Below are 57517 nucleotides of genomic sequence, written 5' to 3'. Positions count from 1 at the left end.
TGATTATTTTTTGATCCAAAATTAAATTTATTTAAATCAGATGCTTACATATTTATGCAACAAAGCCTCATTTTAAGGGATGTTATCAAGTGCTACAAAATTTTTTTGAAAAGAGTAGATTTTTAGTTATTATAGTTATTATAAATTGCATAATATCTTCTATTTTTTTATATTTATCAACTATATATCTTCTAATTGATGCAATAATTTTTATTATAAAAAATATATATGCAACTAATTTTGAAGTAAAAATAGTTGTTGTTAAATTTTTAAAAATCCTCGATGTCTCGTTAATTGCTATTACATTTCATTTAATTTCAGCAGGTTTTTATAAATTATTTATTCAACAAGCTATTTTTGACAATAGTTCTTTTCTTAAGACACTATCAATTAATAAGTTTCATGATCTAAAAGTTATTATATTACATGTATCTATTATAGTTATAGTCATCTTGTTTTTAGAAGATATTGTTGTTTTTGGTGGAACTTTAGCCAACTTATATGCTGGTATTTCTTCTAGCCTAGTCATATTAGCAATAATTTTTACTTGTAAGCTATTAGATAATGATCATCACAAAGACGATGAATAACTTAAATCGCAAGGACTCATTTATAATTACTCTTTTATTTGAGCATTTAATTGAAGTTAAGATTAGAGATCGTCATGTATTGAGAAAAAATGTCTGATTCAAACTTCACTAAACTCAAAATTGCGTCAAAGATTGCAGCTTCAAATAGAAATACTGCACTCTTTCTTTAATCAAAAAATCTGCATGCTTGGTTTTTCCATAAGAAAAAAACCAAAAAATGATCCAATATTCTTAGAAACTGCCAAAAATTTTCTAAAAAAATCCCGATCAGGATTCGGAACTTTTCTAACTCCAAATTTGAAATTTTTTTCAGACCTAGGCAGATCAGCATTATTTAAATCAAGTTGCCATGTCACTGAATACTCGTCCTAGAAAAGCGTTAGATTGGCTTACACCATTAGAGAAGTTTGCTCAGCTTGTTGATTATTATAAGGCTTTTGAAACTGTCGCACCTCATGTTTGAATTCGCCATTATGTGATTCTGCATGAACTTTGTCATTTGGTTGAACATAATCATAGTGAGCGTTTCTACCAACTATTGAATCAAGTTATGCCTGATTGGTCGAAAATAAAAAATCAATTAGATATGATGGCGAATAAGTTAATAAATTGATTAAGATTTTTGTTTTTCGACAAGAGTTAAGAAAGGTTCTCTAATTTATTTAAGGAACTCATAAATATTAGAATTTAAGCACTCTAGCCAATCCATTAATTCAAGAATATCGATTCTTCGATCCAAATTCTCTATTTTTGCTACATATGACTGTGGCTTTTTTAAGCGTGAGGCAAGCTCTACCTGAGTAACTTCTTTTAACTCACGTATTCGAATAAGTTTATCAATTAGCTGTTTATAGCGAGGATCATGTATTTAGCTCATAGCTCGACATGTTGTACTATTCTTTTAAATATCCCAAAATGGGATATTTGGGGTTTTGGAGATGGTGTTTAGATATGAATATAAATCATCAACTTAAGTTTAGTTTTCTAGGGCTTGTTGAGAATTAACAAATGCTACTGATTAATTTACAATAGTACTATGGATAGATACATACTTACTGATGCCCAATGGGCAAAAATGGAACCTTTTTGCCTAGGTAAAGTGACCGATCGAGGTCGTAGTGGAAAAGATAATCGATTATTTTTAGAAGCAGTCCTATGGATTGCCCGTACAGGCAGTCCATGGCGTGATCTACCTCCTCATTTTGGTAAATGGAATACCGTCTTTAAAAGATACCGTGATTGGGTGAAAGCTGGTGTATTTGAAACTATTTTTGCATCTGTAAATGAAGATGTTGATTTGGAATACGCCATGATTGATGGAACGATTGTTAAAGTTCATCGACATGGGCAAGGTGCAAAAGGGGGACTTTCAAACAGTCTATAGGTAAATCTCGAGGTGGAATGACCTGTAAAATTCTTGCCTTAGTGGATAGTCTAGGCAACCTTATTAAATTTCGATTAATGCCTGGTCAATATCACGATTTAGTAGAAACCAAACCTTTAATTGAAGATGTTGATTTTCAAGCATTACTGGCTGATAAAGCATTTGATGCAGATTGGCTCATCCAAGAACTCAATGAACGTAAAGTGAAAGTGGTGATCCCACCTAAATCTAATCGAAAAGTAATGAGAGCATTTGATACGATTATGTATAAATGGCGTCATCTCATTGAAAACTATTTCTGTAAGTTAAAAGAATTTAAACGTATAGCGATGCGTAGTTGTAAAACAGATACGAGTTTTGAAGCCATGATTCAATTGTGCGCGAGTTTAATTAACTCTCGGTAATTCTCAACAGACCCTAGACTTTTTATCAAATCAAACATTCTTTAACTCTGAGTTTAAAAACATTCGAGCAGAATTTATAAAATATTCTCCTGAATATGAGCCTAAAAGATTTTATTCAAAAATCTATATTATTTTTAGGGAGTTAGTAAGTCAAAACTTGATATTTATGGATACTAGTAATTGTACGTACAAATATTCATCTAATTATTCAAAAAAAGATATTTGCGATTTAATTAGCTAATTGAAATTTTTAGAGGTTGAGAATTGTCTTTCGATGGAATATACACGTGTAAATGAGAATATATCAGATTTATTTCAGGAGTTAAGCATATATAAAAAGTATCTTATAAAATTTCCTAAGTGCTCTGAACTGATTAATCGATTTATAGATCAAAAAGAATCAGAAATTCACCTTTTAAGCTATGAGCTAAAAGCTTTGAGGAATTTATTAGAAGCTGAATAGGAGCAGGCTAGTCTTATAAATTTCAATAGAGCTGCGTCTGAATAATCAAGAACAATAATATCTTTACATCTGATCCTAATTCAACTGTATATAAAATAAGTATTGCAGAATAGTAATTCGAATGAACTTATACAGATGATTAACACCATAATTTATAAAAAAGATAGGTTGAATTTAGTATAGATAGAAGCAATTTTTTTTTGTTATAGTATTATTTAGACTTCCGTCATAAATCAAAAAACGTACAATTTATTTGATCTTAAATTAATCAGCAAAATTATTTAATTCAAGAGATAATCCTTGGATGAAATTCAAAGATATTCAACAATTATCAGACGTTAAGTTTCGTAGGCTTACCGGTGTTAGTTGGGCTACATTTAACCTCATGTTGGCCGAGCTAAATAAGCATTTACCTCGTCATATTGGTAAAGGACGACCGCATAAATTACCGTTGGAAGATCGTTTGCTCTTATGTATAGAATATTGGAGAGAATATCGAACATTTTTCCATCTTGGTATGAGTTACGGTGTATCTGAAACGAGTGCAATTCGTATCACACGTGTTATTGAAGATACCTTAATCCGTTCTGGAAAATTTAACTTGTCAAAACAACTTCCTAATCGAGATGAAGTGGATTGGGAAGTTGTTGTGATTGATGCAACTGAAATATTAGTTCAACGTCCAAAAAAAACAGAAGAAATGGTATAGCGGTAAAAAAAAGCGACATACCTTTAAATTTCAGCTATCTATGCACTATACAACAGGTGAAATACTGAGTGTATGTGGAAGTCATGGAAGCATGCATGATTTTAAAATATTTAAAAAAAGTATGAGGAAATTAAAATTTAAGCCCTTTTTTATCGTTGATAAGGGGTATTTAGGGATAAAAAAATTGGGTTTTGGATGCCTCATGCCATCTAAAGCAAAGAAAACTGAAAAATTAGATTCTGAATTAAAAAAGTTAAATAGAGAGATTGGTCGTAGACGAATTCAAGTAGAGCATGTATTTGGAAGGATGAAATGTTTTAAGATTTTATCTTGTGTATATAGAAATCGTCGTAAAAGATTAAACCTGCGGTTTAATTTACTTGCTGGCATATACAATTTAGATTGGGTGAAAGATAAACAATTAAATTGATTGAAAAATGATTTATGAAGGAAGTCTTTTGTAAAATATTCAATTTTTTTAAAAAAACATATGGATACTGCAACTTATAGTAAAACTAATATGAGCAAAGTCATATTAGTGGGCACATTAGGCCGAGATCCAGAGACGAAAACTTTTCCAAACGGTGGTTCGTTGACCCAGTTTTCAATTGCAACGAGCGACTCTTGGACAGACAAAAGCACAGGTGAGCGTAAAGAGCAAACCGAATGGCACCGTATTGTGTTACACAACCGTCTAGGTGAAATTGCGCAACAATACCTACGTAAAGGTTCGAAAGTTTATATTGAAGGTTCACTGCGTACTCGTCAGTGGACAGATCAAAATGGTCAAGAACGCTACACCACAGAAATTCGTGGTGAGCAAATGCAGATGCTCGACAACAACCGTCAGCAAAGCGAGCAAATGCAAGGCGGAAATGATGGTTATGCACAACCACGTTTCAACAATAACCAAGGTGGTGGTTATAACAATAACAACAACCAAGGCGGTTATGGCGGCAATCCTGCAGCGGGCAATAGCAACAACCAACAAAGTGGTTATGCGAACAATAACCCAAGCGGTTTTGCACCAAAGGCGGCTCCTCAGTCAGCGCCTGCGGCAGCACCAGCAGATATGGATTTCCGTTCTGATTTGTATAATATCTAAAGGCTCTAGACTAGCAGATTTACACTTAATTTTACCTAATGAGGTTCCACAGCTCAGTTGCTAACTCATTAGGTTCCCTCATCCAACGCCATTCAGTTTCTTTAAGATGATAATCAAAGTACTCTTTTGATATGCCGTTAAACTTTGCTAGCCTTCTTTTACAAAAGCTCCAAAATGATTCTATTCCATTTATATGGCATTGTCCTCTAGCAAACTCATTTGCTCCGTGATTTACCCTAAAATGCTTTGAATAACCCACATCAACAAGACCATTATAGCCACGCCATCCATCACTATAAATCACACTCTCAAGTGAAACTTTACCAATGATAACCTCTTGTAAAGTCTTCATTTTACAGTCAGGTACGATTTCAGTATAGACGCGCCCATTACGTTCGAATATTCCAAACACTGGCTGTTTTAGAGTCCCACGACCACGCTTTAACTTTCCATGAAACCCACGTTGCCTTTTCGCTCCAAAATAGCTTTCATCTACTTCTATTGAACCAACAAACTTAGCTCTTAAATCTGTTTGATGATCATAGATAGTTTCTCTAAAAAGCATGTACCAATAATTAATCGTATTACGATTTAAATTGAGTAATAAGGCTGTTTTGGAAGCAGGAATATCAACACAAAAGTATTGAATAATTTTTTTAATCTTGTAGTGACTTAATTTACTGTTTTATATCATTATTCTAGACTAACATAATTATTCTGCTAGTCTAGAGCCTATCTAAATATTGTATGAAGTAAAAAAGAACTTGATTTATATCAAGTTCTTTTTTTTATGGTAGGCAAATTTGGTATTTAAAAAAGAGCTTTATGGCATCAAAATGTTCAGCTCATATGAGTGACAGAGCATACTTTTCCTCTATAAAAAAAGGGACCTCTGATGAGATCCCTTTTTAAAAAGACGAAATGCTAATAAATCATGATAAAGATTGCTGAGGATGAACCATATTTTTGATCGATAGCACATCAGCCAAAATTTGATCAGACAATAGGTTTTCAGCTTTAATTAAAGCCAATACACTTTGACCAGTTTCATTGGCTTGTTTTGCAATACGAGTCGTTGTTTCATAGCCCAAATAGGGGTTGAGTGCAGTAATAATGCCGATTGAATTATCTACATTGGCCTGACAGTGTTCAGCATTGGCACGGATGTTTTCAATACATTTATGTTGGAACATTTGCATAGCTTTACCCAACAAATCGATCGATTCGAACAGTTTAAAAGCAATTAACGGCTCCATCGCATTGAGCTGCAGTTGACCTGCTTCGGCCGCCAAAGTAATAGCCAAATCATTTGCAATGACTTGAAAACACACTAAATTCATGGCTTCTGGAATAACAGGATTCACTTTGCCTGGCATAATTGAGCTGCCCGGTTGACGCGGTTCTAAATGGATTTCATTCAGACCAGTACGAGGGCCACTAGAAAGCAAACGCAGGTCATTGGCAATTTTTGAGAGTTTAGTCGCGGTACGTTTTAAGAAGCTCGATAATAAAACGAAATCGCCCATATCTGAGGTTGCTTCGATTAAATCAGGTGAACTGCTGATCTGCTTTTGCGTAATTTCAGACAATGCTGCGATGGCATATTCACGATACTTAACTTCGGTATTGATGCCTGTTCCAATTGCTGTTCCGCCTAAATTTACAACACTTAAAGCAGACGGCATGATGTCATTGAGCTTGTTTAAATCATTTTGTAAGGTATTTGCAAATGCGCCAAATTCTTGACCCAAGGTCATTGGAACGGCATCTTGCAATTGGGTACGACCCATTTTTAAGATATGCGAAAACTCATCTGACTTGTTCTTAAAACTTTGAATTAAATTTTGAAACGGGCTGTTCAATTGCTCAATTGCAAAAATTAAACCTACTTTAATTGCTGTTGGATAGACATCATTGGTTGATTGAGACATATTAATATCATTATTTGGATGTAAATATTGATATTCGCCTTTTAAATGCTCTAAATGTTCTAATCCAATATTAGCCAGTACTTCATTGATATTCATATTGGTGGATGTTCCCGCACCACCTTGAATCATATCAATTGGAAATTGGTCATGATACTTATAATTAATAACTTGTTCACATGCATACTGAATAGCATTGTATTTATTTTCTTCAAGTTTATTGAGTTTAAAATTGGCTTCTGCGCATGCAGCTTTAACCATTGCAAGGGCATTAATAAAAACAGGGAATTGATTGAGTTTATTTGGACTTAAATTAAAGTTCTCTAAAGCTCTTAAAGTTTGTACACCATAATAGCAATGAGCAGGAATTTCTTTATGTCCTAATAAATCCTTTTCAACGCGTGTGTTAATCTTAATGTTCATTTAAATAGACTCTAATCTCGAATAAATCGATATTAAAGTGCGCACGGCTTTTTTTCTAATGTAAAAATATATTACTACATGCATTTTTTGCATAATAGATTATAATTGATCAAAGGATGAGTGAAGAATGAGTTATGACTTTAGAAATTCGATGGATTGAAGATTTACTTGCATTAGAGCAAGAAAAATCGATATCTCAAGCAGCAGCTCTACGACATGTCACGCAGTCTGCCTTTACGCGCAGAATTCAGAATATTGAAAACTCATTGGGTTTCCAAATTTTGAAAAGATATAGTAAAAACATTGATTTCACAGAAGCAGGTCAAGTTTTACTGGCTTCAGCAAAAAACATACAAAATCAACTTACTACAACAATAAAATATTTAGAAAAGAATGTGAAACATGATGAGTTAACCGTCAAGTTTGCAGTGTCACACTCGCTCATCACCCAGTTTTTCCCCCGCTTTATTCATGAGTTAGCGATGGATATGACGGACTTAAAATTGGAAATTATTGCCTCAAATTTCAAACAGGGGATGCGCTTACTAAAAGATGGCTCGTGTGATTTTTTAATCAGTTATTGTGATCAAAAAACATTAGAACAATTCGATCGTTCTTTGTTCGAATTTCATAAAATTGTTGAAATGGAAATACTCCCGGTGACGGCTTTAGATCATGACGGGACTGCCAAATATTCACTCGATCAGTCATTTCCTTTGTTGTCTTATAGTAAACAAGCATATTTAAGAAACTGTGTGGATGAAGCGATTGAGAATAATTTGGATTATAGAACTTTATATGAGACTGATAATGCCGGTGATTTAAAAGAGTTGGTATTACAAGGTTTAGGTGTGGCATGGCTGCCTAAATTATTGGTTGAAAGAGAAATTCAAGAAAACAAATTAAAAGTACTGGACGGTAAGCAGTACTATTTATTTCAAGATGTCTATCTGGTTAAACGAGAAATGTCATTTTCAAATCGAATTAATTATATTTGGAATATTTTAATTCAGAAAAATAAATAATTGGATTTTATGGATTATTTTTGTTAATCGTTTTGAGGTATATTTAAATAATAAATAAGGTGATTTTATGAATAGTAAATAAAGGACTTTACTTACTATTGGCTTTGTTGCACAAAGATTTGAAATGCAAAGCGCCCCTAATTGAGCCAAATTTAAGGCGTAACTTGGGTAAGTGGTCGACCTAATTCCGTAAATCTGTTGAGGACTGCTACACGTGCATGCATCTCATTGACTTGGCTTCGAAAGTTTCTCGAACTGAGTTTATCCCCCAATAATTTGATGCAATGCATCTTAGTTTCAACCAAACTTCGGCGATGATAGCCTGACCATTTTTTCCATAATGTCCTGCCTAAACGTGTAACTGTTCGAAGTAATTCATTTCGCTCTAGCAAGCTACTCTTTGTATCTTTCCAGGGTTTCGCATTTTTTCTAGGTGGAATCACCGCATGCGCTTGCCGATCTGCAATGACCTCACGGCATTGCTTGGTGTCATAAGCTCCATCGGTATAAACAGAGTTAATCTGCTCATCTTGTGGAATCTGATTAAGTAAATCACCAAGCACCTGTGAATCACTGACATTATTGGTTGTAAGCTGAACTGCTCGTATTTGTAGGGTTTTAGCATCTATACCAATATGAAGTTTACGCCATTGGCGACGATATTCAGGTCCATGTTGCTTGCGTTTCCATTCGCCCTCACCTAGAAGCTTCATGCCTGTAGAGTCCATGAGTAGATGCAGCCCATCGCTACTTTTTTGGTAGCTGATTACAATATCAATATGCTTTTGTCTTCTACAAAGCGTGGTGTAATCTGGAGCTATCCAATTTAATCCGCAAAGTTTAATCAGACTTTGCACAAAGCCAGTGACCATACGTAAAGACAGACGGAATAAGGATTTAATCATTAAGCAGCATTGGATGGCTGCGTCGGAGTAGGTTTGATTTCGCCCTTGTTTGCCTTTTGATGGCGCATACCATTGCGTAGCAGGATCAAACCAAATGGCAATATTTCCGCGACTCATGAGTGCTCGGTTATATGCGGGCCAATTGGTTGTGCGGTAGATTTTGTGTGTAGGCTTCTTCATTTGAAAATTATATCGCTGAAAAAGCCTTTACAGATAGGTTTGTGCAACAAAGCCTCGTAAATCCACAAAAATTTATCCACGCACAATTCATTGTGAATGCGACAGAATTTCCAAACATGAATTTAGTTCACTTTGGTGTGAGATTAAATCATTTTTATTCATGTGATCATTCAGGTATAAATTAAACCACGCTCTTAACGATAGATCATATTCATCGTTTCTTCTTAGCCTGATGCTCAGAAAAATCTGAGAAGGTTGGAAAGACGATTTGCTAGAAAGATCCAAAAAGAAAATTGGACCCTCTAGAAAGAGCATGAAAGAAATTCAGTTTTATCGCAGAAATATAGGGTAACAGATCGCCATGAGTACAGAGTTTGCATGTTCAATTAAACGCATTCGTTTTGATGAAAACTATCAACCAGCAGATAACACACGTCTAACGACGAACTTTGCTAACTTGGCGCGCGGTGAAAGTCGTGAGCAGAATCTACGTAATACACTTCGTATGATTAATAATCGTTTCAATGCCTTAGCACAAACAGATAACCCGAATGGTGATCGTTATTCGCTTGAAATCGATATTATTTCTGCAAATTTAGACATTGAGGGGAATGGTCAAACTTTCCCAATTATTGAAATGCTGAAAAGCACGATTAATGATCATCATACCCATCAGCGTATTGAAGGTATGATTGGGAATAGCTTCTCATCTTATGTACGTGACTACGATTTTAGCGTGGTGCTGAAAGAACATAATAAAGAGAATTCGACGTCGTATGCACCTGAAGGTTTTGGTGATTTACATGGCAAGCTGTATCAATATTTGGTGAACTCAGAGACGTTTAAAGCAGAGTTTAATCAACAGCCTGTGATTTGTTTGAGTGTTTCAACAGCGAAGAAGTATCACCGTACTGCAAATGAGCATCCTGTTTTAGGCGTTGAGTATAAACAAGATGAATATTCACGTACCGATGAGTATTTCCATAAAATGGGCTTACAGGTTCGCTTCTTTATGCCAAAAGGGAGCGCTGCACCTTTAGCATTCTATTTTGCGGGTGATTTACTGCGGGACTACACCGATCTTGAGTTGATCAGTGCGATTAGCACCATGGAAACCTTCCAAAAGATTTATCGCCCTGAAATTTACAATGCAAACTCATCAGCGTCCCAAGTCTATCAGGCTAGCCTAGAGTATCCAGATTACTCATTGACACAAATTGTCTATGACCGTGTTGAACGTGGTCAGCTCGCGGTTAAGCAAGGTAAATGGACTGAAGAGAACTTTATTAAGCCGTATCAAGACATCCTTGAAAAATGGGCTGCGAATTATACCGTAGACAGCAACGTTGCTTAATTTAACTGAAATAGAATATTGAAATAGAGATTTAAAATGGCCATTTTATTACCAACATCAACTGCGGGCAGCTTACCGAAACCTTCTTGGCTTGCTGAGCCTGAAAAACTTTGGTCACCTTGGAAACTCGAAGGTGAGGCATTACTCGAAGCGAAACAAGATGCTTTACGTTTGTCATTACAAGAACAAATCCATGCAGGTATTGATATCGTTAGTGATGGTGAACAAACCCGTCAACATTTTGTGACGACGTTTATTGAACATCTGGATGGCGTTGATTTTGAGAAACGCGAAACGGTTCGTATCCGTAATCGTTATGATGCGAGCGTGCCTTCAGTAGTCGGTGCAGTAAGCCGACAAAAACCGGTATTTGTTGAAGATGCTAAGTTTTTACGCAGCCAAACAAATCAGCCGATTAAATGGGCGTTACCGGGTCCAATGACCATGATTGATACGCTGTATGATGGTCACTACAAAAGCCGTGAAAAATTGGCTTGGGAATTTGCCAAAATTCTGAATCAAGAAGCACGTGAGTTAGAAGCTGCGGGCGTGGATATCATTCAGTTCGATGAACCTGCATTTAATGTGTTCTTTGATGAAGTGAATGACTGGGGTGTTGCAACGCTTGAACGAGCACTTGAAGGTCTGAAATGTGAAACTGCGGTTCATATTTGCTATGGCTATGGTATCAAAGCCAATACCGATTGGAAAAAGACCTTGGGTTCAGAGTGGCGTCAATACGAAGAAGCATTCCCTAAACTGCAACAATCTAAAGTTGATATCATCTCACTCGAATGTCAAAACTCGCGTGTACCAATGGATCTGATTGAGCTGATTCGCGGTAAAAAAGTCATGGTCGGTGCGATTGATGTTGCAACCAACACCGTTGAAACACCTGAAGAAGTTGCGAATACACTACGTAAAGCACTTCAGTTTGTCGATGCAGATAAACTCTATCCTTCGACCAACTGTGGCATGGCACCTTTAGCACGTGAAGTGGCACGTGGTAAGCTGAATGCGTTAAGCGCAGGTGCAGAAATTATTCGTAAAGAACTTTCGGCTTCATACGCAGCAAGCGCGTGATGTGAACGGGCTATCTATTTGATCAGAAATGGGTAGCTCGTATTCCATTTAAAAGCATGTGTCCGTTCTACTGAGGAATAAAATGATGATTGAAGCAACAGACTTTAGAGATGCAATGTCTTTGTTAACCAGTGCAGTCAGTGTCGTAACTACGGCAGGCATGGCTGATCGTCATGGATTCACAGCATCTGCCGTATGCAGTGTGACGGATACACCACCGACATTATTGGTCTGTATGAATAAAGCATCGCGTTCACATGCACATTTTGTCGACAATAAAATTTTATCGGTGAATGTGTTAGGCGCACAACATCAGCATATTTCGAATGTCTTTGCATCTAAAATGACGTCTGAAGAGCGTTTCAAACATGGTGTGTGGACAGAGCTAGAAACGGGCGCACCTGTTTTAAAGGATGCTTTGGTCAATTTTGATTGTGAAATTGATGATATTCAAGAAGTGGGAACACATACGGTTTTTATGTGCCGTATTGTCGCGATTCAACAAAGCCAACATGAGCAAAGTTTAGTGTATTTTAATCGTGCTTATCATCAGGTGGGGCAGACCGAAACGGTTTAATTTCACTTTTTATTGAACATCAAGGCTCTGAAATGGCTTCCCAAATCATAGATTTTCCTCGGCTTGACTGTAGATTTGACTGTATTGAGCCCATTTGAAAAATCGAAAGGTTTTCATTTAGGTCACAAGATGGTGAAAATCGGGCAACAGTGTCGGGAAATAATAAATCTAAAAATCCGATAAAAATAATAAAAACTTACTGTTTTACCAATTTTTGGTTTGTGCGTATTCTTGCTTCATCACTTAAGCACTCTCACAAATCTTTTGAGGACGAATACATGAGTTTAATCAATACTGAAGTTAAGGCGTTTAATGCAACAGCTTACCAAAATGGTGAATTCATTGAGTTGTCTGAGCAAAACTTGAAAGGTAAATGGTCTGTCGTATTTTTCTATCCTGCTGATTTCACCTTTGTGTGTCCAACAGAATTGGGCGACTTAGCCGATCACTATGCTGAATTTCAAAAACTCGGTGTGGAAATTTACGGTGTATCGACCGATACCCACTTTACCCATAAAGCATGGCACGACACGTCAGATGTGATTGGTAAAATTCAGTATCCATTGATTGGCGATCCAACTTGGACTTTGTCTAAAAACTTTGATGTGCTGATTGAAACAGAAGGTCTCGCAGACCGTGGTACTTTTGTGATTGATCCTGAAGGTAAAATCCAAATTATTGAAATTAATGCTGGCGGTATTGGTCGCGATGCATCTGAACTATTACGCAAAGTGAAAGCAGCACAATATGTGCATGCGCACCCAGGCGAAGTATGTCCTGCAAAATGGAAAGAAGGTGAAGCAACGCTTGCACCGTCAATCGACTTGGTTGGTAAAATCTAAGTCAACCTCGATGGTTGCATTGTGCTGAGTCATGAGCATGATGCCTGTACAAAATCAGCCCAAGTGGCTGATTTTTTATGTGGGTTCTTTTAGCTTTTACCTATGGTAACCCTTGCAGGTGCTGGCAAAGTCTCTTAAACCTTGGATCAAATGCTCAATCAGTTTCTCCATGACCAAACGTTGTCTTTTACGTGAAGCATAGACCAACTGTACGGTTCCAATATTGAAACACCAGTCGGGCAAAATGTGAACTAGGCGACCTGAAGCAATATCTGCCCCTACCTTTAAGTAAGGTAGGTTGGTAATGCCGAGTCCATCCAGAGTCAAAATAATAATAGTCGTCAAATGAATGCATGATGGATTCAAGTCTGTATTGATTTGTGACCGAAGGCATTCTGTGGTGGATGATCTGATACTGTATCATCGCTAACGATTGCGCACGACAAAAAAGCGATCCGAAGATCGCTTTTACTGAGGGCTGATTATTTTTGAGCCGTATTTTTGCTATAGCTTTGAATCAGGTTTTTATAGTCTGGAATATGCGCTGCAAAGAGTGAACCGAGGCCTTCAATATCATTAAGCCAGTCGCGGTGTAATTCACATGCTGCACCAAACCATGACATCAGCTGCGCGTCTGCCTGAGATATGCGATCCCATACTGCATCACGTGTGATGGGGTTAATTGTCCTATTTTTGTGATTCTGTGTACTAGTGCAGCGCTATAAGAGGGCTGAGGAAAGGGGTAGTATAGATTGCATATTCATCCTATCGATATAGGAGTTCCAAGATGAAAAAAGTAATTGGTGTTTATCGTAATCAAGACATGCATTGGGTTGGTGATGGTTTTCCTGTCAAAAACCTCTTTTCATATGACCGCTTAGGACAAGCGATTAGTCCGTTTCTACTTTTGGACTATGCAGCACCTTACAAATTTGATCCAACCACATCGCAACGTGGTGTGGGTTCACACCCGCATCGTGGCTTTGAAACGGTTACCATCGCCTATAGCGGTGAAGTGACGCACAAAGACTCTAGCGGCGGCGGTGGTACCATCAATACTGGCGATGTACAGTGGATGACTGCGGGTTCAGGTGTGGTACATGAAGAGTTTCATTCTCCTGCCTTTACTGAGCATGGTGGTTTGTTTGAAATGGTGCAACTTTGGGTGAATTTGCCAGCCAAAGACAAAATGACCACACCGCGTTATCAAGCCTTGACCGTGGCGGATATCCCGCGCATCGAAATGGATGACAATGCTGGACACATACGCGTGATTGCGGGGGAGTTTGGTGGTCATCATGGCCCTGCTCAAACGTATAGTCCCGTCAATGTTTGGGATGGTGAATTAAAAGCAGAGTATGAAACTTTTATCCATGTGCCCGTCACGCATAACACGATTGTGGTGGTACTCAGTGGTGAAGTGCTGATTAATGGCACGCAAAAAGTGGTGGATAGTTCGATTGTGATGTTTGCTCAAGATGGCGAAGCTGCAATTCAACTACAAGCGCTGCAAGACACTAAGTTCTTGGTGTTGACTGGTGAACCACTAAATGAGCCAATTCAAGGTTATGGTCCATTTGTGATGAATAGCAAAGCGGAAATTGTGCAAGCTTTTGACGATTTTAATCGTGGCAAGTTTGGTGAAATCCCCGTTGCTGTGGTGGACTAAAATCTTGTCGCTAAAAAGAAGAAATCCCTACTCGGTCAAGGGTAGGGATTTTTTAGGCGCTGTAGTCTTCTTGTTTTGCATAGTTGGTCATGAATTATTATGTGATGTAATTATCGTTTTTATGCGGGGCGAATATTAGCGCTTTTTCGCTGGTTTGTAAAACGGAAGTTATAAAAATAGTTAATTTATATACTTTGTTTTTAAAGGGTTTATATTTTTATTTAAAATAAAATGTATAAAAAACCTGTGTTTATTTAAGTGACTTTTTAGTGTAATAAAATGTAATTTAAGCAAATATCGTCCTACCAGTGCGGCACACGAAAAAATGTGATTCTGGTATTTTTTAATAGCCCTATTTTTTCGACATTAGGTCATAATTTCAGTCAATATAAGTCAGACTGACGGATCATAATTTTGGATATTGCAGTTATTGGTAGCGGCATGGCCGGTCTTGCTACCGCAAGAATTCTAAAGGATGCTGGGCATAATATCACTATTTTCGAAGCACTGACTGGGCGAGGGATGGATAGCCACAGTACAGAGTTTGAAGGTGGTCTGATTGATGCTCCGTTACGTGTCATGAACCCACACTTATGGAAAAACACCTTAAGTCTTGCGACTTATTTAGGCATCAAAACGTATCCTGTACGCACCTACATGGCGTGTAGTTGGTTGTTTGAAGACCGTACAGAAACATGGCTAACCACTACCCGTAGCCGCATTGGCAATTTTCCAATTATCAATAACCGCAAAGGCCTGCAGCAGTATGGATGGCGCTTGGTTAAAGGTATGTTGCAGCTTAAAACCGCGATTGCTAAATTCTTCAAATCTAAAGATCAAGACATTACTTTGGCTGAATTTATCAACCAGCATGACATTGAAGAAGTGTTTTGGCATGGCGCAGTCATGCCTGTGCTCTATACCATATGTACTTGTAATCCAAAAACCATCGGCGAATGGCCAGCGAAACCGCTGTTGATCTTTTTACGTCAGTTGACGGATGGTGATGCTTTATTGCGTATACAAGGTGGAACACCGGCCTTGGTCGATAAATTGATTGAAAACATCAATATCCAAAGCGGATCTGCTATTAGCAAAGTCACTGAACAAGGTGACAAGGTTTTAGTTGAAAATAATAAGGGCGAACAGCAACTGTTTGACCGTGTGGTGGTGGCAACGCCAACCACAAAAATTGAAGAGTTTTTAGATCCTGTTCAGTTTGCAGATGATATTGCTCTGTTAAAACAATTCCGTTTTGAGCAAGGTCAGCTGGTGATCCATACTGATCCTTCCGTGATGCCACCTAAGCGTAAAGACTGGTCGGTGCTGAGCTATATGATGGACCGTAAGTTTACCCGTCAACAGTTCACGGTTTGGCTTAATTCAGTCGAACCAAGTCTGGTCGGTAAAAACGCCGTGTTCCAAACGTGGCAGCCTGTGACCGAGATTGACCCGAAAAAAGTGATTTCAACAGTAATTTTGACCCGTGCGGTGGTGGACTCGCAAACTGTGGCTTTGAATAAAGAGTTACAACAACGCCATAAGAGTGCTAACCGAAAAGTCTTCTTCTGCGGTTCATGGTCGTGCGATGGTCTGCCTATTTTAGAGTCTGCCGTAACTTCAGCAATGCATATTGCAGAAATTTTCGGTGCACCATTGCCGTTTGTTGGATTAAAACCTAAAGTTGAGGTTGCCCCACAACTCGGCTACTAAAGCATGAAATGGCTCCAAACCTTACAGCGACATCTGCCGAAACATAAATATGCAATTGATGCAAAACAATTGGGAGATCACGCTGTATTGGCTTGGAGCAATCTTGGCTATTGGGATGATGCAAGGTCATCCTATCCTGAGGCTTGCCAAACACTGGCAATACACCTTGCTGATCGATTACAGCTAAAATCAAATGACCGTGTTTTAGACTTGGGTTGTGGGCAGGGCGCGAGTCTATTGCTGTGGCAGCAGCATTACCATGTTCAGCAACTTTGTGCGGTTGAGTTACAAGCCGAATGTGTTCAGCGTATACAACACACTTTAAATTCAAATATACACATCATTCAAACGTCATTTTTAAATTTAAATTCAAAGCTATTTTCAGCACCTTTTAATGTGGTGTTTTGCCTCGATGCCGCTTATCACAGTGATTTAAATTCATTTCTAAGATCAACCCATTCTGTTTTAAATTCAAAAGGTCGGATTGGTTTTCACTATCTGATGTTGAGTGATGCATTTTTGAATTTAAATCGTTTTGAGAAACTTCAACTGAAAATGCTGTTAAAAGCAGCCGATGTTCATTTGGAACATCTTCAGTTAGAAGCGAATTTGAAGCATTCGATAGAAGCGCAAGGCTATCAGCAGGTTGCTATTGAAGATTTATCAGATGCAGTTTTGGCGGGTTTTTCTCGTTATTATCATGTGCATTTAGCACAGCAGGTCGCTCAAAGTTTAGATCATTTCAAAATTAAAATGACCGCTAAGCTCTGCCAAAAATTATTTGAACAGGGCATCGTGCGCTATGTTCAAATTACGGCAATGAAAGACAATTTAAAATGAAATAAAAAACCAAAGGGCCAGAAACAACAAAGCCTCACTAAAAAGCGAGGCTAAGTATAAAATGGTGCCGGCACACGGATTCGAACTGTGGACCTACTGATTACAAGTCAGTTGCTCTACCAACTGAGCTATGCCGGCAACGTGGTGAGAATAATAGCGGATTTTCTTGAAAACGCAAGCCAAAAAGTGAGCGATTGAAATGCGCATGATTGTTTGTGCAAACTTCACCCACCTAAGGGTGGGTGAAAGCTAAGAATAAAATTTGGGTGGCTGTGATGAAACTGTTTTTAAATAGGGTGAAGTGAAAACATGGAACTTATTTGCTCCTTAAAATTTGATCGAGGTCTTGGGCACATTCTTCCAACGTAAAAGCCATGTCGAGTTGCATTTGAGGTTTGAGTTCATTGGCCAGCGTTCTCCATTGTTCAATCAGACGAATTGCTTTTTGAATTTTATGTTTGTTGACATCCTTTGCAAGGGTTGGGGTATAACCGCCTCGTTTAGCGTTTTTAATTTGTTTGACATAATTGGTGCTGTTATTCATTCTGACTCCCGAATAGCAGTTTTATTGGTCAATTTTGTGTTTCGCTAGTTATATACCGCAAATGAATTGTGCTTCATAAACATTGCATCTAGATGATCATTGATAATTTATTTTAACCTCCCTTAGAAATTGTTTTAGCTCAAGTTTGAATCAGGTTCAAGCGTTTATTTTTGAATAAATATTTCACTTTGTGGTGCAAATGGCTTTGTTGCACAAAGATTTGAAATGCAAAGCGCCCCTAATTGAGCCAAATTTAAGGCGTAACTTGGGTAAGTGGTCGACCTAATTCCGTAAATCTGTTGAGGACTGCTACACGTGCATGAATTTCATTCACCTGACTAGGAAAGCTTCTTGCCATTAATTTATCGCCTAATAATTTGATGCAATGCATCTTGGTTTCCACCAAACTGCGGCGATGATAGCCTGACCATTTTTTCCATAGTGTCCTGCCTAAACGTTTAATTGTTCGAAGTAATTCATTTCGCTCTAGCGAGCTACTCTTTGTATCTTTCCATGGTTTCGCATTTTTTCTAGGTGGAATCACCGCATGCGCTTGCCGATCTGCAATGACCTGACGGCATTGCTTGGTGTCATAAGCTCCATCGGTATAAACACAGTTAATCTGCTCATCTTGTGGAATCTGATTAAGTAAATCACCAAGCACCTGTGAATCACTGACATTATTGGTTGTAAGCTGAACTGCTCGTATTTGTAGGGTTTTAGCATCTATACCAATATGAAGTTTACGCCATTGGCGACGATATTCAGGTCCATGTTTCTTGCGTTTCCATTCGCCCTCACCTAGAAACTTCATGCCTGTAGAGTCCATGAGTAGATGCAGCCCATCGCTACTTTTTTGGTAGCTGATTACAATATCAATATGCTTTTGTCTTCTACAAAGCGTGGTGTAATCTGGAGCTATCCAATTTAATCCGCAAAGTTTAATCAGACTTTGCACAAAGCCAGTGACCATACGTAAAGACAGACGGAATAAGGATTTAATCATTAAGCAGCATTGGATGGCTGCGTCGGAGTAGGTTTGATTTCGCCCTTGTTTGCCTTTTGATGGAGCATACCATTGCGTAGCAGGATCAAACCAAATGGCAATATTTCCGCGACTTATGAGTGCTCGGTTATATGCGGGCCAATTGGTTGTGCGGTAGATTTTGTGTGTAGGCTTCTTCATTTGAAAATTATATCGCTGAAAAAGCCTTTACAGATAGGTTTGTGCAACAAAGCCTCGTTTTGATGAAACCTTAAAGCAGGCCTTTAAAGCGACTGATATCAAGCTCGATACCAAAGAGAAAAAACAATTCCTCGATGCCATTACTTGGAAAAACCCTGAAGCGGATCCAGTCATTAGTAAAGCTGTAAAAGGTGCTGAAAACCCACTTTATGGTCAGTTTACTTACAACGGTAAAGTGGTTGAATTTGTACAAGATGGTGATTTACGTGATGCGGAAAATATTGCGCTTAATCCAAACGTAGATACCATCGATTTAATTGAGTCTTACTTTAAACGTGAAGTTCAGCCGCATGTGCCGGATGCTTGGATCAATGCCGACAAGCGTGATGATAAAGATGGCGAGATTGGCATAGTAGGTTATGAAATTCCGTTTAATCGTCATTTTTATGTGTATGAACCGCCACGTGACCTGGCCGAGATTGATGCGGATCTGGATGCGGTGAGCCGTGAAATTATGGCACTTCTGCAAGAGGTGCATTCTTAATGGCAAAGTATCAGAAATATGCTGAGTATCAAGATTCAGGGGTTGAATGGTTGGGGGAGATTCCTAAAGATTGGGGAGTTCTCAAGTTAAAGTATGCAGTTGATTTGATATCTGAGAAATCTCAGGATATCAATCAAAAATATGTAGGGATGGAAAATATTACCTCTAAAAATGGTAAATATGTTCACACTGAGGAAGTTATTCCTGAAGGAATTTCAAATACATTTAAAGACAATGATGTCCTATTTGGGAAATTAAGACCCTACTTAGCTAAATCTTGGTTAGCAAGTTTTTCTGGAATATGTTCTTCAGAACTTCTTGTCTTAAGGGCTAAGGAAATTTGTCCCAAGTTTTTGCAATATTATACTTTGACTGATGAATTTATTAATCAAGTTGATTCATCGACATATGGGTCAAAAATGCCGAGGGCTAGTTGGGAGTTTATAAGTTTATTATCTATACCTAAGTGTTCCTTTGACTTATCTATAAAGATCGCCAATTTCCTCGACCATGAAACCGCACAAATTGACACTTTAATTGCCAAACAAGAAAAGCTGATTGAACTGCTTAAAGAAAAGCGTCAAGCGGTGATTAGCCATGCCGTGACTAAAGGACTGAATATAAATGCCCTAATGAAAGATTCGGGTGTTGAATGGTTAGGGCAAGTGCCGGAGCATTGGACGGTTTCTCGTTATAAATATTGTACTAGCCGAGTAGTTGTGGGTATTGCTGAGGCTGCTACTCATGCTTATAGTGAGAAAGGTATACCTATAATTCGCGCTACTAATATCAAAGAAGAAGGGATAAATATAAATGACACACTATATTTAAAAGAAAGTTTCGCAAATATGAATGAAGGTAAATATCTTTATACAAATGATATTATAACTGTACGAACTGGCTATCCCGGTATCAGTGCTGTTATCCCTGAAACGCTAGATAAATCTCATTGTTTTACAAACTTAGTTTCAACACCAAAATCTAGTCATTGTCCTCATTTTTTGAACGAATATCTTAACTCTAGAATGGGGAAAGCATATTTTGCATTATTTGGCTGGGGTAGTGCTCAAAAAAATATTAGTGTGCCTATTTTACAAGAATTTCCAATTGCATACCCGGAATTAGCTGAACAAAAAAAATAGTTGTAGCAGTTCAAAATGAGAAAAATAAATTTAACCTACTAGGGTCTGTTGACACTTACTGTTCATAATTAACCCTATAACGGTAGCCATAAAAATATACAGGCTAAGGCAACAGAACTTTGATAATTTCTTTTGAGCTTGTCATATCGAGTAGCTATTCCTCTAAATTGCTTTAATCTACAAAACATATTTTCAACTAAATGCCTGATTTTATATAAATACCAGTCCATATGGTCATTGTTCGATTGGCTATTCGTTTTCTTTGGTATATTCGCTTTAGTCCCTGTTTTCCTGATCTGTTCACGCAGTGGTTCTGAATCATAGCCTTTATCTGCGCATACCACTTTTGTCTCTTTTAAATCTAATGTTGATATTAAATCAGGCGCAACTTTAACATCATGTGTGGTTCCATCGGTAATCATGAAATCAATAGGATTACCATGTGCATCAACAATCAAATGTATTTTTGAGGAGTTTCCTCCTACACTTTTAGAAATAGATTGATTCGCTATGCCGGCAGAATGTTGATGAGCACGTACATGAGAGCCATCAATAAAAATCCATTCCATATCGGGGCATGAGGCTAGTAATTTGAATAATCTAAGTAACTTACCGCTGCTTGACCAACGATTAAAACGTTTGAAAATAGAGTTTGAATGACCAAAACAAGAAGGAATATCTCGCCACGGACAACCTGTTCTAATTCTATAGAGAATAGCTTCAATAAAATTGCGTAAATTTGAGTTGTGGTGAATGGATAAATTACGCAGAATAACTTTCAACTTTTGCCAGTGTTGATCTGTCAGCATGGTACGAGGCATAGCGAATAGTAAAATTGGGTTTGGTGATTTGATTTTACTACTTCGCTATTTTTTTAAGCTAAAAGTGTCAACACACCCTAATTTCAAATGTACAAAATTCAATAAAATTAATGCAAGAACGCCGAACCGCACTTATATCTGCTGCCGTCACAGGAAAGATCGACGTACAAAACTGGCAAAACCCAACTGAGGCTAAAATGGAGTTTAGCGCATGAGTTTAGATGCTACTCGGGAAAATATCTTCCAAAACGATATGATTCAGCATATGCAAGCCAATGGTTGGGTATTGGGTGTAGCCAAACACTATGACCGTGAAAATGCACTGTATAGCGCAGACGTTCTAAACTTTGTACAAACGACGCAGCCTGAAGAATGGAACAAGTTTTGCCAGAACTATCCTGTCGACTCAGAACAAAAATTTATTGATGCCTTGGTGGTACAGCTTAAAAAAGCCGACATCAATGCTACCGATCAAGCTTCACGTAGTTACGGTACATTGGGTGTGTTACGTCATGGGCTAAAAATTCGTAATGCACGTTTTAAACTGTGCCAGTTTAAACCTGAGCATAATCTCAATGCCGATACCTTGGCACGTTATGAGCAGAATATTTGCCGTGTCGTGCCTGAGTTGGTGTATAGCCCATATGCCACTAAAGCAGAATTAGAAAGTACCGGTGTGCAAGCCAAAAAATGGCGCATTGATCTAGTACTGTTTATCAATGGTTTACCAGTCTCTACGCTAGAGCTTAAATCTGAATTTAAGCAAACTGTACAAAATGCGATTACCCAATATAAAAAAACGCGATTACCGAAAGACCCTGATACAGAGGTGGTCCCACTTGTTTGAACAACTAAAAGCGTATTTATAAGTGATATTCCGCTCTAGTTAAGCCACCTTGTTTTGTTGGGGTAGCTGATCATAGTAAAACTCATTTGGTGTCAATTTGTCTAGACTCGAATGAGGTCGTTTCAAATTATAAAACTCAAAATATGCACTCAATTGCTTTTTCGCATCTGTGACACTGCTATAAGCTTTGAGATACACCTCTTCATATTTAACGCTCCGCCATAATCGTTCAACCATCACATTATCAATCCATCGACCTTTACCATCCATACTGATTTGAATGCCATTTGATTTCAATACATCAATAAATGCATCACTGGTGAACTGACTGCCTTGGTCTGTATTCAATATTTCAGGTGATCCATATTTTTCAATTGCTTCATTTAAAGCCGAAATACAAAAATCCACCTCCATACTAATCGATACCCTATGCGCAAGTACCTTGCGGCTATGCCAATCAATCACAGCACATAAATAAACAAAGCCTTTTGCCATAGGGATATACGTTATATCCGTAGACCACACTTGATTACTGCGCAGAATAGCCAACCCTTTGAGCAGATATGGATATTTACGGTGAGCTTGATTAGCCTGGCTTAAATTTGGTTTGCAATATAACGCCTGAATACCCATTTTCTTCATTAAAGTACGTGTATGACGTCGTCCTATATGATGCCCTTGACGATTCAACAAATCACGCATCATACGACTGCCTGCAAAAGGATATTGCATATGTAATTCATCAATACATCGCATCAGTTTCAGATCTGATGAGCTAACAGGTTTTGGGCGATAATAATAACAACCACGAGAGACTTTCAGTAACTTAGCCTGTTTAGATACTGAAATCTGAAGTGAGTGATCGATTAACTTTTGTGGTTGAAGCGGCCCAGTTTCTTCAACACACCTTCTAAAAAATCAATTTCTAATGCCTGCTCACCGATTTTTGCATGTAACTTTTTAAGATCAATGGGGGGTTCTGATGGAGCTTTTGATTGATCGAAAGCTTGCGAGGAAGCTGAGATCAATTGATTTTTCCAGTCAATAATTTGGTTTTGATGAACATCAAACTCAGAACTCAATTCAGCAAGTGTTTTTTCTGCTTTGATCGCAGCAAGTGCTACCTTAGCTTTAAAGTCGTTTGAATGATTTCTTCTTGGTCTACGTGCCATAAAATACTCCATATATTGATGTTTATAACATCATTTGAGGAGCAGAATATCACTTATAGGAGTTGTTCAAATTTCCGGATCCATCTCTTACCAACAAGCCTGAACCACTACTGACCTTTAAACGTGGTGCATTGGTGCATTTTGCTGTGAGTCAGTATGAAGTCCATATGACCACACATCTGGCAGGCGATAGCACTTTTTTTCTACCTTTTAATAAAGGTACAAATGACGGTGGTGCAGGCAATAATGCACCTGAAGATCAAACCCGCTATGCCACTGAGTATTTATGGAATGAAGTTTTAACACCTGACAATTTGCTGAATATTCTCGGACGTTTTGTTCATTTGAATATTGAAGACAAAGAAGATGCTGAAGGGCGTAAATACAAGCGCGAGAGCCTGATCTTTCCACGTTACCATCAGTGGAATGTGGTAACCAAACTGGTTCAGGATGCCAAAGTTAATGGCACAGGGCATAAATACCTGATCCAGCACAGTGCAGGTTCAGGCAAGTCCAATTCGATTGCATGGACAGCGCATCAGCTGTCGACCTTGTACGATGAACATGGCAATAAACAGTTTGATTCCGTGATTGTGGTGACGGATCGCACCATTCTAGATGCCCAGTTACAAGATACGATTTATCAGTTTGAACATGCCGATGGCGTAGTGGGACGAATAAACAATAAAGAAGGCGATGGCTCCAAGTCAGAGAAACTGGCAACGTCACTGGAAAAATCTCAACCGATTATTATTGTCACCATTCAGACATTTCCCTTTGTACTCAAAGCCATTGAAAACAGCACTGCACTCAAAGAAAGACGTTATGCGGTCATTGCTGATGAAGCACATTCATCACAAAGCGGCTCAACGGCGCGACAGCTCAAAGAAGTCTTGATGACTGAGAGTAGTGATGAAGATGTCATGCTGTCTTCAGAAGATATTTTAGATGCCACTTTGGCAGCGCGTCGTGCCAATCCAAACGTCAGTTATTACGCCTTTACCGCAACACCTAAAGCCAAAACCCTAGAATTGTTTGGACGTTGCCCAAATCCTTTATTACCGCCATCGGCAGAGAATAAGCCTGAAGCCTATCATGTCTATTCCATGCGCCAAGCGATTGAAGAAGGCTTTATTTTAGATGTCCTGAAGAACTACACCAACTATAAAGTGGTGTATAAACTGACGCAAAAGCTGGCAAGCAAAGACCATGAGGTGGATGCTAAAAAAGCCAAGGTGAAGGTCAATCAATGGGTACGATTGCATGACCACAATATTTCACAAAAAGTAAAAGTGATCATTGAACATTTTAAAAAGAATGTGATGGGCCTATTGGGCGGTCAAGCCAAAGCTATGGTGGTAACCAGCTCACGTAAAGAAGCCGTGCGCTATAAACTGGCCTTTGATAAATATGTCACCGAACAGGGTTATCAGTCGATTCAAGCCATGGTGGCATTCTCGGGTGAGGTTGAGTTTAACGATTCAGATCCCAACAGCAGTACCTTGGTCGGGCAGAAATTTACTGAGCACAACATGAACCCGAATTTAAAAGGGCGTGAAATGCGTAAGGCATTTGACAGTGATGACTATCAGGTGATGTTGGTCGCCAACAAGTTCCAGACTGGCTTTGATCAACCGAAACTTTGTGCCATGTATGTGGATAAAAAACTTGGTGGAGTGGAGTGTGTACAAACCTTGTCCCGCTTAAACCGGACGTATCCGGGTAAAGCAGAGTCAGGCACTTTTGTACTGGATTTCTTTAATGAACCCGATGAAATTTTAGAATCCTTCCAGCCCTATTATCAAACCGCTGAACTGGCTGATGTGACCGATCCAGATAAGGTCTTTGAACTATTTAACAAACTCAAAAGCAATGGCATCTTTTTGTGGTCGGAAGTCGAGCAGTTTGCCACGGCATTCTTTAGCCGTAATAAATCCAACGCTGTATTGGCGAATATTTGTAAGCCAGCCATTGAGCGTTGGCAACAGCGTTATAACACAGCCATTACTGCATACAGTAAAACCAAAAACATGCTGGAACGCTGTAAACAAACGGGTGATGCTGTCTTGATTGGTAATGCGGAAAAGGATTTTGCTGAAGCCAAAAAAGCCAAAGATGAACTGGAAATCTTTAAAAAGGATTTAGGAACCTTCACTCGTTTTTATGAATTCATGTCACAGATCGTTGATTATGATGATAAAGAGCTGGAGAAGCTGAGTCTGTTTGCACGTAACCTGAGACCAATGCTACGTGAAAATATCATCTTGGATGATGAAATTGATTTAAGTAATGTCGAGATGAGTCACTATCGCTTATCTAAGCTACGTCAGATTGATATTGAGTTACAAGCCAATAGTAACGAGCATCAGCTAGAGCCAAGTAATGATGTCGGTAGTGCGACTGCTAAGGATAAAAAGGAGGATTTTTTATCTAGCATTATTCATCGTTTAAATGAAGTCTTCGTGACAGATAAGCTGACTGATCAAGATATGATTAATTACGCCAATACCATTGCAGACAAGGTTTATGAGAATAATGGGGTAATGTCGCAAATTGCCAATAACACGCGTGAGCAAGCGATGCTAGGTGATTTCCCTCGTGCCATTGATGATGCCATTTTAGGGAGTCATGAAGCGCATAGAGAGCAAATGATGCAATTGCTTTCAGATCCATCTAAGGCACATATTTTTGGTCATTTGATTTTTGATATGTTGGCGAATCGTGGGCAGATGCCTTTGAGATAGCTTTAATGCTTTAAGTTTTTGAAACTATATAAAATGATATGAACTCTTTTCTTTATATCAAAATTTATGTAAGTTTCTATATTCATTTAATAAAATACATTTGAGGGTTTTTATGAAAAAAATAGCAGTGTTATTTTTAAGTTTTATTTCAGTTTCTGCTTTTGCCGCTACGACCACTTTTAAAGTAGTGCAGAATAATCCGAATAACTATGGGGAAGAATCGATTCAAATCAAAACGGATAAAGGGCAGTTGGCCATTTATGCTGTTAATCTCAAATTATCACACACAAAAATTTTAACTTCTTTGAAAAAAGGGGAGTGTGTTTCTATTACAACACCTGATCAATTAATTAAATATGATGGCTACTACTCAGTGGACCAAATAAATTCTGTAAAAAAAGTGGCTTGTTCTAAGTAACAAATAAAGGGAGAGGCTATAAGCCTCTCCCTTTTTATTTGGCAGATACTTAGAAGTCATAACATGCTGTAGGTATTGTCCATTCAATTTGACCAATTGAATCATCGTAGGTAGCTTTTACATTACAAGAAGAGGTAACGTGTCCGCCTCTAATAACACCAACTTTAACATTATAAGTGGCTGATTTATCTTTACTATTTAGAAACTTTAAATCTTCTATTTCGGTTACTTGAAATAGGTCATCAGTTTCCGCAGCAGAATTAATTTCGTAATCTAAACTTTTAAGTTCATCAATTGAATAAATTACAGCAGCTGCATAATCTTTATATTTAGAATCTTCTTTTTCTTTTTTGTATGACGCTAATGCTTGTTTAGTAGCGTCTTCACTTTTTACTTTTTGATTCTCCATAGGTTCTGATACGGGGTGGATGGTTTCAGAAGCCGCAGACTCTTCAACAACAGTAGCTGAGGAAGCCTCAACTTGATTTGATGATTGATTACTTGGTTTAGAGCAGGCCGTTAAAGAAAATAGAGAAAAAAGAATTACTGAAGTTTTAAAAATATTTGTTCTCATGGAGTTCTCAGGTTTTATATTTTAAGTTATTGATTGTAATATTGAAAAATAAATAAACAAAGAATATTTAAGCTTAAGGGATGAAAATTAAAATTCTTTATCAATAAATCTTTTCCACTGAATTATTGTTTTTTTTAAACTGTCTTAACTTTTTTCGTTTGGGGTGCTCTGTAGAGAAAGTTTTTTCAAATGAAAGTTAGTAAAGTTTATTCACTTAGTTGAGAGGAAGTCCTTAACCATATGTTCGTTTTGGAAAAGGCACTATTTTGTTTCTCAAACTATCAATAAAGTCTGACCATTCCTGCATCATCTTAGTTCTATATTCTAAATGTTGTGCATGGTTGTAGGCTTGAGAGACGGCATTTCCGACAGTATGTGCTAACTGTATTTCAATTGCATCATGCATATAGCCTTGCTCATGTAGTGTAGTAGATGCAAGTCCACGGAAGCCATGACCAGTCATTCTTCCCGTATATCCCATGGTGCGAATCGCACTTAACAGAGCATTGTTGCTCAAAGGCTTAGCTGTACTGTAGTTATAAAAAACAAATTGCTTATTACCAGTAATAGGCTGTAATCCTTTGAGTAATTCAATAGCCTGCCTAGATAAAGGAACAATATGTGGTAACGCCATTTTCATCTTATAGGCTGGAATGCGCCATAGTTTATTTTCGAAATCAATTTCATCCCATTCCATATTGATCAGTTCAGACGTTCTGACAAAAGTTAAGGCTATGAACTGTAATGCTGTTTTAACCAAGATATTGCCGTGATAACGATCCATCCGTTCTAAGAAAGGCGGAAACTCAGAAATATCTAGGCGAGCCATATGTTTTACTTTACGTGGCTTGAGAGCTTCTTGAAGGTGGGATGTAGGGTCGTTCTCAATGAGTCCTTTACGGATCGCATAACGAAAAATACGTCCAGCTAAAGGGATGGAGCGCTTTGCCATTTCTTGTGCACCACGTGCTTCAATTTTTTTTGCACAAGCTAGGATATCCTTTCCTTTAATCTGATCAATAGGTATATTACCTAAAGCAGGGAACAGGTCTTTTTCAAATACAGACAAGTCACGTAAATATGTTCCTTCTTTAATAACAGTTTTACGATCCTCCATCCATTCCATAGCTAGAGATTTAAACAGGATATTTTCATCGGCTTGCTGTTTCTTTTGTTTCTTTGCCTCATTGGGGTTAATCCCATCTTTTAATTGGAGTCGAGCTTCGTCTCGCATTCTTCTTGCTTGGGCAAGTGTCGTATCTGGATATGTGCCAATGCTGAAAATATTTTCTTTGCCATTGAAGCGGAATTTCATACGCCAATGCATACCACCTGAAGGTGTGACCTCCAAATACATGCCTTTTTCATCAGAATATTTAGTTTTTTTCTCTGATGGTTTAATTCTTCTGACTTGAGCATCTGTAAGCATTGTAATTTTTCCGAAGAAAGTGGGGGTATAAAAATGGGGGTAATTTATTATACCCCTAGTTATACCCCCAACTATATCTGGATTACAAGAGATGTTGTTAGATAGTATTAGACATAAAAAAAGCTTAAACCCTTTAGATTTAAGCTTTTTAAGACCCCATGAGACATCATGAGAATAATGTTTGGCGGTGAAAGAGGGATTCGAACCCTCGAAACGCTATAAACGTTTACACACTTTCCAGGCGTGCTCCTTCAGCCACTCGGACACTTCACCATGGCGGAGGATAATATCGAAAAACATAGCCATCGACAAGGTGAAACAATTGAATTCGAGCAAAAGTTTTAGCTCAATGATATGATTCGCAAAAATAGTGTCGATAATTGAAGACAAGCTTATGCAAAGTACTGCAAAAAAAGCCGCCTTGCCTGCGATGACCTTGGCAGCATTAGGGGTCGTGTTTGGGGATATTGGAACCAGTCCACTCTATGCATTGAAAGAATCCTTCCACGCTGCACATGGCTTGGGCATCACCCCTGCAAACGTATTGGGTATTTTGTCCATTATCTTCTGGACCATGACCATGGTCATTACCATTAAATATTCTGCAATTGTCATGCGCGCAGATAACAATGGTGAAGGTGGGATTATGGCTTTGCTTGCACTGAACTTGCGCAATACCAATTTTAGCCATCGGAAAAAATTACTGTTAATTTCGATTGGCTTTATTGGGGCTTCACTATTTTTTGGGGATGGGATCATCACCCCAGCCATTTCAGTCTTGTCTGCCGTAGAAGGCTTATCCATCGCAACCGATGCACTTGACCCTTATATTGTGCCGATTGCAATTAGTATCGTCACTGCTGTATTTGTCATGCAAAAGTATGGGACAGCCTTTGTTGGTAAGTTCTTTGGCCCACTGACCTTATTGTGGTTCTTCTCTCTCGGTCTTCTTGGGATTTCGAGCATTATTCAAACGCCTTTGGTTTTGGGCATGCTGAGCCCACATTGGGCATTTCAGTTTATCGTGACCAACCCTTTAATGGCCTTTTTCATTATGGGTGCGGTAGTGTTGACCGTCACAGGTGGCGAAGCCCTGTACGCAGATATGGGACATTTTGGTCCTGTGCCGATTCGTTTGGCTTGGTTTATTGTGGTTTTGCCGTGTTTACTGCTTAATTATGCAGGACAAGGTGCATTGCTCTTGCGTGATCCGACTGCGATTGAAAATCCATTTTACCTGTTGGTGCCAGAGTGGGGCTTGTACCCAATGATCTTCTTGGCCACTATGGCCGCCGTTATTGCTTCACAGGCCGTAATTTCAGGCGTCTTCTCTTTAGCGCGTCAGGCCATTCAATTGGGTTATTTACCACGTTTAAATGTGAAGCATACTTCAGATTCGGAACAGGGGCAGATTTATGTACCTTTACTGAACTGGATATTGTTGGCATCGATTATTGTCTTAATTTTAATCTTCCAAACCAGCTCACAGCTTTCGCATGCCTATGGTCTGGCGGTCACCATGACCATGTTGTGCGATACCTTATTGATTGCGGTATTTATTCGTTATACATGGAAATGGAGCATGCCAAAATTGGTGTTGCTGATTATTCCATTCCTTGTTTTAGATTTGGTCTTGGTGAGCGCGACCTCACTTAAAGTATTATCGGGCGGTTGGGTTCCATTGCTGATTGGCGGTATTGCATTCATGTTATTAATGACATGGAAACAAGGTCGCGAGTTAACTTTTGCCAAGCTTCAGCAAGATACGCTGCCACTCGATTTATTTGTACAAAGTATTGGTGATCAAGCCAATTGGGTTGAAGGCGAGGCCGTCTTTTTAACTGGAACACCAACCGTTGTGCCACATGCGATGTTGCACAATATGAAGCACAATAAAGTACTGCATCAAAAGAACATTATTCTCACCGTTAAAATTCAAGATGTTCCTTATGTGGAAGAGTCCAATCGCTTCCATGTCGAAACCATGAATCAGCATTTCTATCGTCTTGAATTGTACTATGGCTTTAAAGATGAAATGAACATTCCACAAGCACTTGAAGCGGTGTATCAAGCGATTGAGCTGGAATATAACTTAATGCAGATCAGTTTCTTTGTGTCGCGTGAACGAATTATCAGTACCGTGGGTGATGGTATGGCACCGTGGCGTGAAAAGCTCTTTATCTCGATGCAAAGGAATACCAGTCCTGTGAGTGACTTCTATCAGATTCCACCAAACCGTGTGGTTGAGCTCGGTAGTCAGATCGAGATTTAAAACCTCAATAAAAAAACCAGCATATATGCTGGTTTTTTTGGAGGATAAATCAGCTGAAGTCTTAGTTCATTGGGTCATTTACAGGTGCTTCAGGCATCGCTTGGACAGGCTGTTCTGCTGAAGCGTCAGGAAGTGCCTGTGCTGGGGCATCTGATGATGGTAGTGAATCAGGCTCAACCGCATTGACGGGTGCCTCTGCTGATGAATCTAATTGAGGTGCAGCAGCTGGGGCAGCATTCATGTCTGCATTTCCCGTGGGTGCGACAGCATCATTTAACGCCGCTTCAGCTTGTTGTGCTGAGAGTTCTGCATTTGGTGCCAGCGGATGTTGCTCTGTTGGAGTCGCAGCGACTTGTTGTTGTACTGTGGTGTCAGGTGCGGCCTGTTGAACAGGGGCTTCACTCTGTGGTGATGTTGGCATCACTGCTTGGTCATTGGGTGCACCTTGGCCTGCTGGGCTGATAGGTGCTGCATTTGGATCAAGCAATTTAATTTGCCCTGAGCTTACGAGTTCTTGAATAGAACCCAGTTGACCATTAACTGTAGTCGTGACTTTGGCTTGAGAGAGACTTTCTAAGGTGTCACCCGGTTGGATAGGTGGCTCGGCAAAGGCTGAAGCACTTATCACTGTGCCGATTAAACCAAGAGAAGCTAAAATCTTAGAATGCATAAGAACTCCGTAAATTGCATGTATTATTTCGTTCGATTCATTTTTACCTTGGCATATTTTTTGAAGCGACAGCAATCAAAGATACGCAATCGCATCACGTTGCCGTAGGAAAACTCTACAAAAAAGACATTTTGTTACATGCAAAATCATCTAAATATGGCGTTTTGTTTAATTGTTATGCGAATAGAACTCGAGCGATATACTTCGTATACGCTGATTGTTAAGCTCGTGAAAAACCGATGTTTATTGTAGTTGTGATGGCGAAGAAGAAAAGTAGTTCAGGTAAGTCAGTGTTTAAAATGTTTAATCAAAATGGCCTGAAAGTGATTTTAGGATTGGTGGCAACGGGAAGTTTTGCGATTGCCTTTGGTCAAGAAAAAATTCAGCAATACGTGTCTTTAAGCCCAAGCTCAAATTCAGCCTGTTTAGAACAATTTTATCGGGAAATTCCGCCTTATTTACTCAAAGAAAGTTTAAGTAAACACAGCTATGCACTGTGCTTTAACGGTTTTAATGTGATGTATTCGGGCGTTTCGAAAACTCCCCTCTGGGTTGCAGAGGCTCTGACGCCACAGCGCCTGAGCCAAAAAATTCCACGTGAAGATAGTTTTCACGAAGAAAATAATGTTGCAACTGAACATCGAGCGACATTGTCGGACTACCGTGGTTCAGGCTATGACCGTGGACATATGGCACCGAATGCTGATATGCCCAATAAAGCCGCACAATTCGACAGTTTTTCTTTGGCCAATATGGTGCCACAGGCCCCTAAAAATAATCAGCAAGTGTGGCGTGAATTGGAAGAAGCCACACGGGCGCTTGTGACCAAGCAAAAGCTGGATGTTTTTGTGGTAACTGGGCCTGTATTTCAGGGCAAAAAGCTCAAGACCATTGGTCAGGGAGTGATTGTTCCGAGTGCGGTTTACAAAGCGGTCTATATGCCAAAAACGGGTGCAATCGGCGCTTATTACGCACCGAATGATAATTCACAGCAGGTAAGAATTGTCAGTGTCTGCTATTTGGAAGAGCAGCTGGGTATGAATTTATTTCCGCAACTGACAGAAGAGCAAAAACGTAATACCTATAAACTACCGTTGACAGCAACGGCGGTAAAAGCCAATAGTGCAATTCAATACTCACATTGGGATGCGGAAAGTCAGTGTGCTGAAGAGGTTTCATCCGAGCAGCTCAAAGCCTTACAAAAAAACTTTAAATCGGGCTCTACTCAGTCGAGTAGTGGCAGCACAGTAACTAAGGGCACGAGTATTGATGCGGCGGATCAAGATGCGATTGTGAAACAATTGGTCGAGGCTTTATTGCAATATATTTTGCAGCTGTTACGTTAAAGTTCTAGGCAGTTGGATGTATAGCATTCGACTGCAGTACCCAATGCCTGAAGAATAAAGAAGAGTAAAAATAAAATGTTTAAACCTTTTGTACAAGGTAACGAGTCCCATGCCATTCATGATTTGACCCTTGAAAATGACACGGACTGCGTCAGTATTTATGGCAATTTACAACTCACCAAAGACCAAGCTGGCCTAGCTGCGGCCAAAGCATTGCAGGCGTATCTGAATGCTATTGTGCAACAGCTTGAAAGTGAAGCTCAGCTTCCTGAGAAAATTGAACATCCGCAGTCGGGTGAAATTGACAATCCTTTTTTATAATATAGGCCTATCTATGTTCCATGTGGAACAATAGGAAAAGCCCACAGATTGTGGGCTTTGTTATTAATGGGGAGAGAAAAAATTAATCCTCGCCAGAGATATGTCCAAGTGCAAAGGCACCCGTTAAAACGGTTAAACCAAAGGCAAGTGCAACGCCAAGAAAGCCGATGCGCAACTCGGGAAAAGTTGCTGCAAAAATGGCACTGCCACAGCCTCCGAAGACCAACCAAAACGTTCCGATGAATTCAGCAAGATATTTATTCATAATGCGCTTTTTGTAGTTATTGATGTTTTATTCGCATAGAACTTTATATCTAACGAGAAAATACTCGTTTTTCAATCAATTTAACAAAAAAAGCATGACATCCTGATGACGTGGATTAAACAGATCAGATTTTAGTGAAAATGCTGAATACGCCACTGCTGAGGTGTGACTTGTGTCCAGTGTTTAAAGGCACGTTGAAAAGCACTTTGTTCAGAGTAACTCAGCAACAGTGCAATTTCCTGTAAGCTGAGGTGTGGATCTTTTAAGTATTGCTCCGCCAAAATACGTCGAACTTCTTGCATCCGCTGTTGGTAGGTCGTGCCTTGTTGTTGTAAGTAACGTTGCAGCTGTCGGACTGAAAAATTTAGTTGCCCAGCAATATGTTCAATTTGATATTGGTTTTTTTGTAGCCCTGTTAAAATCGCATGCTGTAAGCGCTGGTCGATGTGGGTGGAGTTGGGAAGTTTTTCCAGTAAGGCTTCAGCTTGCTGTAAGAGCAATTTTTGCAGGGTTTGATCACCTTGCTGAAAGGGTATGGATAATTCGCTGAGAGGAATCATCATCATCGGGCGGTTTTGGTAAAAGCGGACTTTACAATTAAAGTACTGCTCATACAGTGCCGTATTTTTCGGTGCAGGATGAGTAAAATGAACCTCGCTGAGCTGGATGTCGTCATGGGCGACAAAGTGTTTCATAAACTGAATGATCAGCGCCATTGCCACTTCATTGCTGAGTTGTGTGGTCAGTTCAATCGGCATCTCCACCCAACCAAAGCACAGATTTTCACCTTCAACTGCAACATATAGTGAGCTGCCATCATAAATGAGGCGGTGAAAGTCATGATAACGGGTGAGCGCCTCGCCTAAATTTTCGCAGGACAGCGCAATATAGCCCAAAATGCCTAAATGCTTGGGCTGTACATACCTTGCAATCTCGAGTCCGAGCGCAGGGATGTGCAGATGGCTGTCAAGATCATTCAGTAACTCTAACCACAGGGCATAATCAAAACGTTCTAAGTTCTGTGCTTTTCCAAGCTGTTCAGAAATTGGGTAGCCCACGGCTTGGCAATAGGCATAGAGTAAATGTCCCAGTCCACCGTAGACAGAACCTGTGTAATCTTTGAAATGTTGCATTTATTGGCTCTATTGTTCTTGTCGTGATTTGTCAATGAATTTGAATACTAGGGTCAATATTTAGCATAGTTTCCATACTATATTCAATCTGAATATAGGAGGAATTTGCCATGTGGAAGGGTTTTGTCGCAGGACTGGTGGTTGCCAATGCGTTTGAGTGGGTTGCACATAAATATATCTTGCATGGAACACACCGTGCTGGAAAGTCACGCTATAGCCCCGTGCCTGACAGTATGAAATCGCATTGGGAGCATCACCGAGAAGTGCGGAAAACCACATTTCATGATCATGGTTATGTTGAAGGTTGGAGCAACTGGCGTACCAAAAATGAAATCGTGTCACTTGCTGTCGTGGCGGGTGTTTTTGGGACATTATTTTATCCTGTCTCCAAAGGCATGACGTTGTCTGTGTTGTACAGTGCAGGAAATTATTACTACATCCACCGCCGTGCGCACTTAGAGCCAGACTGGGCAATGCGTAAGATCCCTTGGCATTATGACCATCATATGAACTCCAATCAGGATGCCAACTGGTGTGTGACCAAGCCATGGTTTGATTATATTTTAGGAACGCGGGTCATTTCCTCGCTAGATCTGCAAGAGCAAAATCCGTTGGGTATTGCTTTACCCCAAGTGGTGTCGAATAAGCTCACCCAGTGGGTCAATCAGGTCTTCCCTGCAAAATGGGTTAAGGCACCTGAAGTGATTACGCTGAACTCAGCGCAGACGACGGAAACGGTTGCAGGATAATTGAAAGGGATCTTTTTGTCGTGATTTGTCAATAATATTGGTATATATTGTCAATATTTCGTCATTTGAACATTCTATAGTAAAGCTGTTGATGAGGTGAAATCATCTCATGAGCACTAGTACGTCATTTTTCATTTTCCAGTTTAACAAGTCAATGTTGTAGTTATTCTAGGTTTATAGGGAGTCGCAAGACTCCCTTTTTTTATCTCAAAAATTGAGAACATAAGTTCGGTCAAGATCCAGCGAGCATTCTAAGCTTTAACATCTACTGCATAATAGAGGCACTGGCTGTGCCTGAGTACAGCATAATTGAGTCTTTTAATTCGCCTGCTTTTTAAAGTCGGTTAAAATATAGCGATCCATTTCATCTTTATATTTTGGGGAAAACTGAAAGCAGATCGGATCATTCACTTTTAAATTTTTAAGATCAGGAAAGCGCTCTCGAGCTTTTAGACTGTTGGTAAATAAGAAACCTTGTCGGTCATTTTGAAAGTAAAATACCTTTTCAGTTACGGTATCGTTTCTATTTTGGTGTTTGACCTCTACCCATTGGCGGAAAATCCCGCAATAACGAATTTGTTCAGAGGCGCTAAAGGCTTTTTTATAATATTGTTTAAGTTGATGTTCTGAAAACATTACGTAGCTAAACATGCATAGGCCTAAAAAGGGGAAAATGGCGAACATAGCAAAAGGATTCTTCATGTATTTTTTGAGTAAATTGAGCAACAAAAATAAGAAAATTATGCCGAAGATGAGAAAAATATATTGTAGGTTATGCACTGTTTGCTCTCTAATTGTTGTTCTAAATAGTTATAAAAAACTGAAGTCATAAAAATAGAGCATCTTTCGATACTCTTTTAATCATTTCAGAACGATGTTGTCAATTATAAACGCATTTCAATGCCTTGTTCCGCAAGGTATTTCTTCGCTTCAGGAATGGTGTGTTGTCCAAAGTGGAAAATCGAAGCAGCCAGTACAGCGTCTGCACCACCTTTTAAAATACCATCGGCCAAGTGTTGTAAGTTACCGACACCGCCCGAAGCAATGGTTGGAATGCTGACACGGTCATTGATTTGACGCATCAACTGGAGGTCATAACCTGCTTTGGTACCATCGGCATCCATCGAGGTAATGAGCAGTTCACCTGCACCAAACTCGGCCATTTTCACGGACCATTCAATTGCATCAATACCCGTTGGTTTACGGCCACCATGGGTAAAAATTTCCCATTTGTTCTCGCCCGTTTTTTTCGCATCAATGGCAACCACAATACACTGTGCGCCAAAGCGTTGCGATGCTTCTTGTACAAATTCTGGGTTAAACACCGCTGCTGAGTTAATGCTGACTTTGTCCGCGCCAGCATTAAGTAAGAGGCGAATGTCTTCAACTTTGCGAACGCCACCACCGACCGTTAAGGGAACAAAAACCGTTTCAGCCATACGTTCAACCGTACGATAAGTCGTGTCGCGACCATTCGAAGTTGCGGTAATGTCTAAGAAGGTAATTTCATCAGCACCTTGTTCGTTATATCGACGTGCTACTTCTACTGGGTCACCTGCATCACGAATATCAAGGAATTGAACACCTTTCACTACACGACCGTTGTCTACGTCGAGGCAAGGAATAATACGTTTAGCTAGCATAATTTTTTCCAAAAATAACAGCCGATTATGAAACTTCGCGACTTAGATGCTACACCTTAATAGTCGGAGCGGGTATTCTATCAAACTTATGTAAGTTTTTTTGCAGGTTTTATATGTCGGTTTATACCACTTTGACTTTACAGGAAGTTCAGGCGTTTGCAGCACCTTATGGACTTGAGGTAATCGATCTGATCCCAATTCAAGGCGGTATTCAAAATACGAACTATTTTATTGTGTGTGAAAATGCTGTGCAGTATGTATTGACTGTATTTGAAGAAATGGATGAACAGGGCGCAGGCGAGTTGGTTCCTGTGCTTGAGCATTTAGGTCAGGCTGGTTTAGTGGTTCCTGTACCTTTAAGTCACTCAGGCAAAGCCATTCATAGTTTAAAAGAGAAGCCTGCCCAAATTGCCCCACGGATGATGGGCAAACACCCCATGCCTGCGACCCTTGAGCAAGCCGAGGCGATTGCGGTTGCACAAGCGCAAATGCACGTGGCACTGCAAGACTTTCCACTGGAGCGTGCAGAATACCGTGACCATGACTACTGGCTCGCTGTAGCGTTACAGATGAAACCAACTTTAAGTGAGGCGGATCAGGCACTACTCAATAAGTTGTTGGGTTTATATGATGCATTATCGGCGGTTTATCCGAATCGTCCAAAGGGCTTTATCCACTCGGATTTATTTCGTGACAACACTTTGTTTGAGGGCAATCAGCTCAAAGGCATTTTAGACTTTTATGAACTGAATAAAGATGAGTTCTTGTTTGATATTGCGATTACCCTGAATGATTTCTGTACCGAATATCCAAGTGTGCATTTAAATGAAGACAAAGCCATTGCATTCTTAAACGCCTATGAAAGCATTCGTCCTTTGACGACTGATGAAAAATCTTGCCTAGAGTTGTATTTGGCGATGGCTGCTGCGCGTTTTTGGATGATGCGTTTACAAGTGGCACAAAAAAATGCTGAACAAGGCCGTACGGGGGATGACATTTTGCAGAAAAATCCTGCCGAAATGCGTAATATGGTGATTGACCGCCTAAAATTTGTAACTGCTTAAATAGGAAAGAAAAATGCGTGACCAAGGACGACTCGTTGAATGGTTCGATGAAAAAGGCTATGGCTTTATTCAGCCCAACGATGACAGCAAAGATCGCGTGTTTTTACATATCAAGGACTTTGCACGGCAAGGTCCTCGTCCTATTTTAGGCTGTGCGTTGGAATACAACGTGCTTGTGGATGCACAAGGGCGTTATCGTGCACAGCAAGTCAGTTATTTAAAAGCATCACAAACCCAAAAGAGTCGTACCCAAAAAGTCTCCCCGAAAAAGACCGAACAGGGTCAACGTTGGAGTCCAATGCAAATTGCGTCGGTGGCATACATCGTGTTTTTGGCGCTATTGGTACTCCTGGGGCGTTTGAGTGGATTGGTGCTGCTGTTGATTAGTGTGATGAATGCGGCCAGTTATTGGTTCTATGCACAAGACAAAGAGGCTGCACAAAATGGGCAGCGCCGTGTACCTGAAAATACATTACATCTCCTTTCATTTTTAGGAGGATGGCCTGCAGCATGGTTAGCGCAGCAAAAGCTACGACATAAAACACAAAAACAACCGTTTAGAAAGATTTACTTTTGTACAATTCTATTCAATATTCTTTTAATTTTATGGCTTATTTCTCCTTTCAATAGTTTGCCTATTTAAAGTTCAAGCCCACTTCATGAGGGACAATATGAATTATTCAGTCGATCAAGATCCGAATCGTAGTCTGACTTTTATTCTTTATATTTTGTATATCGTTGCGATTTTTTCCGCAGGGATTTTAGCCATCATTGCTTTAGTGATTAATTATGTGAAGCGTGGCTCTGTGCGAGGTTCCATTTTTGAGAGCCATTTTACTTGGCAGATTCGCACCTTTTGGTGGTATTTGATTTGGAACGTGATTGCCTTTGTGCCATTTATTTTCTTATTCTTTACGGGTGAAAATGCCACCGCTTTCGCAGGTGTCGCACTCGGTGCTTCAACCTTCTGCGTGTCTGTGATTGGGTTGTCGTGGGTGTGGATTGTGTATCGTGCCATTAAAGGCATTATTCGTTTAAACGACAATCAACCGATGTATCAATAAAAATAGGTTAACCCGAATTCAACATCAAAACATTCCTTTTGGTCGTGCACTGGCGCCGTTGGTCATTCCAATAGCCAAAAGCATGTATGGAATCGGAGCAATGATTAATCCAGGCAAGATGGTGTCATTCTAACCGCCTGACGATACTGCTGAATCCGTGGCCATTGATCACTCGATTCAGCCGTTTTTGCGTTTCGGAGATAGGCTAAAGCTGTTCGACGTTCTTTTTCGATTTCAACAGTTTCGGTTTCCATTCACTGATCATAATGCCAAACACCACCAAAAGCCCACCCAACAAAGCCAGTGGTGCTAAGCGTTCTCCTGCAAGGCGTCCAAATAGTGCTGCCCATACAGGCTCTCCTGCATAAATAATTGCCGCTTGAGATGGATTGACTGAGCGCTGTGCCCAATTCATTACATATTGAATCACGGCACTGGCAAGACCCAAGCCGAGTGCGATACTCAGTAAAGGCCATGAAAAGTCTGGAATGTGGTGTTCACCTGCCAATGGCATGGCTGCAAAGGCGAGCACAGAGGCAACTGCCAGTTGAATCACTGTCACTCGACCAATATCGACTGTTGGAGCAAAATAACCAATCAGGATAATTTCAATCGCTATAGCGATTGCACCGAGTAGGGTTAAGGTCTGGCCAAAATTCAGTGAAATTGAATTCAGACTATTGCCTGTGAGTAAGACTAAGCCAATAAACGCACAGAGCGCACCGATCCAAATCATAAAATGGGGCACTTTACGAAAGATCAGCCACAACAATACAGGCACCAAAGGCACATACAGTGCGGTTAAAAAGGCAGATTCACTGCTACTGACTGTTTGTAGTCCGACCGTTTGTGTGCCATAGCCAATAGTGACCATACAGCCAATGAGTGCACCTGCCCACAAGTCCTGTCGGGTAATGTGCTTTAAATGCTGATAGGAAAATAAGCCAATAATTGTCGCGGCGCAGGCGAAACGACAACCCACAAAGAACATAGGGGAGCTGAAATTTAAGGCATATTTCACGGCCAAGAAGGTACCGCCCCAAATAAAGGTAATTAGAATCAGTGCAATGACAGGCGCTTTAGAACCGAGCTGAGTATTCAACATAAAAGAACTGGTGTGCAATATATTGCACATAGCTTGTCATGCTTTGTTTTTGTGTGCAATATATTGCTCAATATTTTTTTGATTGAACTTTATGAAGTCTCCTGCGGTACTACAACACGTCAGTCAAAATGTGCGTCATTATCGAGGCTTAAAAGGCCTGAGCCAGCAACAACTGGCGGATTTGGCTGGTTTAAGCCGTCGTATGGTGGCTGGAGTTGAATCAGGGCAGGACAATATTAGTTTGGCGAAACTCAGCTTGATTGCCGATGTGCTTGAGGTCGATTTTGTACAGATTATTGCTGCGCCTGAACAGCAAGGGCAAGCGGTGGTCAATATTTTGGCTTGGCAGGGTACACAAGCACACAGTGAAGCAAAATTAATGGCCTCGGCGGCAGCAACACAAAAAGTTGAACTGTGGACATGGGTACTTGCCCCAAATGAGCACTATAGTGCAGAACCCGACCCAGTCGGTTGGCGTGAGATGCTCTATGTGATGGAGGGGGAGTTAACTTTGGATTTGGCGGGTGACATGAAAGTCTTAGGTGTAGGTGAGTCGATTGTGTTTTCGAGTGCCATCGAATACCAATATATCAACCGTGGAACTGTACCGTTAAAGTTTATTCGTAATGCAATTTATTAAGCAGCAGATCTTAAAAACTGATGTTTAGCGCATAAAAAAGAGGTCAATAGACCTCTTTTTTAAATTCTACAATTAGAGCGATTGTTCATCTAACAGCAATTGTGCTTCACGTAGGTTTAAACTGCCTTCGTAAATCGCACGACCAGTAATTGCGCCCAAAATACCAGGTTGGCCTTTGAGGTTACGCACGTCATCAAGGTTGGTCACACCACCTGATGCAATTACAGGTAAGCCAGAGTATTGTGCCAGTTGAACAGTTTGCTCAACGTTCACACCCTGCATCATCCCGTCACGTGCAATGTCAGTATAGACAATGCTCGATACGCCCGCATCGGCAAAACGTTTGGCCAAATCGGTTGCTTTCACATCGGTCACATTGGCCCAGCCATCGGTGGCCACCATGCCATTCATGGCATCAATGCCGACAATGATATGACCTGCAAATTTCTTACATGCTTCTTCAACAAACTCAGGATCTTGAACTGCTTTGGTGCCAATAATGACAAAAGACACACCCGCTTCTAAGTAGTGTTCAATGGTTTCTAGTGAGCGAATACCGCCGCCAATTTGAATTGGCAGTTCAGGTTGTGCGCGAGCAATGGCTTCAACCACAGGTTTATGAATTGGCGTACCAGCGAAAGCACCATTTAAATCGACCAAATGTAAGCGACGCGCGCCTTCATTTACCCAGTGCTGTGCAGTTGCAACAGGATCATCAGAAAAAACCGTATCGTCTTCCATACGACCTTGTTTTAAACGAACACATTTGCCATCTTTCAGGTCAATTGCAGGGATGATCAGCATGCTTTCGCTCCTAGCCAAATCTTAAATAAAATCAATGTCCGTCATCTTAGCAAAGTATTGGCAATTTTCTAAGCATCTGTTACAGCTTTTCATGACGACAAGGTTTTGTTGTTTTTTCTAATTCTTTGGAAATATCTTTTGGGAGTTGCTCTAAACGCCGCAATTCTTCAAAAACCAACAGCGCGGCATAGGCATCGGCAGCGGCATAGTCAACTTGTTCAGGCGTGAGTATTTTCCTCGCCCAATTTGAAGTGCTGACTTTTTTGCTTTTGGGGAAGTTGAGTTGAAACAGCAGGGCGATGGCATTTTTAATGCCGACAGGGTTGGTCAAACCAAAGCTGGCAAAGCATTTTGACAGCTCAACCACACCCTTGAGTTCAAACCCCTTTTTGCGGAATAGATGGGCATCATTTTTTAAACCAAAGCCCACTTTGAGCTGGTCTGGATTCGCCAAAAATGGTGCAAGGAAGCTCCAAATGGGAGGACTCATTTGAAACAAATAAGCCTGCTCGACGCTGGCCAGTTGAATGAGATGCGGACCCGTGGAGACTTCTCCCACTTGAAAGGTCGGTTTGGACTCGCTGTCAAAACCGAAGATGGAAACCTGTTCTAGTTCAGCGCGGATTGCTTCACACTGTTCTAAGTTTTGAATGACATGAATTGCTTGTTTTGGCAAATTTTGAAAACGAGGAAATTTTTGAATTTCGACTTTGCTGGGAAGGATGTGTTGAAAAGAAGAATCCATCATGCTTTGACTATGCCACTGTTGCTTAAGCCTAAAGCTTTTGCGTTGATTTAGCAAAACAGCCGACCTAGGCAGGCTGTTTTGCACAGGTGATTTTAGGACATAAAACCAGCCGCAATACCGCCGATAATCGCTAAAACGAAAATCACGATGTAAATCCATGCCAAAACGGCTTCCCAGCCTGAGGTTGGGCGTGGTGAGCCATAGCTGTTGCTACGATCATCGCCTGGTGCGAAAATCAGGTAAAGCATTAAGATCACGTTGGCAAGAGGCACCAACATCAACAGTGATAACCAGCCCGTATGGTTGCGGTCATGTAGGCGACGAATAGTAAATACAAACGTGAAGTACATCAGCGCAACATAGATCAGGATGATAAAAATCATGCCGCCACCGAAGTTGCCTGTTTCCAAGTTCACGAATGTATTAGGAAAGATGGCGATGAAAATACCAAGAATAATTGACGCTACAATGGCAAGTAGACAGTTCCATGCTAGGTATGAAAAACGTCCGAAACGACCTGCGGCATTCAGCGCAGATTCTTGTGCATATTGAGTCATAGTGACTTACCTTATCGTTGTAAATTAAGTTTTTTATAAATAAAAATGTCTAAAAAGCAGGCAAATCATAATCAAATTTGGTGACAATGAAAAGGCATCGTAGTCATCTTGAGCGTAGTAGCGTGCTGTAAAGCAAAGATTTTATATCTTCAGATGTATAGGAGTGAGGCACACGCCTCATTTACTTAAGCTGTTTCTGATTTATTTTGAGTCTAGATGCATCAATTTTGGATAAACAAAAGCCCAACCGAAGTTGAGCTTTTTCAATCAAACAGAAGCTGGAATGAATTAAATTTTCCATTCCACAAAGTTTTTCAGCAGTTGCAAACCTGCGGTATGACTTTTTTCAGGGTGAAATTGGGTCGCAAACAAATTTTCTTGATGAATCGCGGTACAGAACTCTAAACCGTAGTCACAGGTCGCCGCCACAATGCCAGAGTTCTTCGGTTCAACATAAAAGCTGTGCACGAAGTAAAAACGTGCATCTTGCTCAATGTCTTTCCACATTGGATGACTCGGATCAGCCTGATGAACTTGGTTCCAACCCATATGTGGGACTTTCAAGCCGTCTACATCAGGAAAGCGTTTCACACTGCCTTCAAAAATACCGAGAGCATCGACTCCGCCATTTTCTTCAGAGCGTTGCATCAGCGCTTGCATACCCACACAAATCGCTAATACGGGCTTATTAAATGCCGCATGACGAACGACTTCATCAATCCCTGCTTCATGCATGCCTTGCATACAGTCACGCATAGCACCTACGCCGGGGAATACAATTTTATCAGCTTGAGCTACTAATTTGGGGTCATTGGTTACATCGACTGTTGCACCAACATGCTCAAGCGCTTTTGCTGCTGAGTGTAGGTTACCCATACCATAGTCAAGAAGGGCAATACGGGTCATTACAAACTACCTTTGGTTGAAGCAATGGTGTTGGTTGCACGTGGGTCAATTTCACAGGCCATACGAAGTGCACGCGCAAATGCTTTGAACACACTTTCAATTTGGTGGTGGCTATTTTTCCCTTTCAGGTTGTCAATGTGTACTGTCATGAGCGCATGGTTCACAAAGCCTTGGAAAAACTCAGAGAAAAGATCCACATCAAAACGACCAATCATGGCACGGGTAAATGGAATATCCATAAATAAACCCGGACGGCCTGATAAGTCCACCACAGCACGGCTTAAAGATTCATCTAACGGTGCATAAAAATGACCATAACGACGTAAACCTTTTTTGTCACCTAAAGCTTTAGCAAAAGCCTGTCCAAGCGTGATACCACAGTCTTCAACCGTGTGGTGATCATCAATTTCCAAGTCGCCATCACATTCAATATCAATATCAAATAAGCCATGTCGCTTGATTTGATCAATCATATGATCTAAAAAGGGAATACCTGTGTTGAGCGTGCCTTGACCCGTACCATCGAGGTTTACACGAACTCGAATTTTGGTTTCGTTGGTATTTCTTACCACTTCACTGATACGTTCTGTCATAGACACGTTCCTCAAAGACGTCAAATAATTGATGTAAAATGTTTCGCCGTAACGAAGTCACCGCATATTAGATTGCTCAGGAGGGTTTATCAATGCCTATTACCGTACACGCTTATACTTCACTGGAAAAAGAAGAGTTGCGCAGCCAGCTAGAGCGACTGTACGACACCAGTCCTGAATTTGGCGATGGGCATGATGCCGTAGAACAACTTGAGCAAAATCTAGCTCAGTATACCTTACTTTACACCGCAGAATTTAATACTAAAGTCATTGGTGCCATTTGGTGTAGTGGGCAGGGTGAAAATAAAACCTTAGAATACATCGTAGTACATCCTGCAAACCGTGGAAGAGGGGTTGCGGAGCGACTGGTTGAAGAAGTCTGTCGTATGGAAGAAGCCAAAGGTGTGAAAGTGTTCGAGCCGGGTTGTGGTGCGATTCACCGTTGCTTAGAGCACATTGGTAAAATTTAAGCTTTTTTCAAGCAGTTTATACACTGCTTTTTTTCATGAATAGTGATGGTGATGCACTCTAAGTACAAAGAATGACTCAAAAAATGTACGAAGGGTGCTGGGTTTGCTGTAAAAGTAAACACTCAAATGATTTTTTTGAAAACGCACTTGACGCTGCTTCGCTTAAACTGTTTAATACGCGACATCGGCGTGATAGCTCAGTAGGTAGAGCAACGGATTGAAAATCCGTGTGTCCCCAGTTCGATCCTGGGTCTCGCCACCATATTCAAAATCTTATTTAAAGATTTCAATCCCTGATCCCATCAGGGATTTTTTTTGCCTGAAATTTATTCGATCAAATAAAAAAAGTGATGATTTTTATTGACTATTCATCCGAGATGCGGCTTAATACACGGCATCGGCGTGATAGCTCAGTAGGTAGAGCAACGGATTGAAAATCCGTGTGTCCCCAGTTCGATCCTGGGTCTCGCCACCATATTCAAAAAAGCCTCAAACAATGTTTGGGGCTTTTTTTTTGTCTTATGAAAAGTAGGATTGTATAAGATGTTGGACAACATCATGCTTTGGTTAATGGAAAATGTGCTAATTTTGAGTCAAAAATAAGACTGAGAATGGCTTATGAAGGACCGCTTTTCATCAGGAAGTCAGCTTTATCAACTCGCACGTCCAAGTTATCCAGCAAGTTTGATTCAAGAAATACTCAAGCATGTGGCGACTCCTCAATTTGCATGGGACTGTGGCGCAGGGTCGGGGCAATTGACTCAATTGTTGGCGCCGCATTTTGATGCCGTGGTGGCGACAGATATCAGTGCTCATCAGTTACAACATGCACCTTATTTTGAAAATGTCAATTATCAAGTTCAGTCTGCAGAGCACACCAGTTTTGCCGAGCAGAGTTTTGATTTAATCACGGTGGCTCAAGCCATTCATTGGTTTGATTTTGATGGTTTTTATGCAGAGGTGCTGCGGACTTTACGACCTGAAGGCATTTTGGCGGTCATTGGCTATGGTTTAATTCAGCTGCAGCAACTTGAGTTACAGGGTTGTATTGAGCGACTTTATTTTAAGACTTTGAAAGGCTATTGGGATGCCGAACGTCGTTATATCGACGAGGCCTATCAAACCATTCCTTTTCCCTTTGAGAAAATAGCGACGTCTGAATTGTCGATGTCATTTCAATGGTCTGCTGCTCAATTGTTGGATTATTTAAATACATGGTCTGCACTGAAACATTATCGAGCGAAAAATTCAGATGACCCCTTATATGAGTTCAAAGCATTCTTTGCCGTTGATGATTATGCGAACCAAGTCTTTGCGCTTAAATTTCCAATTTTTTTAAGATTGGGCCGTCTAGCTGTATCGGCGCATTGAGTGTCTGAGCTTAATCGGCAATCAGACGTTTACCGAAGCACACGACTTCGATTTCCTCATAGCCCAGTTGCTCATAGAAGCTTTGCACGTCGATGTTTTCTTTACGTACAAGCAGTTGTAGTTTGGGACAGCCTAACGCAATCAGGCGCTTCTCTAGTTGCTGTATAAGTGCGGTTGCGACCCCATTGCGTTGAAAGTGCGGATGTACTGCCAAATAATTAATCCAGCCGCGATGGCCATCATAACCACCCATCAATGTGGCGATGAGTTGTTCATCTTTAACGGCCAGTAAAAATAAACCATCTTTTTGCGCAGTTTTTCTAAAAATATCAATTTCAGGGTTGTTCCAAGGGCGAGTAAGGTCGCACACCTCCCAAAGTGCAATGACGTCTTCTAAATCTGTTTCGAGATAGGGGCGAATAATGAACATGAGCTTGGCATTTTTATTTTTTGGATGCCTTTAGATTAATTGAGTTTTTTTATTTTGATAAGTGTTTTATTGCACTTTTCAACAGACATAAAAAAACGCCCAATGGGGCGTTTTTTTAAAACTTTAAATTAAGCAGATTTCGCTTCTGCTTGAACAGGAAGCATGTGGCCTGTTTCTTCAAAGTTAGAATGCCAAGACAACGCTTCACGAAGAAGGTGAGGCGTATGACCACCTTTTGCACATGAGCGATCGAAGTAGTCGTTTAATGCATCACGGTAAAGTGGGTGTGCACAGTTGTCGATAATCGCACGAGCACGCTCACGCGGTGCTAAACCACGAAGATCTGCCAAACCTTGTTCTGTTACCAGGATGTCAACATCATGTTCTGCGTGATCGATATGCGACGCAAACGGTACGATAGAAGAGATGTCGCCACCTTTTGCAATTGATTTGGTTACGAAGATTGCCAAGTGTGCATTACGTGCGAAGTCACCTGAACCACCGATACCATTCATCATTTTTGTACCACAAACGTGAGTTGAGTTTACGTTACCGTAAATATCAAATTCAAGCGCAGTGTTGATGCCGATAATCCCTAAACGACGAACCAATTCAGGATGGTTCGAAATTTCTTGCGGACGTAAAACCAATTTATCTTTGTAGGCTTCAAGGTTATTAAATACTTTCTCGCCATATTTTGCAGAAAGGGTAATTGAAGAACCTGAAGCAAATTTCATTTTACCTGCATCAATCAATTCAAAGGTACAGTCTTGGAGGACTTCTGAGTACATGACAAGGTCTTCGAAGTTCGAGTCTTTAAGGCCTGTAAGTACAGCATTGGCAATTGAGCCAATCCCTGCTTGTAATGGGCCTAAGTTTTTAGGTAGACGCTCTTCAGCCACTTCTTTTTCAAAGAATGCGATTAAGTGGTCTGCAATGCCTTGAGTTTCATCATCTGGTGCAGTTACTGTTGATGGAGAGTCGTGCAAGTCATTGTTGATGACGATACCGACAATTTTTGCAGGATCGATATTGATCGCGTGCGTACCAATACGCTCATCCACTTGAGTCAATGGAATCGGTTGACGTGTTGGACGGTAAGTTGGGATGTAAATATCGTGTAAGCCTTCAAATGCAGGGCTTAAGTTGGTGTTGATTTCAACAATCACTTTTTCTGCGAAAATTGCGAAGCTTGCTGAGTTGCCTACCGACGTTGTTGGAATGATGCCGCCATCTTCAGTGATCGCAACCGCTTCAATGATCGCTACATCTGGCTTTTTCAACTGGAGGTTACGCATTTGCTCAACAGTTTCAGACAAGTGTTGGTCAATGAACATCACTTCGCCATTGTTGATGGCTTTACGTAAAGTGTTGTCCACTTGGAACGGTAAACGACGTGCCAATACACCCGCTTCAGTCAATTGCTTGTCTAGGTCATTACCTAAAGAAGCACCGGTAATTAATGTGATTTTTAAAGGATTTGTGTGTGCACGTTTAACCAATGCCAAAGGTACAGCTTTCGCTTCGCCAGCACGAGTGAAGCCACTCATACCTACAGTCATGCCATCTTCAATAAAAGCAGACGCTTCTTCTGCACTGATGACTTTATCGTGAAGTGAAGCTAAACGGATACGATCTAAAGACATGGTTTACTCTCGTTAATATTCTGGATCTGGCACCGATTGTACCGATCAAGAACGACATTGTGCATACCTGTTAGGCTAAGGTCTAATTTTTTGAAAAAATGTGGGTATAAGGGATTCTGATGATTTGTAAGTAGTTGAAATATATTTGGTAAAATTAAATTGTTGAATAGTTGAACAAAATCGTTTGATCAACTATTGTACAAAGTTTAAAAATGCTCAACCAAGGTTTGCTTTAATTTTTCGAGTGGATTGTTGCTGGAAATTTCAACATCTTGATTGTGATGAAGAGGTAGCGAAATAATTGCTTCAAGTCCGCCTTGTTCCCGATTATGAATGCTGAGCTGACCTTGGTGAATATCGACAATGCGCTTCACAATGGCGAGACCTAAACCACTGCCTTGGACTGTTCTGGCTTCATTCCCACGTACAAAAGGTTGCATAAGTTCTTCAATTTGATCGTCAGGAATGCCTTCACCATGGTCTGCTACGCTAATTAAAATATGTTCATTTTCCACTGTTGCGGAAAGTTCAATCGGCTCAGCACCGTAGCGTTTTGAATTATTAATCAAGTTACCAATCAGGCGTTTAAGAGATAGACTGCGTGCTTGTATAATCGGTAATTCAGCAGGCTCAAAACGAATATCCAACGGTTTGAATTGCACCACCAACTCTTGTAACAGCATATTTAAATCGGTGTCTTGGATTTCCTCATCCGAACCATCACGCATATAGGAAATGAACTGATTTAAGATCGCGTCCATATCTTCAACGTCATAAATCAGTCCTTCTTTTAAAAAATCATCATCGGGCATCATTTCCGCACTGAGTCGAATACGGGTCAGAGGGGTGCGTAAGTCATGTGAAATCCCTGCCAACATAATCCGACGGTCACGTTCAGTCTGATCTAGGGTGTAGATCATGTGATTAAACGCTTGGTTGACCTCGCGAATTTCTTGGGGGCCGTGATTGGTCTCTAAATACGGTGCTGTGCCTGTTTTACTATAACTGTTGGCTGCATTTTGCAGACGACGCAGCGGGCGATTGAGCTGACGAACCAAGGTTAAAATAATGGCTGCTGCAATCAAGGGGACGCCGAGTAACCAGCCGAAAATTAGCTCAGGGCTGTAGTTGGCATAGGTTTTCAGTGGTTCCCGGACCCAGTTGCCGTTCATTTCAGGGGTTTGAATCCAAATGCGCGGGCTAGGTTTAAACTGGAAATATACTGTGGCATGCTCGACTTTTAATTCTTTGGCCAGCTTAGCTTCAATTTGGTTGGTAAAGAATTCGGCGATGACTTTATCTTTGACATTGGGATATTCTTTGGGATCGGTGACGTATTCAATGCCAACACGGCTTCTTAACCAGTCATCGACATCGACTTCAGTATTTTGATAATAAATCCGTAAATCGGGGTTGTTGAGAATTTCTATTTCAACAGCAAGGTAACGAGCATGTTGTTGGATTTCTGGAAGATATAGAGTTCGCCAAAAGAACCACAAGGACATAAATAAACTGAAAAATACAATGAAGAGTACCAGTACGGTGGTACGCATGGCAGCAGAACGCGGCTTGATTTTATCTAAAAAGCGTTCCCAACGCGTGCGTTTCCGTTCTGAATACGCTTCGTAATCTGTAAATTTTTGAGGGTCGATGGGTTCGAGTTTCACGTGATTTCCTGTTTCTATGTAAGTGACATAGTTCAATGGTGACAGGTATGCGATACGCGAAAAATCATCTGCAATTGTTCGAGGCAGGAGGTCTGGGTGTTATAAAGTTTCTGCGAGCATGATGTTGAAATGCAGAAATATGCCGAGTTTTGCAGATGACAATGGTTTTGCTTACTTTTGTCGAAACAAAAGTAAGGCGAACCGCAGGTTAATCGATAAAGTTGAGCTTAATTTTAGGACTCCGTCGTGCTGATTATTGCTACTCAGTTTAAAAAGACCGAAGCCGTAATTTTAGTTTTGAATTATTCCGCGCCATCTGGAACGAACACATAACCCACACCCCAAACCGTTTGGATATAACGTGCGCGAGCAGGGTTTTCTTCTACAAGACGACGAAGGCGCGATACTTGAACATCAATTGAACGTTCCATTGCGCCCCATTCACGGCCACGCGCAAGGTTCATCAATTTGTCGCGAGTCAAAGGCTCACGTGGATGTTGTACCAAGGCTTTGAGGACCGCAAACTCACCTGTAGTTAGGGTCACGACTTGACCTTCACGCGTTAGAGTGCGTGTTGATAAATCAAGCGACCATGGCCCAAAGCTGACCACTTCCATTTGTTGGCTTGGTGCACCTGGAACTTCACGTACTTGGCGGCGCAGTACGGCGCGAATACGTGCTAACAACTCATTTGGATTAAATGGTTTCGGTAAATAGTCATCTGCGCCCGCTTCTAGACCTGCAATACGGTCTGAGTCACTACCACGTGCGGTGAGCATAATAATAGGCGTATCAATATTGGATTGGCGTAGACGACGGCAGATACTTAAGCCATCTTCAACAGGGAGCATGAAGTCGAGCACAATCAGTGAAAACAGTTCGCGCTGTAAGAGACGATCCATTTGGGTTGCGTCATGCGCTGTTTTCACCACAAAGCCTTTGTCTTCTAAAAAGCGTTGGAGTAGCGTACGTAAACGCACATCGTCATCTACCACTAAAATGCGTTCAACGCGATCTGCGTCGCTATGTACAGCATCTGTTTTTTCAGCAGGTACAACTAAACTCATTGAAGTGCTCCTTTATTCTTTATTGTCATCGTAAACAAAAGTCGGGATAGTCTTGAGTATACGACTCATTTGTATGTCTTTACTATGCTCTAAAGCAACAAATATTGCAGGTAAAATCAAGACATAGATACCAAATGTATACATCTTAGCCCATAGAAAAAAATGGCAAAGAATACCTAAAAATAAGATTTAACACTGAAAATGAGATGGATTTATGAAATTTGCCTGAAATATGTCACATTTAAGCCATTAAATTAATAAAAACAGTTGTGGATTTTATAGTCTTGGTCTTTATAATCATGGCTTTTAGTACATATCCTTGTGGGATCACATACGATGACTGACTTAGTTCAGCAGTTGGCAAAAGAAATTGCCGTACGTCCAAATCAAATCGAGGCTGCCATCAAGTTGATTGATGAAGGTGCTAGCGTTCCATTTATTGCGCGTTACCGTAAAGAAGTCACGCAAGGCTTAGATGATGCGCAGTTACGTCAGCTCGATACACGTTTGGCTTATTTACGTGACTTATTTGAACGTCGCGACAAGGTAATCGAATCATTAAAAGAACAAGACAAATTGTCTGATGATTTATTGGCGCGTGTAAATGCTGCTGAAACTAAAAATGCCTTAGAAGAAATTTACGCACCGTACCGTCCAAAACGGACCAGTAAATCATTTAAAGCCAAAGAAGCAGGCTTAGGCCCGATTGCAGAAAAAATCTTTGCAGAAGCGGTTGATCCAGCTGAAGCATTGGCAGACTTTAGCCATGAAGATTATCCAGATCTAGAAAGTCAGTTGGATGCGATTCAACATATTCTAATTGATGACTGGGCGCAGAACATTGCACTGACCACTGAACTTAAGGCAATGTTTGCAAAAACAGCCACTTTAAAAAGTTTAGTGGCAAGTGATGAGAAAAAAGAAGTTGGCAAAAAATTCCGCGATTACTTCGACTTTTCTGAAAATTTAAATAAAGTCCCGTCACACCGCTTATTGGCTATGTTACGTGGTCGTCAAGAAAATGTTTTAGGTTTAAAAGTGGATGGCGAAGATGATGCACCATTGGCGCGTATTGAAACTGAATACAGCCTTGAAACTGCACAGCCGCAAGCACGTCAAGACTATTTAAAACAAACGGCTAAATTGTTCTGGTTAGGCAAGGTTCGTCCAAGTATCGAACATTCGTTGCTCACCGAAAAACGTCTTGCAGCCGAATCTGAAGCAATGGATGTTTTTGCTGAAAACTTACGTCATTTGTTGTTGTCTGCACCTGCGGGCGCACGTACAACCTTAGGGGTAGACCCTGGCATCCGTACAGGGGTGAAATTGGCTGTGGTGAATGCATCAGGTGATGTACTTGCACATAGTACGATTTATCCATTTGCACCCAAAGACGATAAGGTCGGTTCAATTGCAGAACTTGCCCGTTTATGCCGTGAGTTTAATGTTGACCTGATTGCCATTGGCAATGGTACAGCCAGCCGTGAAACAGAAAGCGTTGTGGCTGAAATGATGGCTGCGAATAGCGATCTTAAATTGACCCGTGTTTCTGTATCAGAAGCGGGTGCATCGGTTTATTCAGCATCTGAATTGGCTTCTGCGGAGTTACCAGAGTTAGATGTGTCGATTCGTGGTGCAGTGTCGATTGCACGTCGTTTACAAGACCCATTGGCTGAACTGGTGAAAATCGATCCAAAATCGATTGGTGTAGGTCAGTACCAACATGATGTGAACCAAACGGGTTTAGCGAAAACCCTTGAAGCAGTCGTTGAAGACTGTGTGAACTCGGTAGGTGTGGATGTTAATACTGCATCATCTGCTATCTTGGGTTATATCGCAGGTTTGAATAAGTCGATTGCGCAGCAAATTGTCGATTTTCGTAAAGAAAATGGCCGTTTTGACAACCGCCAAGATTTGAAAAAAGTGCCACGTTTAGGCGAGCGTACTTTTGAACAAGCGGCAGGTTTCTTACGTATTCAAGATGGTTCAGAGCCACTGGATGCTTCTGCTGTTCACCCAGAGTCTTATGCGCTGGTCGGTAAAATTGTTGAAGCGAAAGCGACGACGGTGAAAGATATCATTGGTAACTCTGAAATCATTCGCCAAGTGAATGCTGAAGAATTTGCAGATGAGAAATTTGGTTTACCAACCATTCAAGATGTACTGTCTGAACTGGAAAAACCAGGTCGTGATCCGCGTCCAGAGTTCCGTACAGCAAAATTTCGTGAAGACATTACGGAAGTTGCGCAACTGACTGAAGGCATGCAGCTTGAAGGTGTCGTGACCAATGTAACGAACTTCGGTGCTTTTGTGGATGTGGGTGTACACCAAGATGGTTTAGTTCATATTTCAGAGTTGGCCAATGAATTCGTTGCAGATCCGCATAAAGTGGTGAAGCCGGGGCAAATTGTGCAAGTACGTGTACTCACTGTAGATGCTGAGCGTAATCGTGTGAATTTGTCGATGCGCCCTGAAGGTGCTGAAGCGTCTAAAGCTCCACGTCAACCACGTCGTGAAAATACAGAGCGTAGTGAACGTAAACCACAAGGTAAACGTCCACAACAAGCACGTCCTCAAGGTGAGCGTGCTCAAACAAACAAAAAGCCGCAAACGGCTAAACCTCAAGAAAATAAAATTGGTGGTTTAGGTGCATTGTTACTTCAAGCAGGCATTAAAGGTTCGAAATAATCTTTAAGATTTGAATAAAAAACCTCCCGATTGGGAGGTTTTTTTATGCAGGCCCATGTGCGAAATCGATGCCTTTGATTTTTATAAATTCAATATGATGGGAAGTGTCACAAATACAATGTTCATCTTTAAAAAGAACTAAATTATATCCAGTGCCATATGAGCTATTAAAAATAAGGCCATCTAAATGACCATGAGTTTTAAAGAATTCAGTAATAAATTGCGTTGGTATATATTCACGATGTGAATTGTTTGGAAGCACAGGTAATGAGAGTTCGTCAGTAAATGTTTCCAGTAAGCTGACAAGTTTTAAAATGTCAATGTAGCTTGATGAGCTAAGTGATAGAAAGGAGATATTTTCACGCGGTGCTCTTAAATCAATAACATTAAGTTCTTGAGTAACATTAAATTTAGCTATCGAAATAGTATCACCATTATTAGGTCTTATCTCTTTTATACAAATATCTTTAGTTTGAGCTAAATATAGGTAGGAAATTCCATAAGGATTGGCACGTCCTAATGTTGCTAATTTAGCAGGTGGCTTACCCATTTTATCATGGGCTAAAGGAGTGTCGCTAATACGCCCTCGATAAAATATTTCTGCTGGGTGAATTTGATATAACAATTGTTCAATAAGTTGTTGAAAATTAGAATATAAGTTGCCATCGGGCAGGAATGCTTCTTTATAAATTGAAGTTTGAGGGAAAAAACGATTTTCATGGATTATTTCATTTTTGAAATTAATCCATTGTTGATGCATTTCAGCTGTATTTGCAGATTTGAACTTCTTGTTAAAAATATTTGGAGAGATTAAAGATAAATTATTCTTGAGCCTAGATTTTTCAGTAGTCTTAGAAAATATTTTAAAGTCTTCATCTAATATATCTATTAGTCTAGTTGCATGGTCATCCTCTTCAAACATAATAGAGAAGCCTTCCAATGTTGACGTTAAGTTGGTAAGTAAATTATCAATAGAAATTATTGGAGCATTGTTTTGATTACAATAATGACAGCGACCCAGTTGGCTAAGGCTTATGATTACACGCTTGATAGCATTATCATTAAAGCAATTTACACAGCAAACTGAACTCATCAACTATTAACCTCAACAGCGTTCATTAGAAAATAATTTACCGTTTCAATGTGATGCTTAATGGAAATTTTTTTGACTTGACCTAAACCCGGGAAATGTTCAATTGAGTGTAGATATATGAATTCATTTAGTGCATTTGTATCAATAAATGGAATTTCTTTTTTTTGAATATCCGTAATGAGCAGATCAAGAGCTTCTTTAAATTTGGCCCCAGGATTTGTAGGTGTTCCATCATTTTCAGATGAATAATGCCTTATGAATAATTCATCAAATCTATTTTTATCAATATAAGAACAATGGATGGTTACAACATATGCAGGACCGCCACCTTCACTAAAATCTTCTCCAGTAATGGTGTAATCTGCAAAACCTATGTTTGATTCTTCTTTGTAGTAACTATGTAATGAAGAGAATGGAGACTCTTTTGGATAATCAGCATTTCTTTGTTGTTTTTTGAAGAAGTCTTCGTACGAAACGCGATTTTTAATTCTTTTCTTAATATTTGGATTTGTATCGTTCTGAATAAAATTAATGTTAGATTTTTCAGAGAAGTCTAGAATATTTTGATCTATACCTTTTTGAATAAATAGACCAAAAGCACCTAAATCTAGGAAATCTTCATATATCTCTGTACTTTCATTGATTGAGTATAAAACTTGATAACCAATACCATCAAATTTTCTTAATTCTTCATACAAGGCTAATTTTGAATTAGAGAAGTCACCAATTGTAGGGTTTATAATAATATAAGGTTCAATAGCGTTAGAGTTTAGAGTCTGAATAGTCTTGACCAATGCTTTTATATCGTTCTTTACTGGTTCTATTACGGGAATAAATTTTTGAAGTTCTAGTTGTGCAAGTTCTCGTAATGCTAGAAGTTCATTTAGTTTCCCCCTCAATATTGGATAGTACATTCAGGTGATTCTCCGAAAAAATTTTTATAAGTGAGCTAATACTGTTTTGATTGAATTTAAAGCTAATTAATGCATTAGTCAAAAAAAATGGTAATGAATTTATGGCTTCTGCATTATTTTTACGAGTTATTTTGAGTGTTGAAAGAAAAGCTTTTTTTACTGTCTTTTGATCATGTGATTTGATGATTTTCTCACATAACTCATAAAGTCGAGTATTGGGGACATTGATTTTAAGTTTATAAAGTTTTTCAGCAATTGATTGATATTCATTTTTACGAAGTGATTTCATCATAAATTCGATATCTAATTGTTCAGTTTCGATAGGCTCACGTATAGTTTTTAAAGTATTTGCATCTGTTAGTACTATTACACCTACTTCAATTGGTGTTAAATGTAAAACTGACTCTAGCATGTGGGACGAGCAGACTACATTGACTTTATCAAATAGTTTTAGGTAAGAAGTTAGCTGATCATTTAGGCGTACTAAACTGTCATATTCAGTTTTAATTTCATAACATGTAGAACAACCATTAAGTAGAACCAGATCTGCTTTATTAGTTCCGACTCGGAATTCTGAAAGAAGAATGGATGAATTGAGAGAATGACGGCCAAGTAATATATTCCTAGCAATTATATTCTTATAGATATATTCATTGCGATAATTCTTACTTAAATTTTTATAGGCAATTTCATAAAGCTCTTCAAATGTATTAACTTTATATTGATCCGCAATTTCGTATAACTTTAACTTTTTTAGAGCCGAACAATCATTGCTAGCGACAGCATTTAAGCAGTTGCTTGTAAATAATTTAGCAATTTCTCTCTCAGCAATCATATTCATTGAAATTTTGTAGTGTGGATACATTGTATTAAAAAACCTCCTCATCAGGAGGTTTTTTTATGGTTACTTTTATCCGTTGATGATGGGCACGATCCAACTGGTGATAATCAGCATAATGCCAAAGTGCCCAAGTTTTCGGCAAACTTTGACAAAGGTTGGAGCGGGTTGTTCCAGTCTCGTCGCATAATCTTTGAGGCTTATGGCTTGGGTACTGCGGCTATGCCACAGGAAAACAGCAAGGTCGATACAGATCAGAATCGTGCCGACATTGGCCACGATATCCATCATCACAAAATCTTGTAAATACAGGCTACTGCCTACTCGGTAGCAGAGATAAATCGCAAAAGCGATACACACATATTGCAGTACGAAAGTAAAAGCGCGCATAAATTCACAAAATAAAAAAAGACGGCTGTTTATAACACAAAAAGCAGAAGGGTCGCGTCGTCTTTATCTTTTGTCCACAAAAAAAGGTATGAGTCTTAACTGATTAGGCTTTGTCCAATCAGGCTGGAAAAAATGGAGACTAAACCTATTTTTGAAAAAAAATTGCAATACATGCTTGATGATTGTGAAGCTGGCCCAGTTTCTGTTTCTAGCGAGTATATTTCACTCGTCAGTGGGTTAGGCTGTTGAGATGCGCATTGGCTCTTAAAGCCAAATTCGAGCAGAATCATTAGCAAACCGCCATGAATCAGCACTTGCCAGATTGAAATATGAAAGAGGGTGAGTTCTGTATACAGATTAAAAGCGGTGATTGCAGCAAAGATGAAGCAAAAAAGCTTGAATAAATAAAGTGCCTGCATTTCTTTTTCCTCTTTTATAATTGCTTTTA

At 39.9% G+C, this 57517-nt stretch carries 54 protein-coding genes, 4 tRNA genes and 10 pseudogenes; 34 read left to right on the top strand and 34 right to left on the bottom strand.

From position 1 onward, the window contains the following. The first annotated feature begins 89 nt into the window (after positions 1–89). Entirely contained in the window at positions 90–590 is a 501-nt protein-coding gene (locus HUK62_RS16915; RefSeq protein ID WP_110976010.1) for a YqhA family protein, read from the top strand. Between the two features lie 170 nt (positions 591–760). Here the strand turns inward: HUK62_RS16915 and HUK62_RS16910 are convergent, their stop codons facing one another. Then, entirely contained in the window at positions 761–946 is a 186-nt protein-coding gene (locus HUK62_RS16910; protein WP_141192738.1) for a hypothetical protein, read from the bottom strand. Here HUK62_RS16910 and HUK62_RS16905 point away from each other — a divergent pair. Continuing rightward, positions 910–1053, top strand: a pseudogene (locus HUK62_RS16905) (IS30 family transposase); the annotation flags it as partial. The gene HUK62_RS16910 and the pseudogene HUK62_RS16905 sit on opposite strands and share 37 nt — an antisense overlap. Positions 1054–1248: 195 nt before the next feature. On the opposite strand, the gene HUK62_RS16895 reads toward HUK62_RS16905, so the two are convergent. Next, positions 1249–1458, bottom strand: coding sequence for a helix-turn-helix transcriptional regulator (locus tag HUK62_RS16895; RefSeq protein ID WP_228723771.1), 210 nt, complete (start codon positions 1456–1458; stop codon positions 1249–1251). Between the two features lie 168 nt (positions 1459–1626). Here HUK62_RS16895 and HUK62_RS16890 point away from each other — a divergent pair. From HUK62_RS16890 to ssb, 4 genes and pseudogenes are all read left to right on the top strand, one after another. Further along, a protein-coding gene (locus tag HUK62_RS16890; RefSeq protein WP_101495461.1) for an IS5 family transposase occupies positions 1627–2378 on the top strand; the annotation gives its coding sequence in 2 pieces (ribosomal slippage) (positions 1627–1963 and positions 1963–2378; 753 coding nt in all). Between the two features lie 767 nt (positions 2379–3145). Next, positions 3146–3550: a transposase family protein gene (locus HUK62_RS16885; protein WP_176538403.1), complete on the top strand. Its 405-nt coding sequence runs from the start codon at positions 3146–3148 to the stop codon at positions 3548–3550. Between the two features lie 37 nt (positions 3551–3587). Beyond that, a pseudogene (locus tag HUK62_RS16880) lies at positions 3588–3980 on the top strand (transposase family protein); the annotation flags it as partial. 60 nt (positions 3981–4040) lie between these two features. Further along, the gene (gene ssb, locus HUK62_RS16875; protein WP_176538402.1) at positions 4041–4655 is read left to right on the top strand and encodes a single-stranded DNA-binding protein; all 615 of its coding nucleotides are present in this window, start codon (positions 4041–4043) and stop codon (positions 4653–4655) included. 31 nt (positions 4656–4686) lie between these two features. On the opposite strand, the gene HUK62_RS16870 is transcribed toward ssb, so the two are convergent. Both HUK62_RS16870 and HUK62_RS16865 read right to left on the bottom strand, forming a co-directional pair. Continuing rightward, positions 4687–5316 (bottom strand): IS1595-like element ISAcra1 family transposase, encoded by a 630-nt coding sequence (locus HUK62_RS16870; protein ID WP_228723770.1) that lies wholly within the window; start codon positions 5314–5316, stop codon positions 4687–4689. Between the two features lie 271 nt (positions 5317–5587). Further along, complete coding sequence (locus tag HUK62_RS16865; RefSeq protein ID WP_176538401.1) at positions 5588–7006, bottom strand: aspartate ammonia-lyase; 1419 nt, start codon at positions 7004–7006, stop codon at positions 5588–5590. Positions 7007–7140: 134 nt separating this feature from the next. On the opposite strand from HUK62_RS16865, the gene HUK62_RS16860 reads away from it, so the two are divergent. Next, a complete protein-coding gene (locus tag HUK62_RS16860; RefSeq protein ID WP_176538400.1) occupies positions 7141–8031 on the top strand; it encodes a LysR substrate-binding domain-containing protein in 891 nt (296 codons plus the stop codon). 152 nt (positions 8032–8183) lie between these two features. Here the strand turns inward: HUK62_RS16860 and HUK62_RS16855 are convergent, their stop codons facing one another. Further along, positions 8184–9116 (bottom strand): IS5 family transposase, encoded by a 933-nt coding sequence (locus HUK62_RS16855; RefSeq protein WP_176538399.1) that lies wholly within the window; start codon positions 9114–9116, stop codon positions 8184–8186. A gap of 361 nt (positions 9117–9477) precedes the next feature. On the opposite strand from HUK62_RS16855, the gene HUK62_RS16850 reads away from it, so the two are divergent. From HUK62_RS16850 to ahpC, 4 genes are all read left to right on the top strand, one after another. Further along, positions 9478–10470 (top strand): DUF1852 domain-containing protein, encoded by a 993-nt coding sequence (locus HUK62_RS16850; protein ID WP_176538398.1) that lies wholly within the window; start codon positions 9478–9480, stop codon positions 10468–10470. A gap of 36 nt (positions 10471–10506) precedes the next feature. Next, positions 10507–11553 (top strand): methionine synthase, encoded by a 1047-nt coding sequence (locus HUK62_RS16845; RefSeq protein WP_176538397.1) that lies wholly within the window; start codon positions 10507–10509, stop codon positions 11551–11553. An 85-nt stretch (positions 11554–11638) separates the two neighbouring features. Continuing rightward, positions 11639–12130 (top strand): flavin reductase, encoded by a 492-nt coding sequence (locus tag HUK62_RS16840; protein WP_176538520.1) that lies wholly within the window; start codon positions 11639–11641, stop codon positions 12128–12130. A 278-nt stretch (positions 12131–12408) separates the two neighbouring features. Further along, positions 12409–12972 (top strand): alkyl hydroperoxide reductase subunit C, encoded by a 564-nt coding sequence (gene ahpC, locus HUK62_RS16835; protein ID WP_005401564.1) that lies wholly within the window; start codon positions 12409–12411, stop codon positions 12970–12972. A gap of 96 nt (positions 12973–13068) precedes the next feature. On the opposite strand, the pseudogene HUK62_RS16830 reads toward ahpC, so the two are convergent. Further along, positions 13069–13290: pseudogene (locus tag HUK62_RS16830) on the bottom strand (LysR substrate-binding domain-containing protein); the annotation flags it as partial. Positions 13291–13454: 164 nt separating this feature from the next. Next, positions 13455–13652 (bottom strand): annotated as a pseudogene (locus tag HUK62_RS16825) (hydrolase); the annotation flags it as partial. Positions 13653–13759: 107 nt separating this feature from the next. Between HUK62_RS16825 and HUK62_RS16820 the strand changes: the two are divergent. The 3 genes from HUK62_RS16820 to HUK62_RS16810 all read left to right on the top strand — a co-directional run bounded on the left by HUK62_RS16820 (position 13760) and on the right by HUK62_RS16810 (position 17194). Continuing rightward, complete coding sequence (locus HUK62_RS16820) at positions 13760–14641, top strand: pirin family protein (protein WP_176538396.1); 882 nt, start codon at positions 13760–13762, stop codon at positions 14639–14641. Positions 14642–15055: 414 nt separating this feature from the next. Further along, entirely contained in the window at positions 15056–16354 is a 1299-nt protein-coding gene (locus tag HUK62_RS16815; RefSeq protein ID WP_005401568.1) for an FAD-dependent oxidoreductase, read from the top strand. A 3-nt stretch (positions 16355–16357) separates the two neighbouring features. Continuing rightward, on the top strand, positions 16358–17194 hold the full coding sequence (locus HUK62_RS16810) for a class I SAM-dependent methyltransferase (RefSeq protein WP_176538395.1): 837 nt from the start codon (positions 16358–16360) through the stop codon (positions 17192–17194). Between the two features lie 62 nt (positions 17195–17256). Here the strand turns inward: HUK62_RS16810 and HUK62_RS16805 are convergent. The 3 genes from HUK62_RS16805 to HUK62_RS16795 form a co-directional block, all read right to left on the bottom strand. Next, positions 17257–17332: transfer RNA gene (locus tag HUK62_RS16805), tRNA-Thr, on the bottom strand. A gap of 178 nt (positions 17333–17510) precedes the next feature. Further along, positions 17511–17738, bottom strand: coding sequence for a hypothetical protein (locus HUK62_RS16800; protein ID WP_004691623.1), 228 nt, complete (start codon positions 17736–17738; stop codon positions 17511–17513). A gap of 253 nt (positions 17739–17991) precedes the next feature. Next, positions 17992–18924, bottom strand: a complete 933-nt coding sequence (locus HUK62_RS16795; protein WP_176538394.1) for an IS5 family transposase — start codon at positions 18922–18924, stop codon at positions 17992–17994. Positions 18925–18982: 58 nt separating this feature from the next. On the opposite strand from HUK62_RS16795, the pseudogene HUK62_RS16790 reads away from it, so the two are divergent. Continuing rightward, positions 18983–19468, top strand: a pseudogene (locus HUK62_RS16790) (SAM-dependent DNA methyltransferase); the annotation flags it as partial. Continuing rightward, positions 19468–20610, top strand: coding sequence for a hypothetical protein (locus tag HUK62_RS16785; protein WP_176538393.1), 1143 nt, complete (start codon positions 19468–19470; stop codon positions 20608–20610). The pseudogene HUK62_RS16790 and the gene HUK62_RS16785, both read left to right, overlap by 1 nt. A gap of 74 nt (positions 20611–20684) precedes the next feature. Here the strand turns inward: HUK62_RS16785 and HUK62_RS16780 are convergent, their stop codons facing one another. Beyond that, positions 20685–21431 (bottom strand): IS5-like element ISAba31 family transposase, encoded by a 747-nt coding sequence (locus HUK62_RS16780; protein ID WP_005262957.1) that lies wholly within the window; start codon positions 21429–21431, stop codon positions 20685–20687. A gap of 98 nt (positions 21432–21529) precedes the next feature. Between HUK62_RS16780 and HUK62_RS19150 the strand changes: the two are divergent. After that, positions 21530–21646: pseudogene (locus tag HUK62_RS19150) on the top strand (type I restriction endonuclease subunit S); the annotation flags it as partial. After that, positions 21643–22275: pseudogene (locus HUK62_RS16775) on the top strand (type I restriction endonuclease); the annotation flags it as partial. The pseudogenes HUK62_RS19150 and HUK62_RS16775, both read left to right, overlap by 4 nt. A 42-nt stretch (positions 22276–22317) precedes the next feature. On the opposite strand, the gene HUK62_RS16770 reads toward HUK62_RS16775, so the two are convergent. Next, positions 22318–23450 (bottom strand): IS3 family transposase gene (locus tag HUK62_RS16770; RefSeq protein WP_228723719.1). Its coding sequence is split into 2 segments (ribosomal slippage): positions 22318–23198 and positions 23198–23450, totalling 1134 coding nucleotides; the frame shifts between segments, so codons are not numbered across the junction. An 89-nt stretch (positions 23451–23539) separates the two neighbouring features. Between HUK62_RS16770 and HUK62_RS16765 the strand changes: the two are divergent. Both HUK62_RS16765 and HUK62_RS16760 read left to right on the top strand, forming a co-directional pair. Further along, positions 23540–26194 (top strand): annotated as a pseudogene (locus HUK62_RS16765) (DEAD/DEAH box helicase family protein); the annotation flags it as partial. 112 nt (positions 26195–26306) lie between these two features. Then, positions 26307–26612, top strand: coding sequence for a hypothetical protein (locus tag HUK62_RS16760; protein WP_176538391.1), 306 nt, complete (start codon positions 26307–26309; stop codon positions 26610–26612). A 49-nt stretch (positions 26613–26661) separates the two neighbouring features. Here HUK62_RS16760 and HUK62_RS16755 read toward each other — a convergent pair whose 3' ends face one another. From HUK62_RS16755 to HUK62_RS16745, 3 genes are all read right to left on the bottom strand, one after another. Then, complete coding sequence (locus tag HUK62_RS16755) at positions 26662–27186, bottom strand: hypothetical protein (RefSeq protein WP_176538390.1); 525 nt, start codon at positions 27184–27186, stop codon at positions 26662–26664. A 232-nt stretch (positions 27187–27418) separates the two neighbouring features. Continuing rightward, positions 27419–28615: an integrase arm-type DNA-binding domain-containing protein gene (locus HUK62_RS16750; protein ID WP_176538389.1), complete on the bottom strand. Its 1197-nt coding sequence runs from the start codon at positions 28613–28615 to the stop codon at positions 27419–27421. A 182-nt stretch (positions 28616–28797) separates the two neighbouring features. Beyond that, positions 28798–28888: transfer RNA gene (locus tag HUK62_RS16745), tRNA-Ser, on the bottom strand. A gap of 121 nt (positions 28889–29009) precedes the next feature. On the opposite strand from HUK62_RS16745, the gene HUK62_RS16740 reads away from it, so the two are divergent. Then, positions 29010–30887, top strand: coding sequence for a potassium transporter Kup (locus HUK62_RS16740; protein WP_176538388.1), 1878 nt, complete (start codon positions 29010–29012; stop codon positions 30885–30887). A 61-nt stretch (positions 30888–30948) separates the two neighbouring features. On the opposite strand, the gene HUK62_RS16735 is transcribed toward HUK62_RS16740, so the two are convergent. Then, positions 30949–31557 (bottom strand): hypothetical protein, encoded by a 609-nt coding sequence (locus HUK62_RS16735; protein ID WP_176538387.1) that lies wholly within the window; start codon positions 31555–31557, stop codon positions 30949–30951. A gap of 257 nt (positions 31558–31814) precedes the next feature. Here HUK62_RS16735 and HUK62_RS16730 point away from each other — a divergent pair, with 257 nt between their 5' ends. Together HUK62_RS16730 and HUK62_RS16725 are read left to right on the top strand one after the other, a co-directional pair. Continuing rightward, positions 31815–32903 carry a DNA/RNA non-specific endonuclease gene (locus tag HUK62_RS16730; protein WP_176538519.1) on the top strand — a complete coding sequence of 363 codons (1089 nt, stop codon included), beginning with the start codon at positions 31815–31817 and terminating at the stop codon, positions 32901–32903. Positions 32904–32978: 75 nt separating this feature from the next. Continuing rightward, positions 32979–33224, top strand: a complete 246-nt coding sequence (locus HUK62_RS16725) for a hypothetical protein (RefSeq protein WP_005006328.1) — start codon at positions 32979–32981, stop codon at positions 33222–33224. 91 nt (positions 33225–33315) lie between these two features. On the opposite strand, the pseudogene HUK62_RS16720 reads toward HUK62_RS16725, so the two are convergent. Continuing rightward, positions 33316–33489, bottom strand: a pseudogene (locus HUK62_RS16720) (aquaporin); the annotation flags it as partial. Positions 33490–33620: 131 nt separating this feature from the next. Beyond that, entirely contained in the window at positions 33621–34622 is a 1002-nt protein-coding gene (locus HUK62_RS16715) for an AraC family transcriptional regulator (RefSeq protein ID WP_176538385.1), read from the bottom strand. 110 nt (positions 34623–34732) lie between these two features. On the opposite strand from HUK62_RS16715, the gene HUK62_RS16710 reads away from it, so the two are divergent. Then, on the top strand, positions 34733–35371 hold the full coding sequence (locus tag HUK62_RS16710; RefSeq protein WP_176538384.1) for a hypothetical protein: 639 nt from the start codon (positions 34733–34735) through the stop codon (positions 35369–35371). A gap of 318 nt (positions 35372–35689) precedes the next feature. Here HUK62_RS16710 and HUK62_RS16705 read toward each other — a convergent pair whose 3' ends face one another. Continuing rightward, a complete protein-coding gene (locus HUK62_RS16705; protein ID WP_228723717.1) occupies positions 35690–36022 on the bottom strand; it encodes a hypothetical protein in 333 nt (110 codons plus the stop codon). A 233-nt stretch (positions 36023–36255) separates the two neighbouring features. Then, entirely contained in the window at positions 36256–37017 is a 762-nt protein-coding gene (gene hisF / locus HUK62_RS16700; protein ID WP_342755710.1) for an imidazole glycerol phosphate synthase subunit HisF, read from the bottom strand. A gap of 110 nt (positions 37018–37127) precedes the next feature. On the opposite strand from hisF, the gene HUK62_RS16695 reads away from it, so the two are divergent. The 4 genes and pseudogenes from HUK62_RS16695 to HUK62_RS19145 all read left to right on the top strand — a co-directional run. Beyond that, entirely contained in the window at positions 37128–38078 is a 951-nt protein-coding gene (locus tag HUK62_RS16695; RefSeq protein ID WP_176538381.1) for a homoserine kinase, read from the top strand. A gap of 13 nt (positions 38079–38091) precedes the next feature. Next, on the top strand, positions 38092–38721 hold the full coding sequence (locus tag HUK62_RS16690) for a DUF1294 domain-containing protein (RefSeq protein WP_005401391.1): 630 nt from the start codon (positions 38092–38094) through the stop codon (positions 38719–38721). 28 nt (positions 38722–38749) lie between these two features. Next, positions 38750–39142 carry a hypothetical protein gene (locus HUK62_RS16685; protein ID WP_004691561.1) on the top strand — a complete coding sequence of 131 codons (393 nt, stop codon included), beginning with the start codon at positions 38750–38752 and terminating at the stop codon, positions 39140–39142. Positions 39143–39149: 7 nt separating this feature from the next. Continuing rightward, positions 39150–39275, top strand: a pseudogene (locus tag HUK62_RS19145) (hypothetical protein); the annotation flags it as partial. Between the two features lie 72 nt (positions 39276–39347). On the opposite strand, the gene HUK62_RS16680 reads toward HUK62_RS19145, so the two are convergent. Beyond that, positions 39348–40247 (bottom strand): DMT family transporter, encoded by a 900-nt coding sequence (locus HUK62_RS16680; RefSeq protein ID WP_176538380.1) that lies wholly within the window; start codon positions 40245–40247, stop codon positions 39348–39350. A gap of 91 nt (positions 40248–40338) precedes the next feature. On the opposite strand from HUK62_RS16680, the gene HUK62_RS16675 reads away from it, so the two are divergent. Further along, positions 40339–40887 (top strand): XRE family transcriptional regulator, encoded by a 549-nt coding sequence (locus HUK62_RS16675; RefSeq protein WP_176538379.1) that lies wholly within the window; start codon positions 40339–40341, stop codon positions 40885–40887. 72 nt (positions 40888–40959) lie between these two features. On the opposite strand, the gene hisA is transcribed toward HUK62_RS16675, so the two are convergent. The 5 genes from hisA to hisB form a co-directional block, all read right to left on the bottom strand. Next, complete coding sequence (hisA, locus tag HUK62_RS16670) at positions 40960–41691, bottom strand: 1-(5-phosphoribosyl)-5-[(5-phosphoribosylamino)methylideneamino]imidazole-4-carboxamide isomerase (protein WP_004691558.1); 732 nt, start codon at positions 41689–41691, stop codon at positions 40960–40962. Positions 41692–41770: 79 nt separating this feature from the next. Continuing rightward, entirely contained in the window at positions 41771–42439 is a 669-nt protein-coding gene (locus HUK62_RS16665) for a 3'-5' exonuclease (RefSeq protein WP_078389529.1), read from the bottom strand. Between the two features lie 92 nt (positions 42440–42531). Further along, positions 42532–42996 (bottom strand): DUF805 domain-containing protein, encoded by a 465-nt coding sequence (locus HUK62_RS16660; protein WP_125281395.1) that lies wholly within the window; start codon positions 42994–42996, stop codon positions 42532–42534. A gap of 288 nt (positions 42997–43284) precedes the next feature. Continuing rightward, positions 43285–43902, bottom strand: a complete 618-nt coding sequence (gene hisH / locus HUK62_RS16655) for an imidazole glycerol phosphate synthase subunit HisH (RefSeq protein ID WP_004691555.1) — start codon at positions 43900–43902, stop codon at positions 43285–43287. Then, positions 43902–44495: an imidazoleglycerol-phosphate dehydratase HisB gene (gene hisB, locus HUK62_RS16650; RefSeq protein ID WP_004691554.1), complete on the bottom strand. Its 594-nt coding sequence runs from the start codon at positions 44493–44495 to the stop codon at positions 43902–43904. Before hisB ends, hisH begins: the two co-directional genes overlap by 1 nt. 92 nt (positions 44496–44587) lie before the next feature. On the opposite strand from hisB, the gene HUK62_RS16645 reads away from it, so the two are divergent. From HUK62_RS16645 to HUK62_RS16630, 4 genes are all read left to right on the top strand, one after another. Further along, on the top strand, positions 44588–44965 hold the full coding sequence (locus HUK62_RS16645) for a GNAT family N-acetyltransferase (RefSeq protein WP_004691552.1): 378 nt from the start codon (positions 44588–44590) through the stop codon (positions 44963–44965). 186 nt (positions 44966–45151) lie between these two features. Continuing rightward, positions 45152–45227 (top strand) — tRNA-Phe (locus HUK62_RS16640). Between the two features lie 137 nt (positions 45228–45364). Further along, positions 45365–45440, top strand: a tRNA-Phe gene (locus tag HUK62_RS16635). Between the two features lie 143 nt (positions 45441–45583). Next, on the top strand, positions 45584–46336 hold the full coding sequence (locus HUK62_RS16630; protein WP_176538378.1) for a class I SAM-dependent methyltransferase: 753 nt from the start codon (positions 45584–45586) through the stop codon (positions 46334–46336). A gap of 10 nt (positions 46337–46346) precedes the next feature. Here HUK62_RS16630 and HUK62_RS16625 read toward each other — a convergent pair whose 3' ends face one another. The 4 genes from HUK62_RS16625 to ompR form a co-directional block, all read right to left on the bottom strand. Further along, positions 46347–46766 carry a GNAT family acetyltransferase gene (locus HUK62_RS16625; protein ID WP_004691549.1) on the bottom strand — a complete coding sequence of 140 codons (420 nt, stop codon included), beginning with the start codon at positions 46764–46766 and terminating at the stop codon, positions 46347–46349. A gap of 128 nt (positions 46767–46894) precedes the next feature. Next, on the bottom strand, positions 46895–48412 hold the full coding sequence (locus HUK62_RS16620; protein WP_004978127.1) for an acetyl-CoA hydrolase/transferase family protein: 1518 nt from the start codon (positions 48410–48412) through the stop codon (positions 46895–46897). Between the two features lie 206 nt (positions 48413–48618). Beyond that, positions 48619–50079 carry an ATP-binding protein gene (locus tag HUK62_RS16615; RefSeq protein ID WP_176538377.1) on the bottom strand — a complete coding sequence of 487 codons (1461 nt, stop codon included), beginning with the start codon at positions 50077–50079 and terminating at the stop codon, positions 48619–48621. Positions 50080–50381: 302 nt separating this feature from the next. Further along, a complete protein-coding gene (gene ompR, locus HUK62_RS16610) occupies positions 50382–51146 on the bottom strand; it encodes a two-component system response regulator OmpR (protein WP_004691545.1) in 765 nt (254 codons plus the stop codon). A 336-nt stretch (positions 51147–51482) separates the two neighbouring features. Here ompR and HUK62_RS16605 point away from each other — a divergent pair, with 336 nt between their 5' ends. Continuing rightward, entirely contained in the window at positions 51483–53834 is a 2352-nt protein-coding gene (locus tag HUK62_RS16605; protein WP_176538376.1) for a Tex family protein, read from the top strand. A 43-nt stretch (positions 53835–53877) separates the two neighbouring features. Here HUK62_RS16605 and HUK62_RS16600 read toward each other — a convergent pair whose 3' ends face one another. The 4 genes from HUK62_RS16600 to HUK62_RS16585 form a co-directional block, all read right to left on the bottom strand. Beyond that, positions 53878–54756: an RES family NAD+ phosphorylase gene (locus HUK62_RS16600; RefSeq protein WP_176538375.1), complete on the bottom strand. Its 879-nt coding sequence runs from the start codon at positions 54754–54756 to the stop codon at positions 53878–53880. 170 nt (positions 54757–54926) lie between these two features. Further along, positions 54927–55841, bottom strand: a complete 915-nt coding sequence (locus HUK62_RS16595) for a sce7725 family protein (RefSeq protein WP_176538374.1) — start codon at positions 55839–55841, stop codon at positions 54927–54929. Beyond that, the gene (locus tag HUK62_RS16590) at positions 55807–56682 is read right to left on the bottom strand and encodes a sce7726 family protein (RefSeq protein ID WP_228723716.1); all 876 of its coding nucleotides are present in this window, start codon (positions 56680–56682) and stop codon (positions 55807–55809) included. Before HUK62_RS16590 ends, HUK62_RS16595 begins: the two co-directional genes overlap by 35 nt. Positions 56683–56751: 69 nt before the next feature. Continuing rightward, complete coding sequence (locus tag HUK62_RS16585; protein ID WP_176538373.1) at positions 56752–57069, bottom strand: hypothetical protein; 318 nt, start codon at positions 57067–57069, stop codon at positions 56752–56754. Positions 57070–57517: the final 448 nt, after the last annotated feature.

The sequence above is a fragment of the Acinetobacter sp. NEB 394 genome (assembly GCF_013374795.1).
GTDB lineage: Bacteria > Pseudomonadota > Gammaproteobacteria > Pseudomonadales > Moraxellaceae > Acinetobacter > Acinetobacter johnsonii.
The sequence above is the reverse complement of the archived record's forward strand: the minus strand, read 5'-3'. Positions and strand labels throughout refer to the sequence as shown.

Coding starts and splice junctions, on each gene's coding strand:
- HUK62_RS16885 (WP_176538403.1), top strand. CDS start 3,146: ATGAAATTCAAAGATATTCAACAATTATCAGACGTTAAGTTTCGTAGG.
- ssb (WP_176538402.1), top strand. CDS start 4,041: ATGGATACTGCAACTTATAGTAAAACTAATATGAGCAAAGTCATATTA.
- HUK62_RS16865 (WP_176538401.1), bottom strand. CDS start 7,006: ATGAACATTAAGATTAACACACGCGTTGAAAAGGATTTATTAGGACAT.
- HUK62_RS16860 (WP_176538400.1), top strand. CDS start 7,141: ATGACTTTAGAAATTCGATGGATTGAAGATTTACTTGCATTAGAGCAA.
- HUK62_RS16855 (WP_176538399.1), bottom strand. CDS start 9,116: ATGAAGAAGCCTACACACAAAATCTACCGCACAACCAATTGGCCCGCA.
- HUK62_RS16850 (WP_176538398.1), top strand. CDS start 9,478: ATGAGTACAGAGTTTGCATGTTCAATTAAACGCATTCGTTTTGATGAA.
- HUK62_RS16845 (WP_176538397.1), top strand. CDS start 10,507: ATGGCCATTTTATTACCAACATCAACTGCGGGCAGCTTACCGAAACCT.
- HUK62_RS16840 (WP_176538520.1), top strand. CDS start 11,639: ATGATTGAAGCAACAGACTTTAGAGATGCAATGTCTTTGTTAACCAGT.
- ahpC (WP_005401564.1), top strand. CDS start 12,409: ATGAGTTTAATCAATACTGAAGTTAAGGCGTTTAATGCAACAGCTTAC.
- HUK62_RS16820 (WP_176538396.1), top strand. CDS start 13,760: ATGAAAAAAGTAATTGGTGTTTATCGTAATCAAGACATGCATTGGGTT.
- HUK62_RS16810 (WP_176538395.1), top strand. CDS start 16,358: ATGAAATGGCTCCAAACCTTACAGCGACATCTGCCGAAACATAAATAT.
- HUK62_RS16800 (WP_004691623.1), bottom strand. CDS start 17,738: ATGAATAACAGCACCAATTATGTCAAACAAATTAAAAACGCTAAACGA.
- HUK62_RS16795 (WP_176538394.1), bottom strand. CDS start 18,924: ATGAAGAAGCCTACACACAAAATCTACCGCACAACCAATTGGCCCGCA.
- HUK62_RS16785 (WP_176538393.1), top strand. CDS start 19,468: ATGGCAAAGTATCAGAAATATGCTGAGTATCAAGATTCAGGGGTTGAA.
- HUK62_RS16780 (WP_005262957.1), bottom strand. CDS start 21,431: ATGCCTCGTACCATGCTGACAGATCAACACTGGCAAAAGTTGAAAGTT.
- HUK62_RS16760 (WP_176538391.1), top strand. CDS start 26,307: ATGAAAAAAATAGCAGTGTTATTTTTAAGTTTTATTTCAGTTTCTGCT.
- HUK62_RS16755 (WP_176538390.1), bottom strand. CDS start 27,186: ATGAGAACAAATATTTTTAAAACTTCAGTAATTCTTTTTTCTCTATTT.
- HUK62_RS16750 (WP_176538389.1), bottom strand. CDS start 28,615: ATGCTTACAGATGCTCAAGTCAGAAGAATTAAACCATCAGAGAAAAAA.
- HUK62_RS16740 (WP_176538388.1), top strand. CDS start 29,010: ATGCAAAGTACTGCAAAAAAAGCCGCCTTGCCTGCGATGACCTTGGCA.
- HUK62_RS16735 (WP_176538387.1), bottom strand. CDS start 31,557: ATGCATTCTAAGATTTTAGCTTCTCTTGGTTTAATCGGCACAGTGATA.
- HUK62_RS16730 (WP_176538519.1), top strand. CDS start 31,815: ATGGCGAAGAAGAAAAGTAGTTCAGGTAAGTCAGTGTTTAAAATGTTT.
- HUK62_RS16725 (WP_005006328.1), top strand. CDS start 32,979: ATGTTTAAACCTTTTGTACAAGGTAACGAGTCCCATGCCATTCATGAT.
- HUK62_RS16715 (WP_176538385.1), bottom strand. CDS start 34,622: ATGCAACATTTCAAAGATTACACAGGTTCTGTCTACGGTGGACTGGGA.
- HUK62_RS16710 (WP_176538384.1), top strand. CDS start 34,733: ATGTGGAAGGGTTTTGTCGCAGGACTGGTGGTTGCCAATGCGTTTGAG.
- HUK62_RS16705 (WP_228723717.1), bottom strand. CDS start 36,022: ATGTTTAGCTACGTAATGTTTTCAGAACATCAACTTAAACAATATTAT.
- HUK62_RS16695 (WP_176538381.1), top strand. CDS start 37,128: ATGTCGGTTTATACCACTTTGACTTTACAGGAAGTTCAGGCGTTTGCA.
- HUK62_RS16690 (WP_005401391.1), top strand. CDS start 38,092: ATGCGTGACCAAGGACGACTCGTTGAATGGTTCGATGAAAAAGGCTAT.
- HUK62_RS16685 (WP_004691561.1), top strand. CDS start 38,750: ATGAATTATTCAGTCGATCAAGATCCGAATCGTAGTCTGACTTTTATT.
- HUK62_RS16680 (WP_176538380.1), bottom strand. CDS start 40,247: ATGTTGAATACTCAGCTCGGTTCTAAAGCGCCTGTCATTGCACTGATT.
- HUK62_RS16675 (WP_176538379.1), top strand. CDS start 40,339: ATGAAGTCTCCTGCGGTACTACAACACGTCAGTCAAAATGTGCGTCAT.
- hisA (WP_004691558.1), bottom strand. CDS start 41,691: ATGCTGATCATCCCTGCAATTGACCTGAAAGATGGCAAATGTGTTCGT.
- HUK62_RS16665 (WP_078389529.1), bottom strand. CDS start 42,439: ATGATGGATTCTTCTTTTCAACACATCCTTCCCAGCAAAGTCGAAATT.
- HUK62_RS16660 (WP_125281395.1), bottom strand. CDS start 42,996: ATGACTCAATATGCACAAGAATCTGCGCTGAATGCCGCAGGTCGTTTC.
- hisH (WP_004691555.1), bottom strand. CDS start 43,902: ATGACCCGTATTGCCCTTCTTGACTATGGTATGGGTAACCTACACTCA.
- hisB (WP_004691554.1), bottom strand. CDS start 44,495: ATGACAGAACGTATCAGTGAAGTGGTAAGAAATACCAACGAAACCAAA.
- HUK62_RS16645 (WP_004691552.1), top strand. CDS start 44,588: ATGCCTATTACCGTACACGCTTATACTTCACTGGAAAAAGAAGAGTTG.
- HUK62_RS16630 (WP_176538378.1), top strand. CDS start 45,584: ATGAAGGACCGCTTTTCATCAGGAAGTCAGCTTTATCAACTCGCACGT.
- HUK62_RS16625 (WP_004691549.1), bottom strand. CDS start 46,766: ATGTTCATTATTCGCCCCTATCTCGAAACAGATTTAGAAGACGTCATT.
- HUK62_RS16620 (WP_004978127.1), bottom strand. CDS start 48,412: ATGTCTTTAGATCGTATCCGTTTAGCTTCACTTCACGATAAAGTCATC.
- ompR (WP_004691545.1), bottom strand. CDS start 51,146: ATGAGTTTAGTTGTACCTGCTGAAAAAACAGATGCTGTACATAGCGAC.
- HUK62_RS16605 (WP_176538376.1), top strand. CDS start 51,483: ATGACTGACTTAGTTCAGCAGTTGGCAAAAGAAATTGCCGTACGTCCA.
- HUK62_RS16600 (WP_176538375.1), bottom strand. CDS start 54,756: ATGTTTGAAGAGGATGACCATGCAACTAGACTAATAGATATATTAGAT.
- HUK62_RS16595 (WP_176538374.1), bottom strand. CDS start 55,841: ATGTACTATCCAATATTGAGGGGGAAACTAAATGAACTTCTAGCATTA.
- HUK62_RS16590 (WP_228723716.1), bottom strand. CDS start 56,682: ATGAATATGATTGCTGAGAGAGAAATTGCTAAATTATTTACAAGCAAC.
- HUK62_RS16585 (WP_176538373.1), bottom strand. CDS start 57,069: ATGCGCGCTTTTACTTTCGTACTGCAATATGTGTGTATCGCTTTTGCG.